Origin of the sequence: Paraburkholderia acidipaludis NBRC 101816 (genome assembly GCF_000684975.1) — a bacterium.
Lineage (GTDB): Bacteria > Pseudomonadota > Gammaproteobacteria > Burkholderiales > Burkholderiaceae > Paraburkholderia > Paraburkholderia acidipaludis.
This window is the reverse complement of the sequence record NZ_BAXZ01000008.1, coordinates 54,611-105,540: the sequence shown is the minus strand read 5'-3', so window position 1 is coordinate 105,540 and position 50,930 is coordinate 54,611. Positions and strand designations below refer to the sequence as shown.

Annotated in this window: 39 protein-coding genes; 14 read left to right on the top strand and 25 right to left on the bottom strand. The window is 65.2% G+C overall.

What is annotated here, in order from left to right; translation table 11 throughout:
* Positions 1 to 48: 48 nt before the first annotated feature.
* The gene (locus BAC01S_RS11870) at positions 49 to 297 is read right to left on the bottom strand and encodes a hypothetical protein (RefSeq protein WP_407667921.1); all 249 of its coding nucleotides are present in this window, start codon (positions 295 to 297) and stop codon (positions 49 to 51) included.
* 128 nt (positions 298 to 425) lie between these two features.
* Between BAC01S_RS11870 and BAC01S_RS11865 the strand changes: the two genes are divergently transcribed.
* Positions 426 to 866, top strand: coding sequence for a hypothetical protein (locus tag BAC01S_RS11865; RefSeq protein ID WP_027794957.1), 441 nt, complete (start codon positions 426 to 428; stop codon positions 864 to 866).
* A 46-nt stretch (positions 867 to 912) separates the two neighbouring features.
* Here the strand turns inward: BAC01S_RS11865 and BAC01S_RS31100 are convergent, their stop codons facing one another.
* From BAC01S_RS31100 to BAC01S_RS11840, 5 genes are all read right to left on the bottom strand, one after another.
* On the bottom strand, positions 913 to 1,956 hold the full coding sequence (locus BAC01S_RS31100; RefSeq protein ID WP_084168552.1) for an ABC transporter permease: 1,044 nt from the start codon (positions 1,954 to 1,956) through the stop codon (positions 913 to 915).
* Between the two features lie 4 nt (positions 1,957 to 1,960).
* Positions 1,961 to 2,980: an ABC transporter permease gene (locus tag BAC01S_RS11855; RefSeq protein ID WP_084168557.1), complete on the bottom strand. Its 1,020-nt coding sequence runs from the start codon at positions 2,978 to 2,980 to the stop codon at positions 1,961 to 1,963.
* A gap of 41 nt (positions 2,981 to 3,021) precedes the next feature.
* Positions 3,022 to 4,569, bottom strand: coding sequence for a sugar ABC transporter ATP-binding protein (locus tag BAC01S_RS11850; protein ID WP_027794955.1), 1,548 nt, complete (start codon positions 4,567 to 4,569; stop codon positions 3,022 to 3,024).
* Between the two features lie 14 nt (positions 4,570 to 4,583).
* Entirely contained in the window at positions 4,584 to 5,618 is a 1,035-nt protein-coding gene (locus tag BAC01S_RS11845; RefSeq protein WP_027794954.1) for an ABC transporter substrate-binding protein, read from the bottom strand.
* A gap of 139 nt (positions 5,619 to 5,757) precedes the next feature.
* Positions 5,758 to 6,843: a LacI family DNA-binding transcriptional regulator gene (locus tag BAC01S_RS11840; protein WP_084168548.1), complete on the bottom strand. Its 1,086-nt coding sequence runs from the start codon at positions 6,841 to 6,843 to the stop codon at positions 5,758 to 5,760.
* Positions 6,844 to 7,108: 265 nt separating this feature from the next.
* Here BAC01S_RS11840 and BAC01S_RS11835 point away from each other — a divergent pair, with 265 nt between their 5' ends.
* Together BAC01S_RS11835 and BAC01S_RS31095 are read left to right on the top strand one after the other, a co-directional pair.
* Positions 7,109 to 8,074, top strand: a complete 966-nt coding sequence (locus BAC01S_RS11835) for an aldose 1-epimerase (RefSeq protein WP_407667922.1) — start codon at positions 7,109 to 7,111, stop codon at positions 8,072 to 8,074.
* Positions 8,075 to 8,409: 335 nt separating this feature from the next.
* On the top strand, positions 8,410 to 8,805 hold the full coding sequence (locus tag BAC01S_RS31095) for a DUF3331 domain-containing protein (protein ID WP_043202002.1): 396 nt from the start codon (positions 8,410 to 8,412) through the stop codon (positions 8,803 to 8,805).
* Between the two features lie 38 nt (positions 8,806 to 8,843).
* On the opposite strand, the gene BAC01S_RS11825 is transcribed toward BAC01S_RS31095, so the two are convergent.
* The 13 genes from BAC01S_RS11825 to BAC01S_RS31085 form a co-directional block, all read right to left on the bottom strand.
* The gene (locus BAC01S_RS11825) at positions 8,844 to 13,619 is read right to left on the bottom strand and encodes a cellulose synthase subunit BcsC-related outer membrane protein (RefSeq protein ID WP_027794951.1); all 4,776 of its coding nucleotides are present in this window, start codon (positions 13,617 to 13,619) and stop codon (positions 8,844 to 8,846) included.
* Between the two features lie 29 nt (positions 13,620 to 13,648).
* Positions 13,649 to 14,749, bottom strand: a complete 1,101-nt coding sequence (gene bcsZ / locus BAC01S_RS11820) for a cellulose synthase complex periplasmic endoglucanase BcsZ (RefSeq protein WP_084168545.1) — start codon at positions 14,747 to 14,749, stop codon at positions 13,649 to 13,651.
* Positions 14,750 to 14,891: 142 nt separating this feature from the next.
* The gene (bcsB, locus tag BAC01S_RS11815; protein WP_027794949.1) at positions 14,892 to 17,417 is read right to left on the bottom strand and encodes a cellulose biosynthesis cyclic di-GMP-binding regulatory protein BcsB; all 2,526 of its coding nucleotides are present in this window, start codon (positions 17,415 to 17,417) and stop codon (positions 14,892 to 14,894) included.
* A 5-nt stretch (positions 17,418 to 17,422) separates the two neighbouring features.
* Positions 17,423 to 19,639, bottom strand: a complete 2,217-nt coding sequence (bcsA, locus tag BAC01S_RS11810) for a UDP-forming cellulose synthase catalytic subunit (protein WP_027794948.1) — start codon at positions 19,637 to 19,639, stop codon at positions 17,423 to 17,425.
* Positions 19,636 to 20,433, bottom strand: a complete 798-nt coding sequence (gene bcsQ, locus BAC01S_RS11805) for a cellulose biosynthesis protein BcsQ (protein WP_027794947.1) — start codon at positions 20,431 to 20,433, stop codon at positions 19,636 to 19,638. Before bcsQ ends, bcsA begins: the two co-directional genes overlap by 4 nt.
* Complete coding sequence (gene bcsP / locus BAC01S_RS11800; protein WP_156954395.1) at positions 20,430 to 21,263, bottom strand: cellulose biosynthesis protein BcsP; 834 nt, start codon at positions 21,261 to 21,263, stop codon at positions 20,430 to 20,432. Before bcsP ends, bcsQ begins: the two co-directional genes overlap by 4 nt.
* A gap of 63 nt (positions 21,264 to 21,326) precedes the next feature.
* Positions 21,327 to 21,782, bottom strand: coding sequence for a cellulose biosynthesis protein BcsD (bcsD, locus tag BAC01S_RS11795; protein WP_027794945.1), 456 nt, complete (start codon positions 21,780 to 21,782; stop codon positions 21,327 to 21,329).
* 334 nt (positions 21,783 to 22,116) lie between these two features.
* Positions 22,117 to 23,220 (bottom strand): CAP domain-containing protein, encoded by a 1,104-nt coding sequence (locus BAC01S_RS31090; RefSeq protein WP_043201999.1) that lies wholly within the window; start codon positions 23,218 to 23,220, stop codon positions 22,117 to 22,119.
* Between the two features lie 263 nt (positions 23,221 to 23,483).
* Complete coding sequence (locus tag BAC01S_RS11785) at positions 23,484 to 23,837, bottom strand: DOPA 4,5-dioxygenase family protein (RefSeq protein ID WP_027794944.1); 354 nt, start codon at positions 23,835 to 23,837, stop codon at positions 23,484 to 23,486.
* Positions 23,838 to 23,935: 98 nt separating this feature from the next.
* Positions 23,936 to 25,507 (bottom strand): threonine ammonia-lyase, biosynthetic, encoded by a 1,572-nt coding sequence (gene ilvA, locus BAC01S_RS11780; protein ID WP_043201996.1) that lies wholly within the window; start codon positions 25,505 to 25,507, stop codon positions 23,936 to 23,938.
* Positions 25,508 to 26,032: 525 nt separating this feature from the next.
* On the bottom strand, positions 26,033 to 27,034 hold the full coding sequence (locus BAC01S_RS11775) for a ParB/RepB/Spo0J family partition protein (RefSeq protein WP_027794942.1): 1,002 nt from the start codon (positions 27,032 to 27,034) through the stop codon (positions 26,033 to 26,035).
* The gene (gene parA, locus BAC01S_RS11770) at positions 27,024 to 27,710 is read right to left on the bottom strand and encodes a ParA family partition ATPase (protein ID WP_027794941.1); all 687 of its coding nucleotides are present in this window, start codon (positions 27,708 to 27,710) and stop codon (positions 27,024 to 27,026) included. Before parA ends, BAC01S_RS11775 begins: the two co-directional genes overlap by 11 nt.
* A gap of 870 nt (positions 27,711 to 28,580) precedes the next feature.
* Complete coding sequence (locus tag BAC01S_RS31085; RefSeq protein WP_043201994.1) at positions 28,581 to 29,960, bottom strand: replication initiation protein; 1,380 nt, start codon at positions 29,958 to 29,960, stop codon at positions 28,581 to 28,583.
* Between the two features lie 1,849 nt (positions 29,961 to 31,809).
* Here BAC01S_RS31085 and BAC01S_RS11760 point away from each other — a divergent pair.
* The 4 genes from BAC01S_RS11760 to BAC01S_RS11740 all read left to right on the top strand — a co-directional run bounded on the left by BAC01S_RS11760 (position 31,810) and on the right by BAC01S_RS11740 (position 35,874).
* Complete coding sequence (locus tag BAC01S_RS11760; protein ID WP_084168542.1) at positions 31,810 to 33,270, top strand: sensor histidine kinase; 1,461 nt, start codon at positions 31,810 to 31,812, stop codon at positions 33,268 to 33,270.
* Positions 33,271 to 33,290: 20 nt separating this feature from the next.
* Positions 33,291 to 33,983: a response regulator transcription factor gene (locus BAC01S_RS11755; protein WP_027794939.1), complete on the top strand. Its 693-nt coding sequence runs from the start codon at positions 33,291 to 33,293 to the stop codon at positions 33,981 to 33,983.
* 183 nt (positions 33,984 to 34,166) lie between these two features.
* Positions 34,167 to 34,841, top strand: coding sequence for a response regulator transcription factor (locus BAC01S_RS11750; RefSeq protein WP_027794938.1), 675 nt, complete (start codon positions 34,167 to 34,169; stop codon positions 34,839 to 34,841).
* 325 nt (positions 34,842 to 35,166) lie between these two features.
* Positions 35,167 to 35,874, top strand: coding sequence for a response regulator transcription factor (locus BAC01S_RS11740; RefSeq protein WP_027794937.1), 708 nt, complete (start codon positions 35,167 to 35,169; stop codon positions 35,872 to 35,874).
* Between the two features lie 81 nt (positions 35,875 to 35,955).
* Here the strand turns inward: BAC01S_RS11740 and BAC01S_RS11735 are convergent, their stop codons facing one another.
* From BAC01S_RS11735 to BAC01S_RS11710, 6 genes are all read right to left on the bottom strand, one after another.
* Positions 35,956 to 36,213 carry a DUF4148 domain-containing protein gene (locus BAC01S_RS11735; RefSeq protein ID WP_027794936.1) on the bottom strand — a complete coding sequence of 86 codons (258 nt, stop codon included), beginning with the start codon at positions 36,211 to 36,213 and terminating at the stop codon, positions 35,956 to 35,958.
* A gap of 197 nt (positions 36,214 to 36,410) precedes the next feature.
* Positions 36,411 to 37,085: a response regulator transcription factor gene (locus tag BAC01S_RS11730; protein ID WP_027794935.1), complete on the bottom strand. Its 675-nt coding sequence runs from the start codon at positions 37,083 to 37,085 to the stop codon at positions 36,411 to 36,413.
* Positions 37,086 to 37,128: 43 nt separating this feature from the next.
* Entirely contained in the window at positions 37,129 to 38,058 is a 930-nt protein-coding gene (locus BAC01S_RS11725) for a LysR family transcriptional regulator (protein ID WP_027794934.1), read from the bottom strand.
* 117 nt (positions 38,059 to 38,175) lie between these two features.
* Positions 38,176 to 38,556: a hypothetical protein gene (locus tag BAC01S_RS11720; RefSeq protein WP_027794933.1), complete on the bottom strand. Its 381-nt coding sequence runs from the start codon at positions 38,554 to 38,556 to the stop codon at positions 38,176 to 38,178.
* 330 nt (positions 38,557 to 38,886) lie between these two features.
* Positions 38,887 to 40,089, bottom strand: a complete 1,203-nt coding sequence (locus tag BAC01S_RS11715) for a porin (RefSeq protein ID WP_027794932.1) — start codon at positions 40,087 to 40,089, stop codon at positions 38,887 to 38,889.
* A gap of 240 nt (positions 40,090 to 40,329) precedes the next feature.
* The gene (locus BAC01S_RS11710) at positions 40,330 to 41,616 is read right to left on the bottom strand and encodes a porin (RefSeq protein WP_027794931.1); all 1,287 of its coding nucleotides are present in this window, start codon (positions 41,614 to 41,616) and stop codon (positions 40,330 to 40,332) included.
* Positions 41,617 to 42,283: 667 nt separating this feature from the next.
* On the opposite strand from BAC01S_RS11710, the gene deoC reads away from it, so the two are divergent.
* The 7 genes from deoC (at position 42,284) to BAC01S_RS11675 (ending at position 50,910) form a co-directional block, all read left to right on the top strand.
* Entirely contained in the window at positions 42,284 to 43,282 is a 999-nt protein-coding gene (gene deoC / locus BAC01S_RS11705) for a deoxyribose-phosphate aldolase (RefSeq protein WP_407667920.1), read from the top strand.
* 13 nt (positions 43,283 to 43,295) lie between these two features.
* Positions 43,296 to 45,686 (top strand): aldehyde dehydrogenase family protein, encoded by a 2,391-nt coding sequence (locus BAC01S_RS11700; protein ID WP_027794929.1) that lies wholly within the window; start codon positions 43,296 to 43,298, stop codon positions 45,684 to 45,686.
* 49 nt (positions 45,687 to 45,735) lie between these two features.
* Positions 45,736 to 46,215, top strand: a complete 480-nt coding sequence (locus BAC01S_RS11695) for an RbsD/FucU family protein (RefSeq protein WP_027794928.1) — start codon at positions 45,736 to 45,738, stop codon at positions 46,213 to 46,215.
* Positions 46,212 to 47,150, top strand: a complete 939-nt coding sequence (rbsK, locus tag BAC01S_RS11690) for a ribokinase (protein ID WP_027794927.1) — start codon at positions 46,212 to 46,214, stop codon at positions 47,148 to 47,150. The genes BAC01S_RS11695 and rbsK overlap by 4 nt, the downstream gene beginning before the upstream one ends.
* 33 nt (positions 47,151 to 47,183) lie before the next feature.
* Entirely contained in the window at positions 47,184 to 48,221 is a 1,038-nt protein-coding gene (locus tag BAC01S_RS11685; protein WP_027794926.1) for an ABC transporter permease, read from the top strand.
* Between the two features lie 96 nt (positions 48,222 to 48,317).
* Complete coding sequence (locus BAC01S_RS11680) at positions 48,318 to 49,322, top strand: autoinducer 2 ABC transporter substrate-binding protein (protein WP_027794925.1); 1,005 nt, start codon at positions 48,318 to 48,320, stop codon at positions 49,320 to 49,322.
* Between the two features lie 67 nt (positions 49,323 to 49,389).
* Positions 49,390 to 50,910, top strand: coding sequence for a sugar ABC transporter ATP-binding protein (locus BAC01S_RS11675; protein WP_245616575.1), 1,521 nt, complete (start codon positions 49,390 to 49,392; stop codon positions 50,908 to 50,910).
* Positions 50,911 to 50,930: the final 20 nt, after the last annotated feature.

Below are 50,930 nucleotides of genomic sequence, written 5' to 3'. Positions count from 1 at the left end.
GCAAATACTTTGAGGGCCTGCGAAAAGAGAGCGTGGACCCTCGGTCGGTTACTGCTTCCTGGGCTTCTTCCCGAACATCGCCTTGCATGGCGGTGACAACTCGTTGTAGTGCTGCTTCATGCACGCCTCGATCTTTTCCTTGTTGGGTATTTCGCTGGCGCAGAAGTGAAATGCGTCGCCGCGACACGCCTGGTCCTGCTCCTCCTCGGTCGCGGCGTAGCCGGTCAGCGCAAAGGTTAGTCCAGTCAGCAACGCAGCGACGGCCATGGCCTCCGCCTGTATCGTTCGGCGTCTCATGTCGTTCTCCTTTAGCTACCTATAGGAGATGCCATGCAACGGCCGTTCCCGGCACGACGCTTGCGCCTTCCGGAGCATCGCATTTGCCGAGAGGTGCTGCGTCAACGCAGCGGCATACCATGCATTCGATGACCCTGAAGATTTCCGTCGGCGCCTCGCTCTATCTCGCCGCCGCCCTGTGCGCTCAGTCCGTCGCGCACGCGGACGACAGCGCGAGTCCTTGCGCCGCACTCAAGCGCATCGTCGCCGCGGCGCCGCAACACTTCGCATCGCTCGACCCGAACGATGGCCGCTCCGTCGCGCAGCCGTATGGCGACGACGCGCGCTGCTCGACAACTCGCGGCACGTATCAATGTGAATGGAGCACCCGCGATGCCGGCGTCGACAGCGGCGGCAACCCGCTCGAGGGGGTTGGCGCCGACATCGCCGCGTGCCTGCCCGACGCGACGCATGACCTGAACTCGCCAAGCCGCCAGCACTTCTATATCGGCGCTCGCGGCAGCCGGACCGAAATCACGGCGCAGACGGAAGGCCCGACGCGCGTCAGGCTGTCTGTCTCTCAGGAGTAGGAAAGTAACGCAGCAAAAGAAGAAGGCGGACGCGAAGCCCCAGCAGTCAGGAACTCGCCGACCGACGCGCGGCGCGGCCACCTGAACCGCTTGCGCGCACCGCGCCGTGACGGCGCCCGGTCAACACCGTCTGCACGATCACCGCCGCGAGCAGGAACGCACCGCTCGCGAGGTTCTGATAATACGGGCTCAGCGTGCCGACCTGATTGATGACGTTGTCGATCACGCCGAGCAGCAACACGCCGGCGAGCGGCCCGGCCATGGTCCCAACGCCGCCCGTCAGCAGCACGCCACCTATCACCGCCGCCGCAATCGACTGCAACTCATAGCCCGTGCCCGCGCCCGAAAGCCCCGAGTCCAGATGAGACGCCAGCAGCGCGCCCGATAGTCCCGCAAGCGCGCCGCTCAATCCATAGGCCAGGATCTTCACGCGCTCAACGCGCACGCCGAGCATGCGCGCCGCCTCTTCGTTGCCGCCAATCGCGAAGATCGCCGCGCCAAAGCGCGTGTGATTGAGGAGCAACCCGCCGAGGGCATAGATCACCACGATCACCCAGATCAGATTGTTCACGCCGAAGATCGCCCCATTGGCGATGTGCGTGAAGAACCCCGGATTCGCGATCAGCAGATCCTGACTGGCGAGCACGAGCGCGAAGCCCTTGAGCCCAAGCAGCGCCGCCAGCGTGACGATGAACGGCGCCATGCGCGCCCGCGCGATCAGCACGCCGTTCACGAGCCCCACCACGAAGCCCGCCGCCACGGGCGCGAGCATGGCCGCGCCCCAGCCATACGGCGCGGCATAGGCGGCCAGCACGGTGCCGAGCCCAACCATCGAGCCGACCGAGAGATCGAATCCGCCCAGAATGATCACGATACTTTGGCCGACAGCGACCAGACCGAGGAAAGCGCTGTTCGAAACGATATCGGCGAGATTGGCGGGTCTCAGGAAGTCCGGAAACACCATGCCCGCAATCAGCGCGACCACGACGAGCATCCCGATCGCACCGCGCGACTGCACGAGCGCAATGAGCTGGGCGCGGCGAGAGCCGTGCGTGTCGGCGGGCGTTGCGGCGGTATTGGCGCGGGGCATGGCCTCAGGCTCCCGAGCGTTGCAGGTACAGCGCCACCACGATGAACACCGCCTTCAGAATCTGCGCGTATGTGAAGCTGATGTTGTTCATGATGAAGCTCGCGTCGAGCACCTGCAGCAGCAGCACGCCGAACACGGCGCCGACGATCGAGATGCGCCCGCCGGAAAGCGGTGTGCCGCCGATCACCGAGGCAGCGATGGCGTCGAGTTCGAAGTTCACGCCGACATAGTTGGGATCGGCCGCACCGAGCCGCGCCGACGCGAAGAGGCCCGCGAGGCCCGCAAGCGTCCCGCTCGCCGCGTACACGAGAAAGAGCGTGCGTCGCACCGGAATGCCGGCGAGGAAGGCGGCGCTACGGCTCGCGCCCACGAGTATCGTGTAGCGCCCGAAAGTCGTGCGGCGCACCACGAACGCCACGATCGCGGCAAAGACGAGCGCAATGAGCATGACGATGGGAATCGGACCGAGCGCGCCGGCGCCGAGCAGGTCGAACGCGTCGGCGTCGGGCAGATTCACGCGCGAGCCGCCCAGCAGGGCTTGCGCGAGGCCGCGCGCGGCGACGAGCAGCGCGAGACCGGAAATGAGCGGATCGATGGCGAGCAGCGCGACGAGCATCCCGTTGCAGAGCCCGGCCAATGCCCCCATGCCCACCGCCGCGATCATCGCCGTGCCCACGCCGTAGGGCAGGAACACCGCAATCGCCGCGCTGGAAAGCGCCATCACGGACCCGACCGAGAGGTCGATGCCGCGCGTCGCGATCGCCAGATTCTGGCCGAGTGCGATCAGCACGATGGGCGCCGCCTCGAACAGCAGGCTGCGCGCGGCAAACGGATTCGAGAATCCTGGCGTGACCGCCAGGTTGAATGCCACGAGCACGGCCAGCGCGACATAAACGCTGTGCTCGCGCAGTACCGTGCGCCACGCAAACGAGCGCGGCGTGTCCGAGGCGCCCGAAGGCGCGCGCGGTGCGGGAAAATTCGAGGGGCTCAAGCGTTCCTCGTTCGATTCAAAGTTGGTCGCCATTGTTGCCGTCGTCGATTGTGCCTCGTCCGGGCGCGCCGCGTTCATGGCGCGCCGTCCGCGCCCGGCCCTGCGAGCACGGCGAGCACGTCGTCGGGATGCGCGCCCTTCGTCGGCATGCCGCCCTGGGTCGCGCCTTCATTGAGCACCACGAGACGGTCGGTCAGTGCAAGCAGCTCTTCCATCTCCGACGATGTCACCACCACCGCCAGTCCCTCCTCGGCCAGTTGCTGGACGACGCGATGCACCTCCTCCTTCGCGCCGACGTCGATGCCGCGTGTCGGGTCGTCGAGCAGCAGCACGGTGGGACGCGTAGAAAGGCAACGCGCGATCAGCGCCTTCTGCTGGTTGCCGCCCGAAAGCGTGGAGATGGGCGCGCCGGGGCCGGCCGTCTTGATGCCGAGCCGCGCAATGGATTCGCGCACGAGCTGCGCTTCTTTCGCGGGCGAGATGAAGCCGAAGCGCGAGATGCGCGGCAGCAAACTTGCGACGATGTTCTCGCGCACCGAAAGGCGCGGGAAAATGCCTTCGGCGCGGCGATCTTCGGAAAGGAATGCGAGGCCGCGCGCGATCGAGCGCGCCGGCGTGGCGTGACCGAGCGGCTGTCCGTCGATATCGACCTGGCCCGCGTCCGCCTTCTGCGCGCCGAAGATCGTCTTGAACGTTTCGGTGCGCCCGGAACCGAGCAGGCCCGCCAGCCCCACAATCTCGCGGGGCGCCACGCGCAGCGAGACGTCGCGCACGCGATTGCCCCATTGCAGATGCGCGACATCGAGCGCCGGCGTCACGTCGGCGCGCCCTTCGCGATCCGCCCAGGCGTGCTCGCCCGCGCTCTCGCGGCCGAGCATCGCGGCAATCAGGGCGCTGCGCGGCAACTCCTCGGGCGTGCCGGTGCGCACCACGGCGCCGTCGCGCATGACCGTGAAGCGATCGCACAGCCGGTAGCATTCGGAAAGCCGATGGCTCACGAACAGCAACGCGATGCCCTCGGCGCGCAATTGATCGACGACTTCGAACAGCACGTCGACTTCGGCGCCGCTCAAGGCGGACGTGGGCTCGTCGAGGATCAGTACGCGCGCGCCCAGCGAGACGCCGCGCGCAATCGCTACCATCTGCTGCGCGCCAAGACCCAGAGAACCGAGCCGCGCCGCCGGATCGACGGCCAGACGGTAGCGCTGCACGATCTCCGCCGCGCGCTCGAGCATCCGCTTCCTGTCAGTCAGGAAACCGAACTTTTTTGGCTCGTGGCACAGAAAGATATTGTCGGCCACGCTGCGCTCGGGAATCAGGTTGATTTCCTGATAGACGGCGCACACGCCCGACTGCTGCGCGGCGCGCGGGCTGTCGAAGGCCGCGGCGGCGCCATCGAGTGTCAGCCCGCCCGCGTCGGGCTGATAAAACCCGGTGAGGATCTTGATGAGCGTGGACTTGCCCGCGCCGTTCTCGCCAACCAGCCCGTGCACCTCCCCTGCGCGCAGCGTGAGCGAGACGTCGCGCAGCGCGCGCACCACGCCGAACGTCTTCGAGACGCCGCGCGTTTCGAGCACGGCGGCGGCGGTCTGGGCGGGGTTTGCGGCTGCGCCTGTCGTCATGGTTCGCGCGCGGCTCAGTAGACCTTGCCCGCCGCCAGCGAGGGCTGTGCGTTGGTCTTGTCGAAGAGCGCGTCGTCCATGATCTGCTTTTGCGGCACCGGCTGGCCTGCGAGCCAGGCCTCGAGCGACTTGAACGCGAGCGGGCCGAAGCGCGGATTCGTCTCGACGTCGGCGGCTACGACGCCTTGCGAGATGTCCGTGACGATATCCTTCGTGCCGTCGATCGAGACGATCTTCACGTCCTTGAGCTTGCCGGCCTGGCGCAGCGCCGTGATCGCGCCCAAGGTCATGGTGTCGGCATGGGTGTAGAGCGCGTTGATGTCGGGATGCGCGAGCAGCATCTGCTCCATCACCTTCTGCGCTTCGGTCGTGGACCAGTTGCCCGTTTGCGCGGCGACGATCTTCATGTCCGGATAGGCCTTCAGGCCTGCGGCAAAGCCGTCGGTGCGCTGGCTTTCCACCGTGTTGCCGTAGCCGCCCTGGATTTCCGCAATGACCGCCTTGCCGCCCGTCGCGTCGGCGAGCGCCTTGGCCGCGCGCTCGCCCTGCTTGTAGAAGTCGGAGCCGAGGAAGGTGATGTAGTCGTCGCAGAACGTGCCGGCCGTGAGACGGTCGATCGTCACGACCGGGATGCCCTTGGCGCGCGCCTGGGCGAAGGCGGGCTGCAGACCGGTGGAATCGTTCGGCGCGATGATCAGCGCCTGCGCCCCCTGGTTGATCATGCTTTCGATGTCGGCCACCTGCTTGGCCTGGTTCGCATTGGCGTTCGTGTAGAGGAGACGCTTGACGCCGGCCGCCTTCGCCGCCGCACGCACCGAAGCCGTTTCCGTCGCGCGGAACGGGTTCTGCTCGTTTTCGGACTGCGAGAAGCCGACCACCATATCGCTCAGCTTCATGCCGCTCGGTTTGGGATTCGTGCAGGTCTCAGAGGAATTCGATTGCACCTTCTGCGCGTCGCTGCTTGACTGCGCCCACGCGCTGCCGGTGCTGGCCGCCGCGATGCAGAGCCCCGCGGCGATAAGGGCGGACTGAATACGTTGATGACGCATGGCTGTCTCCGTCTCCGTGAATAGTCTTGGCGGCGCGGGTTGCGGACCTCGCTCCGGCCGGTCACTTGTTCTCGTTCTTGCTCGTCCCGGCGCGCTGCGCCGGATTTATTACGGCCACTGCTTCGACTAATATTACCAGTCAATTATCGACGATATTAATGAGGGTATTCACGGGGGAGGCGGGATTGGGCGCGCAGACCGAGGCGCGCTCGATGAGCGGTCCGTCGAGCTTCACGGCGCGCCGCCGCACGGGCGCGCCGGCGCTGCGGTTCTGCTCCTCCTGCAACAGCGTTTCGACCGCCCAGCGGCCCAGCTCGTAGTTCGGCAGCACGACCGTGGTAAGCCCCGGATGGGTGTGGCGCGCGATTTCCTGGTCGTCGTAGCCCATCACCGAAACGTCCTCGGGCACGCGCAGGCCCAGCTGCTTGAGCGCCTCGATCGCGCCGGTCGCCATCAGGTCGTTCGCGCAGAAGATCGCCGTGGGCGGATTGGGCTCGCGCATGAGCGAGAGCGTGAGCTCGAAGCCTTTACCGGGGCTCCAGTCGCCGTTGCGCACGAGCTGTTCGTCGTAGAGCAGGTCGGCGGTCGCGAGCGCCTGGCGATAGCCCTTCAGGCGGTCCTTCGCCGCGTCCTGCCAGGTCTCGCCGTTGATGAAGCCGATGCGCCGGTGGCCCGCCTGGATCAGGTATTCCGTGGCCGTGTGGCCGCCCGTGACCTCGGCCGGCACGACCGAGGACAGCGCGTGGTCGGACGCATAGCAGTTGAGCAGCACGGCCGGCACCTTCAGCAGGGCGGGCGGCACCGTCACCTTGCGCGTGTACACCGTCGCGTAGACCACGCCCAGCACGTTGGGCATGGCGAGCGTCTGCAGCACGCGCTGCTCCATCTGCGCATTGCCGTGCGTGGAGAACACCGCCAGCACGCAGCCGTTGTTCCAGGCGGCGTCGCGCGCGCCGTCGATGCTCACGACCGGATGCGGGCTCGTGGAGACTTCGTCGGCGATATAGATGATGAGATTGCGGTCGCCCGCCGGTGCGGGCTGCGCGGCGCGGATCGGCAACTGGTAGCCGAGCGACTGCGCAACCTCGAGCACCTTGCGGCGCGTCGCCTCGGAAAGTTTGGCGCCAACCGCGCCGTTGAGGACAAGCGAAACCGTCGATTGCGACACGCCCGCGGCTTTCGCGATGTCGGTCATGGTCGGACGGCGCTGGGTCGATTTTTTCATCGGAAGCAGGGTAGGCTGCGCGGCCTCGCGGCGAGCGGAGCGGCCTTCGGGCGCGCGCGGGTAGTGGGTCGCAGCGTAGCACTAATAATTTGTCCCATCAATTGGAGTATGTCGCCATTTTTTACAACCGCCGCCCCTCGCATTTGGCGAGTATATTAACGATTATTAGTAATAATTTAACGTAGTCGTGCCCTACCCGGAGAGCCATCATTTGACTGCCCAGCCGCCCGGCTCGCGCCGTACCGAACGCAATGGCGATACGCCCATCGAGCCTCCCCTGCCGCAGGATCCGCCGTTCGATGCCGCCGCGCTCGACGACGGCCGGCTCGTCACGCTGGCCTGCGGCGCGACGCGGGCGCTCGTCGCGCCGCACGTGGGCGGCTCGATTGCCGCATTCTACGAAGCGGACAGCGGCGACACGTTCCACTGGCTGCGCCCGGCCACCCGCGCGGCGCTGGACGCGCAGGACCCGCTCGGCATGGCCAGCTTCCCGCTGATGCCTTACTGCAACCGCATTCGCGACGGCCGCTTCCGCTTCGAAGGCGAAATGATCGACCTGCCGAGCGGCACCGGTGCGCTGCGCCACGCCCTGCACGGCCATGCGTGGCGCCGGCCCTGGCGCGTGGAAGCGCGCGAGACGGCCAGTGTCACGCTCCATTTCGTGCACGAGCCGCACGCCCGGCACGATGCCCACGCGGGCTGGCCGTTCCGCTACGAGGCGCGCCAGCATATCGTGCTCGACGAGGCGGGGCTCAGCGTGCGCCTCTGGGCGCGCAATCTGGCCTCGCGGCCGATGCCGTTCGGGTTCGGCCATCACCCGTACTATCCGCGGCCGCCCGGCACGCGTATCGCGGCGCGCGTGCGCGCGATGTGGGAGATCGACGCCGAAGTGCTGCCGGTTTCGCTGAACGCGCATCCGGCCGTCGATGCCCTGCAGGCCGGTCTCCCCATCGACGCCTTCGATCTCGACAACAACTTTTCCGGCTGGCGCCACGAGGCGGTGATCGACTGGCCGCATGCGGGCCGGCGCCTCACGCTGCGCGCGGGCGCGCCGCTCGACTATTTCGTGCTGTTTACGCCGGCGGGACTCCCCTACTTCTGCGCCGAACCGGTCAGCAACACCACCGACTGGCTCAATCTACGCGCGGCGCGGCTGGATGTGGGCGGCACCGTTCTCGCGCCAGGCGAGGCGATCGAGGCCCAGCTCGCGTGGCTGCCCGGGCGCTGGTGAGCGCTTGCCCGACACCCGCCGTCGATCAGAAGTCCAAATCTGCACTCTTCGCCCCGGGCCGCGCGGATGACACGGCATCCGTGTCCGCCGCGGCCCGGGCGAACGTGCCACATCCCGCGAACCTGACAGGACTGCCATTGTTTGGCGAGCCCAAACTGAGTATTTGGGGAATCGGGATTTATCCTGCCAGGCGTGACAGATACGATACCGGCGAGATCGCACAAGCACCGGAGGGATTCGACGTGAGCCAGTTACGAACGACATCATCCAGGCAAGCGGCGCCCGCGTATCCGCTATGCCCGCAGGCGTGTGGTGTCGGGGCCGGGGATCGGGAAATGGGCGATCCGTGGACAGCTACCATCTCGCAGCTCGGCCAGTTCGCCGCCCACGGCGAGATGTATGACACGGCGCCTGACGAGGAGGCACTGGTCGAAGCGCCGGCGCCGAAGAGTATGCGCGCGGTTTCGGATTATGGGCGCAATGCCGTGGTGACCTTCGTGGAACGCATCGGCGAGAAAGCCGTGTCGATCTCGTGGCGCGATTCGACGGGCGGCAACTATCGCGAGCAGCGCTGGGTGCAGCGCGCGGCCCGCTCGCGCGGCGTGTGTGCGCTGACCGGCAAGCCCATCTCGCGCGGCGACAGCATCTATCACCCCGTGAGCAGCACGCGCGGACGCCCCTCGAATCTCGCGCAAATGATCCGCTCCGAGGCGCTGGAGCGGTTCGAGTAAGCCGCGTCTGCGCGTTAATTCGCGGGTTAGTCCGCGGGTCAGTCCGTATTGGTCAGATACGGCGAGGTGAAGGGCTTCGGCGGGAACGGCTGCTGGCCCGACTGCGGCGTGAAGCTGTAGCGCACATACACGGCGGCAATCCACTCGCGGTACTCGTACGCGTTACCCAACGATGCCAGCGCGCCCACCGTGACCTGCGGCGCGAGCCGATACTCGCCGTTCGCGAACAGCGAATAGGCAACGCCCGTCTTGCTTTGTCCCGGGTAGGTTGCGTTGGCATCGAGGGGATTCAGCGACGAATTGAGCGCGTTCATGTAGAGGGACGCGCTGCCTTGCAGGCTCGAATCGAGCGGGAAGTACGCAACGGCGTTCTCGCGATAATGCTGCACCCCGATGGAACCCTTCAGGTCATACGTGAAAGCGCCGGTACGGCCGGCGTATTCCAGCGGCAGATTCAGGATCACGTACTGCTGCGGGCTGAAATAGCCGCCCTGCCCGTACGTGACATACGACTGGTTCTGACTGAAACTCATCCACGTGGTATTCAGGCCCACCATGAGACTCTGGTCGGCGTCCTGGTAGAGACGCGTGTAGGCGCCGCCGCCGGCCTTGCCTTCGTAGTTGCTCTCCACATGATGGCCGTCGTAGTACTGGAACTGGCCGTTCACGTACAGGCCGCTCGTGCCGTCGTCCCAGCCGAGCGCCGCGCGGCCGCCCGACTTTGTGACACCGCCCCACTCGAGGCCCGATCCCGCGTCGCGCGCGCCGGCGTATGAGAGCAGGCTGTCGGTCACGGCGCGGCGTGTCACTGCTAACAAGTAAGAAACCTTGTCGGTGATGGCGCCATCGTATTCGACGCCGCCAACCACGTTCTGATAGCGAAAGCCGACCGGCGTCGCGCCGATATCGGCCTTCAGCGAGTTCGTCTCGTAGCCGATCGAAAGTCCCACGCCGCTCGCCGTCTGCGAACCAAAGTTGCCGTAATTCGGGTAGTTCGACAGGCCCGCGCCGAATCGGGCGGCCGTCGAGAGGCTGCTGGACGCCGTGCCGGCATCGAGCGTGACGGGCGTGGCCGTGACAAGCACATGGCCGTTGCCGGCCCGGATGCTGCCTTGAATCGGCGCTTCGATGTCGGTGAGGTTCGTCAGGCCGTCCTCGCCTGCGCGGTTGCGGAACACGGGCCCGCCCGTGATCGTGCTCGCCTCTTCGCGGTTGACCTGCGCGAGTTCCTCGGCTACGCCGAGCGTCTGCGAACTGGCCACCTGCTGCGGCGTGGGCGCGGCGGCGGCGCCGGCCGCGGGCGGCGCATACGGCTGCGCATAGCCCGCCGGCGGCGGCGGGATGTACTGCTGCGCGGCATAACCCTGTTGCGCCCGAGCCGCCGGATTCGGATAAGGCGGCTGGGGCACGTAGGGCTGACCGTAGCCCTGCTGCGCGTAAGGTTGCGGCGCGTAGGGTTGCGGCGCGTAGGGCTGCTGAGGATACGGCGGCTGCGGGTAGCCTTGCTGCGGATAGCCCTGCGGATACGGTTGCTGGGCGTAGCCCTGCGGCAGATAAGGCGGCTGCGGGTACGGTTGGCCGTAGCCTTGCGCATAGGGTTGCGGCTGGCCGTATGCCGGTGCGTATTGCTGCTGCGGCCGCTGCGCGGTCGCCTCGCGGCTGGCTTTGGACTGCTTGCGCGCCTGAGTGGTCGTGCGCTTTGTCGCGGGCGCTTCCTGCGGCAGCGGCACGGAGCCGTACGCGCCCTGCGCCTGCTGCGCGGCGGGCGACATCGGCCACGGCGTCGCCGCGTAGGGTTCCTGTTGTGGCGGATACGGCGCCGGCTGCTGCGGATACGGTGCGGCGGCGGGCGCGGGCTGCGGATAAGGCTGCGCGTTCGGCGCGTACTGCGCATACGGTTGCAGGGGCTGCGCGGGAGCGGGCACGCCCGAGGCACTGGAGCCGTAGGTATCGGGTCCGTAGCCGTCGACTGCGACTGCAGCCGGCGCGTTCGCCAGCGGCGGCGTCGCGGGCGACGGCTGGTATCCCGAGTTGGCCCCGGCGGGTGCCGCATAGGGCACAACGTAGGGCGTGCTTTGTGTCGGCGGGAGCGGAGTAGGCACGGTCATGACGGGTGACGAAAGAGTGGACCAGGCGGGCGCCGCCGGCAGAGGCGCGGTCGAGCCGGCTTCGTTGGTCGACGAGGCCCCGGCGGTGTCGACCGCCGTCTTGCCCTCGAACGGATTGGTGCCCGGCAGCGGATTGGCGCCAATGGGCCGGCTGAGCGCCTCCCAACCACGCGGCACGTTCGACGCGGACGTCGCAATGCGCGCACCCGGCGGCGTCGTGCTCGCCACTAGCGAGCGCTTCAGGTACTGCGCCGCCAGCGACAGCTTGCCCTCGGCGCGGTACATCCGGCCAACGGCCGCGAGCAGATCCGGGTCGTCGGGGGCGGCGGCGAGCGCCGTCGTCGCGGTCTGCTCGGCAGCGCGCCAGTCCTTCGCGGCCGTCGCCGCATAGATCGCCGCGGTTTGCAGGCCGAGGTCGTCCGGACGGCGGCCCAGCGCGACCTGATAGCACTTCAGCGCATTCGCGGGCTCTCCCGCCGACGAATACATGCGCGCGAGCACGGCCTGCAGATCGGGGTTGTCGGGCATGGCCGCGAGCCACGGCGCGATCACCGCATAGGCGCTCGCCAGGTCGCCGCCGGTGCGCACCTTGTCGGCCTGGCGCACGACGATGGCGAGATTCAGGTTGTCGAAGTCGGTTCGCTGTTCGGGCGTGAGCTGCATCGTCGCGATACGCCGCATCACGTCGCCGAGGAGCGTGTCCTGATGGCTCGCGAGCAGAATGCCCGCGTATTGCAATTGCAGGCCGGGATCGCCGGGCGCCGTCGACATCGCGCCCTGCACGAGCCAGAGCGCGCGCGCCGGATCGCCCGCGGCCACGTAGCCGCCGGCCAGCGCGCCGACGAGCGAAGGCGTGGCGAGCGCGATGGGCTCGGCGTTGTGCAGGATAGCCTGCGCCTCTTGGGTCTGGCCGCGCTTCGCCATCTGCGTGGCGAGATCGACCTGCTGGCCGACCCACAGGCGATGCTGCAATTCGGTCATGGCCTCGTTGCGCTGCGCGACGGGAATGCGGTCGAGGAGGCGCAGCCCGTTCGACCAGTCCTTGGTCTGCTCGGAAAGCAGCGCGCTTGCATAGAGTGCGTCCACCATGTCGGGGTGGGCCGCGAGCAGGCCGTCCATCATGCTGCGCGCCGTGCCCACGGCGCCCTGGCGCACGTAGATGCGAGCCAGGTCGAGCCGCAGCCATGGATCGTCAGGATTGCTCACGAGTGCGTCTTCGAACAGACTGCGCGCGGCGCCCAGGTCGCCCCGCGCTTCGGCTTCGCGCGCCTGGGCCGCTTCCGCCGTGCCGCGCAGGCGGTCGAGCCCGCCTGCTTTCGCCTGCTGCTCGGCAGTGAGCTGGGTGGCGAACTGCAAGGCCTCGTCGCCGCGGCCTTGCGCGGCGAGCGCACCCACCAGGCCGCGAATCGCGTCGGGGTTGTCGGCCTGGCGGCGCAGCGCCATGCGAAAGGCCTGCTCCGCGCCCTGCGGATCGCGATTGGCAAGCAGCGCTTCGCCCAGCATCACCTGAGCCGTGATATCGGAAGGATTGAGCTCGATTGCGCGCTCGTACAACGATTTCGCCTTCGCGAAGTCGCCGTTGCTCTGCGCGCCGATCGCCTCGCTCGTCCAGGTCCAGTACGTTGCGCTCGTGAGCGCCTCGCGCCAGCGCGCCGGACTCCCCGCACGCGATGCGCGTTCGAGATAGTTGCGCGCCGCTTCGAAATGCTCCTGCTTCAGCTCGACGATGCCCATGCCGCCCAGCGCGTCGCTGTCGTTCGGCGACGAAGCGAGCACGGCAGCAAAGCGCGCCCGCGCCGTGACAAGGTCGTCGCGGTCGAGCGCGGCGAAGCCCTGGCCGATGGTGCGGCCGCGCGCGTCGTTCGCGGCATTTTCTTCCGCGTGCAGACGGCCCGCCTGATCCTGCTTCACCATGCTCTCGTAGCGCGCCTTCACGGCGGGATCGTCGGGCACGAGCTTCAGGTAGGCGTCGTAGAGCGGCTGGTCCGAAGGCCGCGCCGCCAGCCACAGCAACGCCTGGCGCCAGCTTGCGCGCGCCTCCTGGCCGACCTTGCTGTCGCCCGCGAGCTGTTCGAGCCGCGCGATACCGTCGCGGCGCGTGGCGTCGCGATACGTGAGGTGCTGCGCGTAGGCGAGCGCGTAGCGCGGATCGTCGGGGTTCTCGCGCGCGAGTTCTTCCAGGCCCTTGCGCGCCTCGTCCCAGCCGCTCGGCGTGGCCGAGAGCGCCTGGTAATACTCGAGCCGCAGTTCAGGCGTCGCGGGCTTGCCGCCCAGCGCGTTGCGGTACTGCTCGACCGCCGAGGCGCTCTTGCCCATCTGCGCGAGGCGCCGCGCGTCGTTCACGGTCTGGTCGCGCGGGCTGGTCTGGCCGAGGCGCCGCCCCAGCTCGTCGATGCCCGGATAGTCGGGCGCCGCCTCGCGCAGCTTTTCGAGGTACTGTTCCGCGCCGCCGCCGTCCTTGCGGTCGGCCATGACCATGCCCATGCCGAACAGCGCGTCCGGCTGCGTCGGATCGATGCGCAGCACTTTCTGCCAGGCCTGCTCTGCAAGGTCGCCGCGGCCATGCGCCTGCCAGTACTTGCCTTGTGCGATCAACGCCTGCAACGGGTCCGGCATCGCGGCATGAACTATCGGCGTCAGCGCGAGGCAGCCCGCGAGCGCGAGCGCCATCCCGAGCGCGGCAACGGACGACGAGCGTCGCGGCATGGAACGGCCGGTTCGGCGATCTCGCGTCTTTACTCGCATGCGCCCCTCCACGACGGGATCAACTGCCCGTTCGCGTCGAAGCGGTAGCGGCCATCGATCGCGCCCATGCCGAACAGGCCGAGCACGCGGTCGTAGTAAACGGGCTCGCGGCCCGGTGTGCCGCCGTCGAGCGCGGCGAGATGCGTGCGCGCGAGCGCGAGGCTCTTCGTGTCGCCGAGCGCCGCGAAGTACGGCGCAAGCGCTCCCCAGTAACTGAGCGGCCCTTCGCCGTTACCTACCCCATTCGTCGCCGCGACTTTCTCAGGCGGCACGCCGGTTTGCGCGACGCGCTCGTCCATGCCGCGCACCGCGTCGAGCCAGGGTTTTGCGAGCGGGTCGGCCGCGGCTGCGAGGCCGGCCCAGAGATAGACGCGGATAGCGTCGTAGCTGCCGACGTCGCCCGTCTTCGGATCGACGACGAACTGGCCTTCGTGCCAGGCGACCCAGTCGGGCGCGAAGCCTCGCGGCGCCGTGCTCGTCACCATCTTCAGCGTGCTTTGTGCGAGCGCCGTCCACGGGCCGCCGTGCAGGTCGTGCGCGAGGCCGCGCAGCAACGGCAGCGGCAGATAGCTCGGATTCAGGCGCGTCACGCCGCCATTGACGAAGCCCTGCGGCCCCGGCAGCAGCATCGGCCCGAGCCCCGCCAGGTCGGTCACTTCGCGCTTCGCGATCTGCGCGGCGAGCGCCGTGCCGAGCGCCGTGTAGTCGGGCGCATTCCACAGGCGCCCCGCCTGCAGCAGATCGTAAGCAATCCAAAGGTCTGCGTCGGAGGCCGGATTCGGGTCGAGCACGCCCCATGCGCCGTCCGGGCGCCTGCCCCACTGCCAGGCCGGCAGCCGCACGTCGTTCGCGTCGAACTGGCCGCCCGCGAGGTTTTGGCGCGTCCAGGCGAGCAGACGGTCGAAGGTGGCGCGGTCGTTCGCCACCAGGGCGAAGAACATGGCGTACGACTGGCCCTCCGAGGTGGTCTGCTGCACGGCCGTGGCGTAGTCGATCACGCGTCCGTCCGGCTGCACGAAGCGCGCAACGAACGCGCGGTACGACGGCCAGTCGCCGCAGGCGCCCGCGGCGGCGTGGGCGAACGTCGTCATGGCAGCGAGCGCCAGGCCGCAGACAAGCCGGCAAGCCAGCGGAAAAGCGGGCGTGGGGGCCGCCTCAGCCTCCGCCGGGCCGCCCCAAGGAGGCTGAACGCCCCCTCGGGGGGCAGCGAGCAAAGCGGGCGTGGGGGCCATCTCAATTCCTCAGCCTGCGCGACGCAACGGCGCGCAGGAAACGGTAGAAGAGCGCTGCGATCACGATGGCCGCGAACACGCCGGAGAGCACGAGCAGCAACGGATGCGACGAGAGCGCCCAGCGCAGATATTCGATGGGCGAAAGCGAGCCGACGTAGTACGCCTCGCCGTTCGACGTGACCGTGACCGAGCGGCCGTGGATCACGTCCATGGCGCCCTGGACCGACGGCAGCACATCGGCGTCGAGAAGCGCCGACGTGATCTCCTCTTCCGACTCGCCCGGCGCGCTGATCAGCGCGACCGCGCTGCGGCCTGCGCGCAGCGGCGATTCGAAGCCGGCGATCAGCGCATTGCCGCCGGTCTCCACAAGCGAGAGGTCGGCGCGCGCGGGCGCGCGCTCCACGCCGTGCGGACCGTGCCACCAGTCTTCGAGCTTGAACGCGAGATCGGAGAGCGTGAACGTGCTCGTATCGCCGTCGCTCGAGAACGGCATGAACTTCGCCCACGTCCGCAGCAAGGGCTGCCGGCCGGGGCCGCCGAGCATCAGCAGATCCTTGTCGGCCAGATGATCGAGGTCGCCCGGGCCCGCAATCGTCACGCCCGTCACGGGATAGCCCGTCGATTCGCCCATGCGGCCCATCGCGAGCAGGTAGAGGCTGTAGTCGCTCGGCGTCGGCTCGTTCGGGAGGATCACGGCCGTCTCCGAGAGGTCGGCCATGCGCGTGAACGGGAAGCCGCTGTTCGCGAACGCGGCGAGGTCCGGCAGCGCCATGTAGTGCGGAAACGACGACAGATCGATCGTCGAGTCCGGGTCGATCGAGCCCGCCACGTTCTGGATGAGCCGCCCCGTGCATTCGCCGGTGTTCGGGATGTCGTAGAAGAAATGCAGGCGCAGCAGCGAGCGCGGCGTAAGCACGAGCGGCGGCACGTGCACGATGCGATGCGCGACGCCCGTGCTCGACGTGTCCGCGCCGAAGCGCGCGAGCAGGCTGCTCAGGCTGAAACGCGACGGCGTCACGGCGGGAATCTGCAGCGCCGCCACGAAATTGTTGTTCACGCTGACGTTGAGCGACGAGCGGTCCGGGTGCGGGCGCACCGAGTAGCGGTAGCGCAGGTCGAGCGGCGCGCCTTTGGTGTTCCACATGAAGAGGTCGGGCGGCACATGCAGGTTCAGCGAGATTGCGCCCGCATCGTAGCCGGTTACCGAGAGCGCGCGCTCGTCGACGAGTTCGCCGAAGCGCACCGGACGGCTGGACGGCAGCCAGTTCGGCGCGTCGTAGGGCGCACGCGGCTTGAGCGTCGTGAGCTGGCTCACCGTGACGCTAGTGCCGGAGAAGGTGTTCTGGCCGAGCGCGAGCGCGCTTGCCGCCGTGCGCAGCTCGTCGCCGTTGCGGCCCAGCACGAGCAGCAGTTCGCCGCGCGCGGGCTCGCCGCGCTCCGCGACCGCGATCGTCGGGCCGGAAACGCCCGGCAGCGTCACACCGTCCAGATGCGAATCGGACAGCGCGAACACCACCGCGTTGCCCGAAAGCGGCACGCTGCCCACCTGCGCCGGAAAACGCGCGCCGCGGTAGCCCGCGAGCGCGCCGAACCACGAAGCCAGCGTGCCCGCGGCCGCGAGCATGCCGGCGTCGGGCTTGTCGGCGAACACGAACGGCAGTTCGAGCCGGCGCACGTCGCGGCGGTCGAAGAACGGCTGCGGCAACGCGGCGAGATCGGGCTTCGTCGGCAGCGACGCGTAGGTCAGATCGAGCGAGCTCGCGTTGCTCACCGTCGCCCACAGCGCGGAATTGGACGGGTCTTCGCAGCCGCGCGTGTAATGGCCGATCAGTTGAACGTTCAGGTGGTTGAACTCGGTGATGAAGCGCGGATCGAGCGAGATGTCCCGCGCGACCGTGGTGCCGGCCTGTTCGTGCGGCAGCGGCAGGGTCGCCGCCACTTCGCCGTTCACGAGCACCTTCAGTTGCGAAAGATCGGGCAGCAGCGCGGGCGAATAGCTGTAGATGAGATGCAGCACCGCGCCCGTCACGACCTCGTCGTTGCGCACCGAGAACGGCACGCCGTTCTGGCCTTCCGTGCCGCGCAACTGCAGCGGATCGAGCGCGCCGAGGTCGGCGAAGGTCAGCGTCTGGCGCCGGCCGCCGGGCACAAGCGTGCCGGGATTGGCGGTGGTCGGCGGGCGCATGCCGAGGCGCTTCTGCTGTTCCGGCGAGAGCGGCGGCGCGGTCAGCGCGAGCAGCGGCTGCGCCATGGCCTGGGAATCGAACTTCTCGGCGGGTCCTGGCGGCGGCACGGCGCCCACGGCCGTCGCACCGTCGGCAGCGCGGCCTCCCACGGTGGCGGTGGCGGCGGCGTCAGGTGTCTTTTGCGCCATTGCACCGGTCGCGCAGAAAAAAGACATGGCGACCAACAGCATGGCAAAGCCGCACGCGGGCAAGTGCGCAAGGCGCGCCGCGCCTGCAACGCGTGCATTCTCTCCCTCACCCGAGCTGCTGCGCGGGCGTAACACCCCGGTCCTTTTCTCCATATCCTCTAGCTGTCTTTTTGTCCGGCCGCTTTGCCGCCGCGTTTCGTCCACGCGCGAAAGTCGCCATAAAGATGTTCGAAAAGCGCGCCGATGCCGCCCACGCCCACGCGCAACACATGCGAGAGCGCGCGCAACGGCGCGTCGGGTTGCCGGCCCTCGGCCCAGCCGGTCCAGGCGTCGGCGCGCGAGAACGTCGTCTTCACGAAGTCGAACTCCTGATCCTTCGTCATCTCCACGAACTGCAGCCCCGCGCGTCCCGGCGCGGAGAAACTCACGGTCGCCGCGAACGCATATTCCTCGTCGCCGCGAAAGAGCGAGACCGTCACGTTTTCGTGCAGCGGTATCTGGATGGCCTGCGGCAGCTCGACACCCACGCCGCCCTCGGAGTAATCGAGCGTTTCGCAGGCGAGCGTGCGGCCCGTGCCGAATCGCAGCATCACGGGCATCTTCATCGCCACGCGCGGCACGGAGCGGATCTGCTTCTGCTCGTTGGCGGCGGCCACGCTCGCGCCGAGTATCAGCATGTTGTAGCTCGTCCACGCGAGATTGAGGATCGTGGTCTGAACCTCGCTGCGCAGGTGCGCATAGTGATAGATATGCACGAGGCCGCACGCGAAGCCGAGCAGGTTCAGCATCAGCAGGATCAGGTACGGGCGCGAGATCGACCAGTCGAAGTAGGTCTTCGCAATCGTGCCGCCCTTGGCCGTGACGTTGAACTTGCCGAGCCTCGGATTGATGAGCGCGAGCAAGGTGGGCGCCGTGATGTACGAAGCGAGCACCGACTCGTAGACTTCGGCCCAGAACGAATGGCGAAACGCGCTCTGCATGCGCGAGTTCGTGACGTTCGCATGGAACATGTGCGGCAGCGCGTAGAGCGCGATGGCCGCCGCCGATGCCTGGATCACATGGGCGCCGAAGAACAGGAAAGAAAGCGGCGCCGTCAGGAACACGAGACGCGGCACGCCGTAGAAGAAGTGCATCATCGCGTTCAGGTAGCACAGGCGCTGGCCGATCGAGAGACCCTTGCCCCCCAGCGGATTGTCGATGCGGAAGATCTGCGTCATGCCGCGCGCCCAGCGAATGCGCTGGCCGATGTGGCCCGAGAGGCTTTCGGTGGCAAGACCCGCGGCCTGCGGGATCGCGAGATAGGCCGTGGTGTAGCCGAGGCGGTGCAGCTTGAGCGCCGTATGCGCGTCTTCGGTCACGGTCTCCACCGCAATGCCGCCGATCTCCGCCACCATCGAGCGGCGCAGCAATGCACACGAGCCGCAGAAGAACGTGGCATTCCAGAGGTCGTTGCCGTCCTGCACGAGGCCGTAGAACAGCTCGCCTTCGTTCGGCACCTTGCGGAACGTGTCGAGATTGCGCTCGAACGGGTCCGGCGAAAAGAAGTGGTGCGGTGTCTGCAGCATCGAGAGCTTCGGGTCGCGCAGGAACCAGCCGAGGCAGATCTGCAGGAAGGAGCGCGTGGGAATGTGATCGCAGTCGAAGATCGCGAAGTATTCGCCGTGCGTGATCTTCAGCGCTTCGTTGATGTTGCCGGCCTTTGCGTGGCGGTTGTGCGTGCGAATCGTCCAGTTGACGCCCACCTCTTCGCAAAACGCCTTGAAGTCGGGCCGGCGGCCGTCGTCGAGCACGTGGATCGAGAGCTTGTCGGCCGGATAGTCGAGCGCGAGCGCCGCGTAGATCGTCGGCTTCACGACGGAGAGCGGCTCGTTGTAGGTGGGAATGAACACGTCCACCGTGGGCCAGTCCGCGCGCGAGGCGGGCAGCGGCACCGGCTTGCGCCGCAGCGGCCACGAGGTCTGGAAGTAGCCGAGCATCAGCACGAGCGTTGCATAGACTTCCGCCGAAACGAGCAGCAGGCCCCAGACCGCGTCGAGCGGGCGCGTCCAGTAAGTGGTCTCCGTGAGACGCCAGAACATGTACCGGCCCGAGGCAACCACCGACAGCATGACCATCACGAGCGTCGCATAATGCCCCTCCAGGCGGCGAAAGAGCAGCGCGCAAATAAAGCAGCAGGTGGCGAACACCAGTTGCTCCATGTTCGGCAGCGGCACTGTGAACACGAAGAAGAGCGAGCAGAGCGAAAGCAGCGTCAGCACGACGGCGAACGGCTTGCTGCTCCAGATACGGGCATCGGCAAAGCGTTCGAGACGCGAAGCGCGCGCCGCCGCCGCCCCTGACGAAGCCGCGACGGAATCGGTCTGGACGGTGCTCATGCGACGCTCCTTCGCGACAGCGCCGGGGCTGCCGGCGCATCCAGCGCCGCAAGCAGCCACGCGCCGCAGGCGCGCAGATCGGTGGCCGCCTGGCAGAGCGGATCGTAGCGAACCACCGAGGTATTGCAGGCGAGCGATTCGCTCACGCCTTCGTCGGCGTGGATCGAGCCTGGAAACATGTGGCCGCCCAGCATGTCGCGCAGCACGCGCAACACATCCTTGTTGAGCTGGCGCGACTGGTCGACCTGATTCACCACGTAGCCCTCGCCGATGAACTCCGGGCGCGGCGCCGCGTAGGTGTCGATCATGCGCTGCATCTGCGGGATTGTCGCGTAGGAGGCCGCGTCGGCCAGCACGACGTTGACGGCGAAATGCGCCGCCGAAAGCGCGGCGCGCGTATAAGCCGACGAGCCCGGCGGCGTATCGACGATCACGATGTCCGGGGCGTTCAGGCGCAGCGCGGCGAGGCCGTGCGCAAGCCAGAGCGGGTGTTCGTCCAGATGGCGTTCGAAGAGATGCTGCTCCGCTTCGATGAGCGCGCCGAATGCGAGGACCGTCACGCCGTCGGCGCCGTCCACCATCGCGCGCTGCCACGGCACGCCCGCGAGCGCGGCGCGCGAGAGACCGTCCACGCTGTCGAGCGGCACGCCGAAGTAAAGCCGCAGCGAATTCTGCGGGTCGAGATCGACCGCCACCACGCGCCGGCCGGCTGCGGCAAGCACGGAGGCGAGATTGGCGGCGAGTGTCGTCTTGCCTACACCGCCCTTGGCCGAAACCACGCTGACCACTTTCATGGCCTGCCCGCTCCCTTGAGAAAACCAGGATGGCGCGGCGTTGCCGCGCCCTTCGGTTCGACGCCGCCTCCCTGCATGCGCGCACCCTGAGCACCGCCCACGCCGCTGCCGCCGCGCAACCTGTCGAACAGCCGGTCCAGCCGGCCGCCGGCATCGACGTCCTGCGCCGACGCTGTGCCTGGCGCCGTCGGCGCCGCCGTGCCGAAGAGCTTCTTGAGCGGCGACGACGAAGACGGCGCGGCAGAGGCGAGGGGCTGCGCCTCCACGCCCGGTTCCGGCGAAGCATTCATTGCCGGCGGCGCGGGAGGCGCGCGGCGTGGGGCGATACGCGATGCGGGGCTCGGCAACCCGGTCGCCGCACCGGCGGGATCCGCCTGTGCGGCTTCATCGGCCAGCTCCAGCGCGGCGGGTTGCGGCGAAAACCGGAACGCCCCGCTCTCGGGCGCGCGCGGCGCCGGCTTTTCAATGACGGGGGGAATGTCGCGGCGCGGCGAACGCGTGAAGAGCGGCGCCGAACGCCGCAACGCCGCCTGGGAACGGTCACACGCTATCGGGCCGCTGCCCGTCGTATCTGCCGCCACGGGCGCCGGGCTGTTCTGCACTCCTTCATACAACCGGGGCGCCGCCTGCTCCGCCTCCGGGCCGGCCAACGCCACCCCGCGCGCCGTGTCCGCCGCGCTCAGTTCGACCTTGCGCGGGTCGATCATGCCGAGCAGCGGCCAACGGCCGCGCGCTTCGTGCGCCTCGCTTTCCATACGGATCTCCCGGTAGCTGTCCGGGTCGCCCCCGAAGCGGTCGAAGAGGGCTTTGATGTCACGTGAGGGACTCATGGTCGGATGATTCAGGAAAATCGATTGCAAACTGCCGGTCGAGCGACAGCATCGACACGGCTTTCAGGCCGTTGTGCGCACCAGATGAAATTCGACGGCATAGCCGTCCTCGGGCTGAGCGGCCTGCACGACATGCAGCTGAGCCGCGCCCATGGCATCGAGCCAGGACTGATAGACGCCCTGCAGGAATGCGGGCGTCCAGGCCAGCGCTTCCGCGCCGAACGCGGGCAGCGGTGCGCCATAATGGGTGATGCGCAGGTAATCGCCTTCGTCGCCAAGCTCGACACAGCCCCACTGGATCGAGGCCCAGTGCGCATTGAAGGCGGCGGCGAGTTCCTCGGTGGATTCGCAGGCGGGCAGCGGATGGCTCGCCGCAAAACGTTCGCCGACGCGAAACATCAGCTGGCGCAGCTCGTTGAGATCGAGCTGCGACTCGAACTCGGCCGCGAGCGCATGCAGCAGACCGCGCCACTGGGGAGAAAGATGTTGTTCGAGTAGCGCATCGACGACGGTCGGCATGGGCGGCGGGTCCGTTGAGTGGCGACAGGTTGGCTTCTCGAAGGCGACCGGGGCGACAAGCACACGACATGCCCGGCTGCTGGCCCGACGTCGCGCCGTATAGCCCCGACGTGCGGCCTCGCAGGATATTTCTTGCGATGGACCTTCCGTAGACGGCGAAGAATACGAGCAACGGTTTACCGTCGCCGATAAGCCTGCGCAAACGTTTTCCTGCGACTGTGACGCAGTATAGCGCAGCGAATATTGACGAGGCAGCCGCTGCCCGATGCAAAAAAATCATCCCGCATCGACCTTCGCTTCTTCATCCTGCACGGCCGCCGCCGCGGCCGCCGGATCAGAAGAGCGGCAGCGGCCGGTTCGTCGGTGCGGCTTGCAGCGCCTCGTTCGCCACCGCCGCGGCACCCGTCGTGAACGACCACTGAACGTCGATCGTGTTGTTTTGCGTGCCGTTCGACAGCACGCCCGTCACGTGAACGGTGTAGGTCGCATTGCTCGCGAGCGTCTGGTACGGCGCGCATAGCGCACCGTTCGAAAGCTCGCCCGGATCGGTCTGCGGCGTTTGGGGCAGGCAAGGCACGTTGTTGCCGCTCGCGTCCGTGATCGTGAAGTTCACGGCATTCAGCGTGCCCGCGAAGCCGCTTTGAATCGTCACGGGGTAACCCACCGTGGTGAGCTCGTATTGCGGAGCATTGGCAAACGGATTCGGCGATTCGTTCGCGAACCAGCTGGTGGGCACGCCCTTTTGGCCCGCATAGGGGTAGGTGACGAGCGCCGTCAGCGGCATTGCATTCGCCTCGTTGCCGAAGTCGATGTTGAACGCTTCCCAGCTGGCGTTCGTCAGCGAGGCCACGCCCATCGACTGGAAGTCGTCGAGCATGACGATCCGGTGGTACGGCGCGTCGAAGAGCGTCTGGACCGGGCTCACGCTGTTGGCAAACGCAGCGGGCTGGCCCGCCACGACCACTTCGCCGTACGCCGAGTAGTTGCCCTCGGCGTCGATGCGATCCTGCGGCGTCGCGCCCGTATAGCCAGGCTGGCCGGCCGTTTCATCGTGGCCGTAGGTCTGGTTCTCGACCAGGTAGGTAGCGTGATCGAGCGAGGCAGTCGTCAGGCCGGCATCCGACGGCAGCGTGGGAAGCCCCACCGTCTGACGCATGGCATTCAGATAAGCGATGCCGTCGGCGGTGGCATTGCCGCTCGCGGACGGCAATGTCGCGGCGGTCGCCGCCACGGGCAGGAGCGTGACCGTCCCGCCCAGTTGAGTCGACGTGGATGTCTGGGCGCTGTTGTTGCTGCCCGTGGTGTTGCTGCCGGTCGTGTTGCCGGCCGCCGCATTGCCCGAACTGCCGGATGAGCCGCCACCGCCACCACCACATGCTGCGAGCAGCGCGGCTGCGAAAAGGGAAATGACCTCTAGCCTGACGCGGGAGACCTGCATGCCGTGATGCCTTCTATCCTGGTGCCTCGTGCTGGTGACGCGGACAGCCAGGTCCTGCCGCGTTCGCTTCCGTTTCGTTTCGTATGCGCTCTGCACACGCGTACTGAGTAACGGCCGCAAACGTTAAAACTTTAATAAATGGAAGGCGTACTAATGTCTGACAAAAGAGCGGATCTCCACCCGATCCCACAGCTATCTCACGCTAAATTGTCAGAGGAAAACCGGGCGACGGCTCGGTCGCGCACGGCTTCGGACGACATCGTTCAAGCGCCGAGGGCGGCCAGATTGAGGCGGTGCGAACGACCGATCCACGTGGCGCAATCGCGGTGATCGCGCAGCGAATCGGTGGTGTTCGGATGGACGAAAACATCGAGTTCGCCGTGATTCAGCGTGAGCCACTCGAAGATTTCCGCGAAACGTGTGCGCGAGAACGCGAGCTGATACGACCACATGGGATGCGGACCCACGGGACGCTCATGAAAACGCCCCATTTGCAGCGCATCGCCGAAGCGCGCCTCGATGACGGTGCGCAAGGCCCAGGCGGCGTCGCGCGTCGCCGCGTCGAAGTAGACGTGGGCGTGCCAGCTCTCTATTTCAGCCGGATCGAGGTAGCTCATGACAGACGGAACGAATTCGATGAAAGGAGCGTCATTGTGCCGTGAAAGAAGGCGGCGGGTCTGCCCCGCCGCGTCTGTTGCTCGTTGCCTGTTACCTGTCACTGCAGGAACAGCCGGTACGCCGGGTTGTGCGTCTCTTCCCAGTGCGGATAGCCGAGCGTGGCAAGGAAGCGCCGGAACTCCGCGTCGTCCGCCGCCGGCACCTGGATGCCCACCAGGATCGAGCTGTAGTCCGCCCCCTGGTTGCGGTAGTGGAACAGGCTGATGTTCCAGTCCGGCGCCATCGACGAGAGGAAGCGCATCAGCGCGCCCGGGCGCTCCGGAAACTCGAAGCGGAACAGCCGCTCGTCGTGCGCCAGCGGCGAGCGCCCGCCCACCATGTAGCGGATGTGCTGCTTCGAGAGCTCGTCGCCCGTCAGGTCCACCGTCGGGAACCCGTGCGCGACGAACGCCTGCGCGATCTGCTCCGACTCGCCCCGGTTGCGGATCTGCACCCCCACGAAGATGTGCGCGCGCTCCGCGTCGTCGATCCGGTAGTTGAACTCCGTCACGCTGCGCGTGCCCACCAGCTCGCAGAAGCGCCTGAAACTGCCGCGCTCCTCGGGAATCGTCACCGCGAACACCGCCTCGCGCGCTTCCCCCACCTCCGCGCGCTCGGCCACGAAGCGCATGCGGTCGAAGTTCATGTTCGCCCCCGACGTCACCGCCACCAGCGTCTGCCCGCGGATGCCCTCGCGCTCCACGTACTGCTTGGTCGCCGCCACGGCCAGCGCCCCCGCCGGCTCCAGCACGCTGCGCGTGTCCTGGAACACGTCCTTGATCGCCGCGCACAGCGCGTCGGTGTCCACCGTGATCACTTCGTCGAGGTACTCACGGCACAGCCGGAACGTCTCCTCGCCCACGAGCTTGACCGCCGTGCCGTCCGAGAACAGCCCCACCTCGGTCAGCTCCACGCGCTTGCCTGCCGCGATCGACTGCGCCATCGCGCACGAGTCGTCGGTCTGCACGCCGATCACGCGGATCTCCGGGCGCACCGCCTTCACGTACGCCGCCACGCCCGCTGCCAGCCCGCCGCCGCCGATCGGCACGAAGATCGCATGAATCGGGGCCTGATGCTGGCTCAGGATCTCCATGGCCACCGTGCCCTGGCCGGCGATCACGTCCGGGTCGTCGAACGGGTGCACGAAGGTCAGGCCGCGCTCTGCCTGCAGGCGCAGGGCGTGGGCGTAGGCGTCGCTGTAGGACTCGCCCGCCTGCACGACTTCCACGGTCGGCCCGCCGTGGGCGCGCACCGCGTCCACCTTCACCTGCGGCGTGGTGACCGGCACGCAGATCACGGCCTTCACGCCGAGTCTCGCGGCCGAGAGCGCCACACCCTGGGCGTGGTTGCCGGCCGAGGCGGTGATCACGCCGCGCTCCAGTTGCGCGGGCGTGAGCTGCGCCATCTTGTTGTAGGCGCCGCGCAGCTTGAAGGAGAACACGGGCTGGTTGTCCTCGCGCTTGAGCCAGACCGTGTTGGACAGGCGCGCCGAGAGGTTCGGCGCGCGTTCGAGTTCGGTTTCGCGGGCCACGTCGTAGACGCGCGCGGTGAGGATCTTTTTCAGGTAATCGTACTGGCCGGCGACGACCGTTTCGGTTTCGACGACGGCAAGGCCTGCTTCGACTGACATGGATGCTCCTGGGCTAGTTCTCGTTTTTAACCAGGAGGCGGAGACAAAAAACCCGCCTCTTGGGGCGGGTTGTTGTCGCTGCTGTCAGACGTGCACTAACCCACCATTCGATGAATGGTGCTAATAATCAGTGCAATGCGGAAAGGACGGCAGTTCATGAGCAAGAGCATCGCCTGGGGAGCACGGACTTGTCAATCATCACGATTTCGAACGCGTCGTATCAAATACTTTTATTTACGTATTGATTGATACGCTTCTGCGCGCGGTTCGGCGTTACGGCGGGGAGAGCGGCGCTATGACCCGCAAAAGCCTTCCCGGCTCGATCCAATGCCCGCCGATTCGTGAAACATTCTAGGAAATCTGTGTTATCCATTTGATTTTTATGGAAAAACTTCGCATCCGAAAAGATGCCTCCATGTTTCACGGATTCGACCCCTGGGACGATTTCTCCGGGGCCGCGAACCTTAGCATAAGGTCTACGAAAGCGGCGGCCCTGCCCTGCCGCCGCTTTCGTATCCGGCGAGCTTACGCAGCCTCCGGTGCGTCGATCTCGGACGCCCACTGCTCGATCACGGTTTTTACCCGCTCGGCCAGCCGCTGCTGGTCGGCGGGGGCAATACCTTTGAGACTCAGTTCCGCGCGCCCGTCGCCGAATAGCTTCAGTTCGCCCAGCGCAACACCGTCCCGGCGATTGAACTGTACACGTGACTGATAGTGCGTGCGGCGCGGGCCAATGCGGCGCGCGCCCGCCTCCGCGGAAGCCGCAGCCTCGAGTTTGCGGACGCTGGCTTTGCTTTCGACGACCAGCTGCAACCAATGCTCCGCGACCGTTGCTCCGGCGCGATCGAAAATGAGCTTGATGTTGTATGCGTGACCCAGACCCACGGCATCGCGATGCTGCGCCATGCGCTGGAGCAGGAAGGGCGGGAGCGACGTAAGCGAAATCACCTTGCTGATGTGTTTCGGATCCTCTCCGACGGCTACGCCTAACTCCACCTGATCGACATAAACGCCGTCGTCGAGCAGCTTCTTCCATGCGAGCGCGTCGTCGAACACCGTTTGCTCTTCGCGTTCCTTGTTTGCATGGTAGGCACGCAGATAGAGATTCTGATTGTCGAGGCCTTCGCGGATGTCGGCTTCGATCGTCTTGTCGCCTCGCGAGCGAGCGGCCCGAATACGCCGCTCGCCGTCCACGATCACGTATTTGCCGGGAAACTCCGCAAGACGCGTGACCAGAATCGGCGTGATCTGGCCTTGCTTCTCGAAACTCTCGGCCAGCTCATCGATCGTTTCCGCACTGTAGAAGGCACGGGGGTTATAGGGATTCGAAACGACGTCTTCGACCGCAATCTGTCGAAGCGCATGCGACGACGCCGGCACCGTGTCGACTTCCGGCTGCGCGACCGCACCGGCATCACGCTGGGCGATGTTGACGACGTCGGCTTCAGCCAGGCGCTCGCCGGCCGAGACACGTTCGGCCGCCATGCCTGCGCGGACCTTGCTGGTGAAATTGAGCTTAGCGGCCATCTGCAACCTCCTCCTCTTCTTGTACGAGCGCGATGATTTCGTTGTAGACGGCATTGATTTCGTCTTTCGCGACCTTGGTGCCGCGCACGCCGCGAACGTCGAATACGGTGCGACCGAGCGCGGCAGTCTGCCGATAAAGCTCGCGCTGCTTGATCGTTGACGAGAGAACGCGAACATTGCTTTCCGCGAGGATGGCGCTCATTTGCGTATGCAACAGCGTCTTCGAGTTCGACTTATTTAGCAAAATTGCAAATTTTCCCGCAGGATTGGCCACGCGAGTACGTTCGACCAGTTCCATCATCCCTTCGCTACTCCAGATGTCGATAGGCGACGCGTCGGTCGGGATGACCGTTGCGTCTGCGACAGCCAGTACGCGAGCGGTAGTCAGGTCATTGATGTTCGGGGGGCAGTCGACAATGACGACGTCGTAATCATCGGCAAGAGCAGCAACCTCCGGCCCGATCATTTTTTCCAGCTTGTGAATGCTTCCTACTCGAAACGGCAACGGGCTTTCTGGCCCAGCCGCAGCGCACCAGCTCATGCAGGATTGCTGGCCGTCGGCGTCTGCAACGTAGACTTTGTATCCATCGGATTGAAACGCCCCGGCCAGATTCATCGTGGTGGTAGTTTTACCCACACCGCCCTTTTGGTTCGCTACGGCGATTACCAGTCCCATTCGGCTCTCCAAGACATATGTTCCAAGAGCTGTCGTCCCTGTGTGCGCTCTCCACGTGGAGACTCCAGCGAAGCACCTCGAAGTCTAACGGGAAGTTAAAGTAAATTCTAGGTTTTACCTCAACTTCGTTGCCAGATCACAACCTTTTGGCCAATTGGATAAGGTTTTTCGCATTTCCATAGACGGCTTTTGTTGATTGATCGGCAGACACGGAACTTTTTTGCTCTCCACGTGGAGACTGCTAGGAATAGTGGTGGCCTGACCGGCCAATGGTGACTAACCCTGTTTCTCCCGCTCAGAAAAGCCATTGTCATGTCATTCAAATACAGGCCCGTGCAGACCAACTAAGGCAGACAAACAGCAATTCAACGCGATTAATACGGCATCGGAAAGGACCACGTTGTGGAGTGATCTCCACGTGGAGATCGACTGCAAGAGGTCCGTTGACACCAACCGCAGTCGTTCGACTCAAGTACGAGTCTCCACGTGGAGATATGCGGTCAGCGCTTTCAACGACGGTCCAAGCCACACAGGATTTTGCGGCTTATGAAGCGGTCACACGCATAGCATTGGAAGAAACCAAGGCTTCACAAATCTCCACGTGGAGACATGTGGGAACTACGTCAGAAAGAGGACGCAATGCAGTAAAGGCCGGCGTTCGAGATAATGTCGGCGGGCGACTGCTGGGTAATCAAAACCAGATAGTAGAAGAGGGGGCGTGTCGCTGCATTCGTGGTTCATTGCAGAGCTTCACTGTCGAATTATATTTTCTTTAAATAATCGGCAAATTCGACTAAATTTCGTCGCAACACAATCTGGTGGGAACACCTAACAACCAGGCAGGGCAGAGCGTCCACCCCGCCCCAACCCTCACTCGAAACGCGCTTTCAACGCAAGGTCGACATCCGCCGCCGACAACGTATCGGCAGCAACCGTGCCTTGCTGTCCGTTCAGCAAAAATTCGAGAAGATCCGCCGCGGTCGGCTGTCCCCAGGTGTCCAGCACGACCCAGCGGAAGAAGTTCGTCGATGCCATCTTCGACGGCACCTTCGTCGTCGACACTTTGAGCTTGTCCATCCCGACCGTCTCGTTATAGCGCTTGATGAGCGCCGTCTGGTCGTCGTACTCCAGCTCGTTGAAATAGGAACGCGCCTCCGCGATCTTCGCGGCGATGTAGCGATCCTTCACCTGATCCTGGCTTTCGCGTGCCTTCGCCGTTTCGGCACCCGCGCCGACGGCGGCTGCATTCGCGCCCGGCAGCTGATAGCCCTGCATCAACGCCTTGCGGAAATACGCGGCCACGTTCGCGAGCGGCGCCGCGTTCTTCTGTGCAACGCGTGCTGCCGTATAGGCCACGGCCGTTCTGATCTTCTCTTCGCCGTATTGCTTCAGCAGCCGGCGCGCCTCGGAAACCGGAATGCTGAATTTCGACATCTCGCCAATCAGCACGGTCTCGTTTGCGCGCAATTCCTGGGAGGGGTCGGTCTCCGGCTTGCGTGTGACACGAAACTGCAGCGAGACGACCGAGCGGCCCACCTTATGCTCGATCAGTTCGAAGAGATGATCCGAGATCTCGTTGACCTCCTTGATGCACGGCACCAGCACGCGGCTCTTGAACTGCTTGTAGAGCTTGTACGACTGCGCCGACGTATCCTGGCCGAGAATCAGATCGCGCAAGGTCGCGAGCGGGAAGCGGGCCGTCATGCCGACGGCTTCGTAGCGCACGACGTTCTCCCACAACGCAAGCGAGTGCGCCTTCCTGAATTGCCGCGTGATCCGCATGTCGATCATCGCGTAGATCTCGGGATTCAGCAGTTCGCCGCGAATCTGCTCCGAGAACGTGTAGCGCAGCACCGAGCGCTCGAGCTCCGCACCCGCGAGCAGGCCGGATGCCTTCCAGATGCTGCGCTTGTCCTGGGTGAGGTAGTCCCAGTTGACGACCGTGCTGATGAGCGAGTTGATCGTCTCTTTGACGTACTCGGTGTTGTTGCTGTTAAGGTCGACGTCCTGCGAGAGGGCGGAAATGGTGATTTCAAACGACGAGCGGCCCGGCTCCAGCGAGTCCTGGCGAATGGCGTTCTTGATCAGCGAGCTGAACATCTTGCGCTGCTGGAGGCTGATCGACCCGGACTTGGGCGCGATGTGAATCGCAGGGACGGCCTTGCGGAAGAGATCAGGCGGCTGGCCTTGCTGAAATACGAGTGCGCCTTGTTTGTCGGCGTCGCCGGCATCGGCCTTCTTTCTTGCCATATGACCCACGGTGTAAGGGAACCTGATCGGTTGGTAACTGTATACCAAGCGACAAGGTGACTCAAGGCCGCATTCTGTTCGGTGCCGTCGCACGACACCGGACAAGAAACAGTTGACAGCCTCGCCCACACCGCACCGAACGCGCCGCCGATGCCCCTTCAAGGTGGCGTTCAGGCCTCCCATAACGTGAGACCTTTGGAGTCGAAGCGACGAACAAGGCTCCCATAAACGGCAACCTTAAGACAAAAAGTGAGTACTCACACACTGAGATACGTGGCGACAACACTGAAAAGGTACCTGCCTATGGGACAAATCGGCACGAGGCAGTTGTCCACAGCCCAATGAGCCGACGGCCGGGACGATATCCCATTCCCGGTTACCTTCAAGGTGTCCCATAATCAGCTACCTAACCATGGCGCAGAGAGGGCCAACACAACCCCATGTCACACGCGGAACTCCCATAACCGGGAACCTTGAATTTCTCCCATAACCGGATACCCAACGAATCGGTACGCCAGTCAAAGGAACACCACGAAAGGACACTGGCCTTGTCTGATCCCGCGACCTTTCTCTTGAACCCGACTCACGGCCCCATAGTTGGTTACCCCAAAATGCTCCCATAACCGGTGACCCAATCAGGAAGCTCATCCCCGGGCCCAGCCTCCAAACCATCCCAGGTTCCCCATAACTCGTGACCTGGTTGGCATCCCATAACCTGCTACCTGGAGCAGTACGAGCCATCGATCCCATACGCCGAGACCTTTCTCCCATATCCACGACCTCAAACTCCCATCGCTGGCTACCGGGTTCCCATATCCACAAACCCGAACTCCCATACGAGGTAACCGGAATCCCAAAAGAGGGCACCAAATCGCCCTCAAAGCCTTACCAGGCAAGGCTTTGAGTCTCCTAAAGGTTTACTAAAGTAGTTAAAGTGTTGAAGTAAACACAGAAACCTGCGTCCGAAGAGAAAGAAGTCTCCCAAAACCGGGGCCCTATAAACAAGTAAGTGGTCACCAACCTCCACAGACCCCATAGCTGGCTACCATCCCCAGTCGACGGGGGTTCTCTGGTCTCCCGCTTTCCAAGTCAATTCAGCAGATTGATGAGAATCGACATTCAGTTAGCTCAGTAACCTTATGATTAACCGTAAAAAACTGCGCTATGGTCGCCTGCTATGGGAATACTGGAGGGCAAAAGGTAACGCTCTATGGGAGAACTAGCGGTCCTTCGCGCAAGGTACGGGGCCCTTCCGGTCCGCTTCCAGGTCGATGAGCTCACGGCAAAAACGGCTCCGGCTCAATCCGGCGATGCGGACCGCTCGCGGTGCAACGAAGTTCAGGTCTCTTGTTCCCATATCCGGTTACCTGGCTCAGGTCACCAAACATGGGAACCAACGAGTTGGTCTGCCAAAGGTTCGGGACCGAGGTCCGCGTCATCTCAACTGGTGCACTGCAACGAGTCCACTGGAGACCTTGCGCGATGCATGACTCGACAAAACCTCAAAATCGATCTGAGGGTACGATGTCTACTGTTAGTGGTTACCCACAAGACGTTGGTGACAACGCGCGCAAACTCTGGCAGCATTATTGTTATATAGTCGTAAAAATTTAACCCGGTCTTCACTGTTATGATGCCGTTGTCGCCGCAAGTCCCCACTATGATTGGCCGTTAAAGGCAGTGATACGTCCGTGAACCTGCTGTTGGACGGAGCATATATAGATAAGCTTTCGGGGATCGTCATGTCAGTCAGCACCTTCGGGCCGCCGCCGCCTTGTCACGGCCGCGGACATCGCCTCTTCGCGATGCGCCCGTCGGTCTTCGCCGCCCGGTGCGAGCGAGGTTTGCGATGAGTCTGCCCGGCTGGACCACTGGCAAGTCCGGCAAGTTCGTAGCCGTGTCGTCGCGGAGTGTCGCCGCAACGGCGGATGTTTCCCGCGATCGCTGGCAAACCACCACGTTTCGGTGGTTCACCGCCTATGCGACGATCTTTTCGCTGTCATTCATGGCGCTGCTCGGCGTGATCGAGTATTCGGTGACTCGCGCGATGGAGCGCGAAACCGATAGCGGCCTGCGCTGGCAACTCCGCTATTTCGATTCGCGCCCCGACGATGCCATTGCGGGTGCAATCGATGAGCGCCTCAAACGCGAGGAGCACCAGCATAACTTCTACGGTCTGTTCGACGGCGCCGGCCACTGGCAGGCCGGGGACATCCGCATGCTGCCCGAGGGCCTCAAGCTGGACCGCTACGGGCACACGTTCGAGCACAAGATCGGACAGTCCCTGAGCGTCGACATCGGCAGCGACCGGCCGGCGTTGCGTGTCATGGGCGAGATTCGCGCGAACGGATCCGTGCTCGTGGTCGCGCGCACGCTTTCGGACGTGCACCATGTGCACGACGAGCTCATGAAGGCGATCTTCGGCGGCGGCCTGCTCTGCCTTGCCGCGAGCCTGGGCGCCGGGCTCGTGCTGAGCATGCGGCAGATCCGCCGTGTTGCGGAAATCCGGCGTGTGACGGGCCGCATTGCGAGCGGCGATCTCGCCCAGCGATTGCCGGTGGCCGGCCGCGACGAGCTCGACATGCTTTCGCACCTCGTGAACAGCATGCTCGACGAAGTGGAGCGCCTGATGGGAGAGGTCAAGAGCGCCTGCGACGGCATCGCGCACGACCTGCGCACGCCGCTCACGCGCCTGCGCCTGCGCCTCTCGACGGCCGCCGACACGTTCGAGCGCCGCGGCGAGCCTGGCGTCGCGCAGATGCTGGTCGGCGCGCGCGACGAAGCCGATTCGGTGCTCGGCCGCTTCGCGGCGCTCCTGCGCATCTCGGAGATCGGCGCGATGCAGCGGCGCAGCGGCTTCGGGTCCGTGGCGCTGCCGGATCTCGTTGGCGAGCTCTACGAGCTTTATGCGCCGCTTGCCGAGGAGAAGTCCATCGTCCTCACCTCGTCGATCGCGCCGGTCGATCCGATCCATGCGGACCCGGAACTGCTGTTCGAGGCGTTCAGCAATCTGCTCGACAACGCGATCAAGTTCGCGCCCGAGGGCGGCCACGTGGACGTGGTCCTGCGCGCGGGGGAGGCGGGAGCGCAACTGCTGGTCAGCGACGACGGACCGGGCATCGCGCCCGACGAACGCAGCGCGGTGCTCGGCCGCTTCTACCGCAGCGAGCGCACGCGCCACCTGCCGGGCAGCGGCCTCGGCCTCGGCATCGTTCTCGCGATTGTGCGGCTGCACGATTTCGACCTGTCCATTGGCGGAGCAGACAAGGGGACGGTGGTGACGATAGACTGCTGGCCGCACCATACCTAGCCGCTCATAACAACCTGCCGATGAGAGTCCTGCTGTGCTCCTCCTCCGATACGGAGCGGGGTTACCTGCATAAAGCCCTGAGCGAGAGCCTGAACAGCGTGGAGATTGCCGACAATCTGCACGACGCGGCCTATCTCGCCGCGCAAGAGCCCTTCGACGCGATCATCCTCTGCACGCCGGGCGGCCAGACGCCCGACGGTCTGGCCGAACCGCTGGCTATGTTTGCGCAACTGCCCGCCGCCCCGGCCATCATCGTCACCCTGACGCGGGCAACGCCTGCCGACTGCGCGCGGCTGCTGCGCGCGGGCGCCGACGCCTGCTTCGTGCAGCCGTGGTCCATCCTCGAGATCCAGGAGCGCATGCTGGCCCTGCAGCGCGCCACCCAGGCCGCAGCCGCTCCCTTACCCGCCCGCCTCGACCCGCTGACGCGCGATCTTGTCGAAGACGCCCGGCGCATCTCCCTCACCACACGCGAATACCTGCTCATCGAATGCCTGCTGCGCCACGTCGGCGCGCCGGTCGCCCGTGACCAGCTGATCCGCTACGCGTGGCCGGAGAAGGGCGATGTCGAAGCCTCCAGCGTGAACCTCGTCGTCTCGCGGCTGCGCCGCAAGCTCGACGCCGAAGGCGCGCGTACCACCATCGAGACCGTCAGCCGCTATGGCTACCAGCTCGATATCCGGCCGCCCGTGGTGCTCGACCCGCAATCGTAAGGGCAGTGCAAGCCCGCTTTTCTGGATACGGGAACTCGTCCCGTCCGGCAAGGGGCTTGCGTCCGTCGAAATTTAAATTTATTTTCATGAAAGAATCGCAGAAATCAGCCGGCCGACGGTAAACTCGAAATTCCTGAAAGGTCGCGCCGGTCGGTGCGACGGAGTGCGAGACAGATGAGCCAGGTGCGCGTATTGACGGTGGAAGACGACGCCGTCACAGCCAATGAAATCGTCAGCGAGCTGAAGCAGCGCGGCTACGAGGTCGACTGGGTCGACAACGGCCGCGACGGCATGGCTCGCGCGCTGAGCGACGACTACCACATCATCACGCTCGACCGCATGCTGCCGGGCGTGGATGGGCTATCCATCGTCACGGCCATGCGCACGGTGGGCATCCAGACGCCGGTGCTGATGCTGAGCGCGCTGGGCGACGTGGATGAGCGCGTGCGCGGCCTGCGCGCGGGCGGCGACGACTATCTCACCAAGCCTTTCGATCCCGAAGAGCTCACGGCGCGCCTCGAAGTGCTGCTGCGGCGCCGTCAGGCGGCGAGCGTCGCGCGCGAGACGGTACTGCGTGTGGGCCCGCTCGAACTCGACCTGATTTCGCGGAAGGTACACCGTGACGGCGAGGAGGTGACCTTGCTGCCTACCGAGTACCGCGTGCTCGAATTCATGATGCGTCACGCCGGCAAGACCATCACGCGCACGATGCTGTTCGAGGCCGTGTGGGGCTACCACTTCGATCCGGGCACCAACCTGATCGACGTGCACATGGGCCGCCTGCGCAAGAAAATCGACCCGCCGGGCGTGCCGCCGCTGATCCAGACGGTGCGCGGCTCCGGCTACCTCATCGGATAGCGCCGCGTGGAGCGCCGCTCTTTTGCCGCGCCGCCGGTCCGTTCCGGACGGCGCTGGTACACCACGACGTTTCGCTGGCTCATCGGTTACACGGCGCTCTTCGGCGTCCTGCTTATTTCGCTCGTGGGTTTCGCTATGTGCTGCGCATTCCGACAACGGTTCCGGCATCGCCCGCAGCGAGCGCGCCGCCGTGCTGCATGTACACGATTTCACGCTTCATATCGACGACGCACCCGACATGGGCCGCGCAGGCGGCCCGGGAACGCGCATGAGCGTCGCGTGCTGGCCGAGCGCGCTCGCCTGACAATCAACCGGATGCCAGTTCATGCGCATACTGCTTATTTCTCCCTTGCATGCGGAAGGGGCCTGGCTGCAGAAGGCGTTGCAGGAAAGCGCCCATAGCCTGGAGCGCGCCGAGGATCTGCGCGACGGTCTCTTTCTCGCGGGCGAAGAGCCGTTCGACGCTGTCATCATCATGGCGCTGGACAGCGCGTTGCTCACGCCGCTGCTCCACATGCTGCCGGAACTCGTGAAGGCGACCCCCGGTGCCACGATACTCGCCGTGCTCGGCATCGAAGCCGGAGCCCACGCGCGATCCCAGGTGCTGCGCGCCGGCGCGGATGCCTGCTTTCGCTATCCGTTCTCCTTCATCGAAATGCATGAGCGCCTGCTTGCACTGATGCGCACAGCGAGCGCCGCGCCCGTTTCCGCGTCGGCCAAAGCGGAAACGGCGAAGAGCATGATTCCGCAGCTCGATGCCGGCACGCGCGAGATTGTCGAGGGCGCACGTCGCGCGGAGCTGACGCGTCGCGAGTATCTGCTGGTGGAGTGTCTGCTGCGTCATCCCGACACGCCGGTCGCGCGCGACCAGATGATCCGCTACGCGTGGCCGGACAAGGATGAGATCGATCCGTCCACCGTCAATCTCGTCGTGTCGCGCTTGCGCCGCAAGCTCGAAAGCGAAGCCTTCGAAGCGCGCATCGAGACCATCAGCCGTTACGGCTATCAACTGACGTTGCCCAAATCCCGTTGAGGATGCGCTCGCGCACAAGGTAACCGTTTGTGGGAACCGGTTACCTTTTCGATGCTGCCTTCCGTTTCACGTGCTGGCCGTTCAATGCGCGTAGAGCGTCGAGTTCAGATACGCGAGCTGGCCATCCTGCTCCGCCTGCACGAGTTCCTGATAAACCTGCGCGCGGGTCTTCTGCGCGACGGGTTGACCATACGGAGGCACCCAGCTGCCCTGTGCGTTCGCGGCGACCTGCGTTGCGGCCGGTCGAACGGATGCGGTGCCCGCGTTGGCGCTCTGGGCGAATGCGGACGTGGTCGTGACGAGACCGGCGAGTGCCGCGACGATCATAAGGGTCTTCATGTTGCCTATCCTCCAGTAACGAAATCGGTTGGCCGGTAAGCGAATGCGATAAATCGCATTCCGGTATTGGAAGCATAGTGAGGCGGCACTATCGGACCGGAAGCAGGAACATGAATAAAAATTTAGCGATTGGAGTTTTAAAGAGGATTACTGATTAAGTGGATCTGAAAAAACACGCCGGCAGGCGGCGTGTCTTTTTAGCCGAGCAGGTAGCCCGACCCGCGTATCGTGCGAATCAGCGAAGGCTCTCCGGGCGTATCCACGCGGTTGCGCAGGCGCCCGACGTGCACGTCCACGAGATTCGTGCCCGGATCGAAGCGGCCGCCCCACACGCCCTCGAAGATCATCGTGCGCGTGAGCACCTGGCCCGCGTGGCGCATCATGAATTCGAGCACGCGCAGCTCCGTGGGCCGCAGGCGCAGGATCTTGTCGCGGCAGGTCAGCTTGCGCTTGACGAGGTCGAGTTCGAGCGGGCCCACGCGCAGCACCGTCTCCGTGGAGGTGGGGCGCGAGCGGCGCCGCACGAGCGCCTCGAGGCGGGCCGACATCTCGTCGATGGAGAATGGCCGCGTCAGGTAGTCGTCGCAGCCGGCGCGCAGGCCCTGGATGCGCTCTTCCACGCCGCTCGTGGAGCTCATGACGAGCACGGGGGTTTCGATGCCGACGCCGCGCATCGTCGTGACGATGGTCAAGCCGTCCAGGTCGGGCAGGCGTCGTTCGAGCGCGATGACGTCGTAGTCGCCGGCCATCACCATCGCGATGCCTTCGCGTCCGGTGCGGGCAATGTCGACGGTGAACCCGGCGGAGGTAAGCGTCGGGACGATGCTATGTTCGGTGACGGCGTCGTCTTCGATGGTCAGGAGTCTGGGCATGGCGATCCAGGTTTCGTGACGGTGTGACTGGGTGAACAAGGCATCAGGCGACGGCGCGCAACGGCACCGGCGAATTTTGCGCGGGGTTCGCGCGGTACTGCTCCACGGCGAAATCGATGAAGCTGCGCACCTTCATGGTGAGGTAATTGCGGCCGGAGTACACGATCGAGATGTGCTGCAGGCCGCCGTTGATCTCGTACTGGTTGAGCACGGGCACGAGTGCGCCGCGCGCAATGTCGTCGGCCACGACGGGCAGCGGCAACAGCGCGATGCCCATATCGGCCAGCGCGGCCGTGCGCACCATGGCGTAGCCGTTTGCCGTGAGCGGGCCGTTGGTGTTCACGCGCTGCGCGCCTTCGGCGTTCGAGAACTCCCATGTGCGCGGTGCGTCGGAAACCGCAAGCAGATCGTGCTGCGCGAGATCGGCGGGCGTGCGCGGCGTGCCCCGGCGCGAAAGATACACGGACGAAGCGACCACGATTTCCTTCACGGACGTAATCTTGCGGCTCACGAGCGAGGCATTGACCGGCTGCCGGTCGGTAGCGAAGCACACGTCGAAGCCGCCCTCGATCATGTCGATATGCGTGTCGTAGGCCGTGATGTCGAAGTCGACGCGCGGATTCGACGCGCGATAGGCCCCCAGCAGGGTAGCGAGCCCCGAATTGGCGAACACCGCCGGCGCGGCGATGCGCAGCACGCCGCTCGGATCGCGCGTGGCGCGCACGAGCTCCGATTCGACCTCGTCGAGCTTTTCGATCACGGCGCGACAGCCGTCCAGGTAAAGCCGGCCTGCTTCGGTGAGCGAAAGGCTGCGCGTCGACCGGTTCAGCAGGCGCATGTTCAGATGCGCCTCGAGCATGCCCACGCTACGCGTGACGGCCGCCGCGGACATGCCGAGCTGCTTGCCGGCGAGGCTGAAGCTGTTGAGATCGACGACGCGTGTGAAGACGCGCATGGCTTGTAGCTGGTTCATCTGCGAGTCCGTAGTATTTGAGGCCAATGCGAAGTCAAGCGCGAGGGCGGCGCGAGCTCATAGCTCCCAGCGCCTCGTCAGGCCGTGCTCGCGCCCCATCGGGCCTCGTGCGCCGGCTTAGTTCGGCAAAGCGTGCGGATTCTGAACGGCTGCTGTCGCCTCTTGCGCTTCGATCGCCGACTTGAGCCTGTGCATGCTTTCGGTGGGGATCGCGAATCCAGCCCAGCCTAGCCCCGTGTGCCGGAAAAACACGACGGCGCCGTCGAACAGCGGGTTGCGCTCGGTGTACCAGCTCGGGTCCATTTCAATCACGTACTGATGCGTGCGTAACAGCTGCTCGGGCACGGCCGGGCGCATTTGCGCGCGCAGCTTCCCCAGTTCTTCGATCAGGCCGTCGACATCCGCTGCATCGAGCAGTGCCGCATTGCCGTTCACCTTCACGCAGACCGCGTGCTCGCCGTACTCGTTCACGAGTTCAACCGACATCGGCTTGGACATTCGCGATTCCTCGCAGTCTTGAAACTGGAGGGATTATCGGCGGGTACTTGATGTCAGTGTTTTAAGATGTCGCGCGCTGAAAATGAAGAATTGTTTAATTAAAAACAAAATCCCTTCAATTTCTTTCAAAATCTTTTCCTCTGGGCGCCTTGCGAGGCGGGGCACAGCGGGAAGGCGCGGCGTGGGAGGAATTCGGAAGCGCTAATTACATGAAAGAGGTTTCATGCGGCGCGAAGAAGGTATGGCCAGGATGAAAAAACGAGAATGAAAAAACGGCGAATGCCCGCGCCGTAACGCATGGCATTCGCCGCTCGTGGCGATCAGGAACGATCAGAACTTGTGGCGGATACCGACCATCGCCATGGTCTGGTTGTTGCCCACCGCGTCGTTGCCGAAGTCGCCCATCGAGGCCGTGGCCGTCGTCAGCGTAGAGAGGCCGTTGGAGTTGTAAGCCACCGTGTTGCCCGATGCATGCTGGTAGCCCGCGAGCACGTAGACGTCGGTACGCTTGGACAGGAAGTAGTCGCCGCCCAGGCTGACCTGGCTGTAGGCAGCGTTCACGCCGTTGCCATAGCCCTTCGTGTAGTCGTAGCCAACACCGAGGATCGCGGCCGGCGTGACCTGGTAGTTCAGGAAGGCCTGTCCGGTGTTGAAGCGGCTGGTGCCTTGAACGTTCGCGCCGGTGCTGTTCGTAAAGCCGTAGTTTGCGTATTCGACGTTGCTGTACGCGATGCCGAACGTAACCGGGCCAAACACGTAGTCGCCGGCAGCGCGGATGATCTGCTGCGAATTGGCACCGCGGAAGCCGCCGGTGATTGCCTGCGAATCGAACTGGGCACTGGAAACGCCCGCGCCCGAGTTGAACGTATCGAACGTCGAGTTGCCGCCGGCGTTGTTCGCGCGGAAGTAGCCAGCGCCGAGGCCGAACGGACCGTGGTTGTATGCGGCCGCAATAGCGATCGTCTGGCCCGCGCCGGTGCTGCCGGGCACGCCGCCGAACGCGTACATTGCGCCGATCTGCAGGCCGGCGAAGTTCGGGCTCGTGTACTTGACCGAGTTGTTGGTGCGGTAGCTGTTATCGTAGTTGTCCATGTCGCCCGGCGTGGCGAACGTCGGACCGAACGCGCCGTCGTTGGTGAGCGGCTGGATCAGGTCGATCAGCGGGTCGTACTGGCGACCCATCGTGAACGTACCACCCTGGTTCGAGTCGAGGCCGACATAAGCCTGACGACCGAACAGGCGATCGCCTTGGCCGCTCGAACCGGTATTGATGTTGAAGCCGCTTTCGATCTTGAAGATTGCCGAGAGGCCGCTGCCCAGATCTTCCGTACCCTTCAGGCCCCAGAGGTTCGGCGAGAGGTTACCCGGCGAGAGCTGCCACGTGCCGCCCGACTGGCCATTGGAGCCCTTCTGGTGGCTGAAGTAGGCGATCGAGTCGTCGAGCGCGCCGTAGATCGTGACGCTGCTTTGTGCATGGGCTGCAGTTGCTGCGAAAGACGCCAGCGCAGCTGCGGCGAGAGCGATTTTTTTCATTGACGGATCTTTATAGTGAGTTGCGGTTGTCAGTGAGAGCTTCATGAAATTGCGGCCCGCCTTGGCGAGCCGAATCCAGCGGGATTATCCGTAGATGCCCTGATCGGACGAATTCTAGGATTGGAAATACTGAATTTCAAGAAACGAAATCGCTCGATTGCCCCGGCGGGCGGGGCGTGCGCGCCCATGCTGCTCACGCCCTTGTTGTTTTATCGCCACTACCCGCCGGGCCATTTACCGTCAGAAAATCGTGCGGAGGCCGCCTGCAGCGATGTAGTTGTTCGTCTGGTAGTGGTTCGTCCAGTTGCTGAACTCGGCGCCGTTGTACTTCGAGAACATGTAGCCGGCGTACACGTCGGTGCGGTGGCTCAGGTGGTAGTCGGCCAGAACCGAGTATTGCAGCTGGTTGCCGCCGTACTGGTTGGCATTGCCCATCTGCTGCGTGTCATAGAAGCCGACTGCCACGTCGAACGCCGGCGTGATCTTGTAGTCGCCGCCGAAGAAGTACACGTTGTTGACCGACGTGAAGCCCTGGTTCGATACCGTACCCGAGTAGCCGAAGTACGAAACCGTCGAGCCCGGAACGTCCGGATCGCTCGGCGCACTGAGGATGTAGTGCTCGTAGCCGCCCTTGACGGTGAACGGACCATACGAATACTTCGCGGCGACCATGAAGTCTTCGTCGTTGGTGAGCGTGAGCGAACCGACGTTCAGGCCGAGCGCGGCGCTGTTTGCCGCATTCGCGCCGGTCAGGCCGCCAGAGTGGAGAGCATCGCGCGCCTGGTAGTACGTTGCCTGAAAGCCCATGCCGTAGGCTTCATAACCGAGGTTCGCGCCGAAGGTCGAGCCGTCGCCGAACTTGCCGGCGATGCCGCCGAAGCTGTACGAAAGGCCGAAATTAAACGGCCCGTAATGGTTCACGTACTTGATGTTGTTATCCGTCCGCGAGCCTTCCGTAATGCCGCCTGCCGAATACGAACCCGAAAAGCCGAGGGGCGAGAACAGCTGCGCCGCGAACATCGGGTCGTAGTTGGTGATGGTGTCGTAACCGAGCGTCGTCGTGCGGCCAAGCGAGATCGCACCGTATTGATCCTGCTTCAAGCCAACGTAGGCGCCACGGTTAAACAGCTGGCCGCTGAGTGCCGAGGCCACACCGACCGTGTTGTTCTGGCCGGCGAGCGAGCCTGCAGCGTTGTTGATGGTGCCGGTCGGCACGTTGATCCCCGATTCGAGGTCGAAGAACGCGCTCATTCCGCCGCCGAGGTTTTCGTTACCGCGGATACCCCAGCGCGAATCCGAAATGCCGCCGTTGAACATGCCCCAGACCGGGTTCTTGAAAGCCGTGCTGACCTTGTTGACCGGGTTCACGGTAGCCGGGAACGTGGCGCTGCCGTTTGCGCTATGCTCGACCACGCCAACCGCGACGTCCAGAATGCCGTACAGCGTCACGCTATTGCTGTCGTCGGCGTGCGCGACGCCTGCGATCGGGCCCAGGGCCAAGGCTGCAATTAGATACTTCTTGTTCATGTAAACGATGCTCCTCGTTTGAGTGTGGCTGAGTGAGAGAATTAATGAGGACTTGTTATTAGCGGTTGGACTGTACGAATCGCGTGGTTCGGGCGTCCACGCCGGGGCGAACCTTCGGCGACGTGAAATATAGCCAGGGCTTTCACTGGTAAGCAGATGAAATCGACTGAAATTCAGTTTTTCAGAATTTGCGTTGTGTCACTTCTACATTGTCATATTTCTGATATGTAACAAAGTGACGCTCGCAACGATTTCGTAAGGGGGCGTGCGAGGCCCGTCAGAGCGGTGGCGCAAACCTTTGCGCGCTTTTTGCTTGCGGCCGCAACAACGTGACGGAATGCGGGCGCAACGGGTTCGTCATGAATTTGAAAGCAGATCGGCACATCCTTCAACAAGTCGATGCGGTCGCCGCAACGCTTTACTCATCCCGCTCGAGGCGATCGGGACAATTTCTGTTAGGGATTTATCAGCCGGAACTTGAAGGCGCCTGGCAAGAAGGGTGCGAGAAGGGCGTCATGGCGAGGCAGGCGGCGTGCCGCCTCGGGTCGATATGATTGTAACTACTGTTGTCACGATCGTTTCATCGGTATAGGATGGATGCAAGTAAACCAGCACGGTTTGATGTGCATTGCACAAATTCGCACTCCAGCCTATGTCAGACGTCTCAATGAACTCTCTTGTCGTGCTGCGCGGGGCGCCCGCCGGGCACGCCGCGCACGTGGCGCGCAATGCCGGCGTACCGTTCGACGCCGCGTGGGTCGAGCCCCTGCGTGTCAATCTTGCCGCCGTCGAGCGGCGTACCGCCACGCTGGGCACGCGCCGCACCGTGAAGAAGGACGCGCAGGCCGCCTGGCTGCTGAAGGCCGTAACTTGCATCGACCTGACGACGCTCAATGGCGACGACACCGAAGGCCGCGTGCGGCGCTTGTGCATGAAGGCGCGTCATCCGGTGCGCGCCGATCTGCTCGAAGCGCTCGGCATGACGCCCAACCGCATTACGACGGGCGCGGTGTGCGTCTATCACCGCTTTGTGGCAGCCGCGGTGGACGCGCTGGCGGGAAGCGGCATTCCCGTCGCCGCCGTCTCGACCGGTTTTCCGGCCGGCCTGAACCCGCATGAACTGAAGCTTCGCGAGATCGAGGCTTCGGTGGCGGACGGGGCCGGCGAAATCGATATCGTCGTCACGCGCGAGCACGTGCTGACCGGCAACTGGCGCGCCCTTTACGACGAGGTGCGCGAGTTCCGCGCGGCGTGCGGCGACGCTCACCTGAAGGCGATTCTCGCCACGGGCGACATCGGCGTGCTCTCGAACGTCGCGAAGGCCTCGATGGTCTGCATGATGGCCGGCGCCGACTTCATCAAGACGTCGACCGGCAAGGAAGGCACCAACGCCACGCTCGACGTCTCGCTCGTGATGGTGCGCATGATCCGCGAGTACCGCGAGCGCACGGGCGCGCTGGTGGGCTTCAAGCCCGCGGGGGGCGTCTCGAATGCGAAGACGGCGCTTGCCTACCAGATCCTCATGAAGGAAGAGCTGGGGCGTTCCTGGCTCGAACCCGAGCTCTTTCGCTTCGGCGCGTCGAGCCTGCTCGCCGACATCGAGCGCCAGCTCGAACATTACGTGAGCGGCCGCTATTCCGCCTTCAATCGCCACCCCGTAGCCTGAACAGACCACAGCAATGAGCGTAGCCGAGTATTTTCGATCGATGGATTACGGTCCCGCCCCCGAGGACGACCAGCCTGTGCGCGCCTGGCTTGCGCAGCACGACGCTTCGCTCGGGCACTTCATTGACGGCGCATGGCGCGAGAGCGCCAGCGGCGCGCGCTTCGAGGCACGCGAGCCGGCGACAGGCGAAGTGCTGGCGAGCGTCGCCCAGGGCGACGCGGCGGACGTGGACGCAGCCGTGGCCGCGGCGCGCGCCGCGCAGCCCGAATGGCAGGCGCTGGGCGGCGCGGGCCGCGCACGGCACCTCTATGCGCTCTCGCGCATGGTCCAGCGTCACAGCCGGCTTTTTGCGGTGCTCGAAGCGCTCGACAACGGCAAGCCGATTCGCGAGACGCGCGACATCGACGTGCCGCTCGTGGCGCGTCACTTCCTGCATCACGCGGGATGGGCTCAGTTGCAGGACAGCGAGTTTCGCGAGTGGTCGCCGCTGGGCGTGATCGGCCAGATCGTGCCGTGGAATTTCCCGCTGCTGATGCTCGCGTGGAAAGTGGCGCCCGCCATCGCGCTCGGCAACTGCGTGGTGCTCAAGCCTGCCGAATACACGCCGCTCACGGCGCTGCTCTTCGCCGAGCTCGCGCACCGTGCCGGCCTGCCTGAAGGTGTCCTCAACGTCGTGACGGGCGATGGCCGTACCGGTGCCGCGCTCGTCGAGCACCCGGGCGTGGACAAGATCGCGTTCACGGGTTCGACCGAGGTGGGGCGGCAGATTCGCTCCGTCACCGCGGGCTCGGGCAAGTCGCTCACGCTGGAGCTTGGCGGCAAGTCGCCGTTCATTGTGTTCGACGACGCGGACCTGGATGGCGCGGTGGAAGGCGTCGTGGACGCGATCTGGTTCAACCAGGGGCAGGTGTGCTGTGCCGGCTCGCGCCTGCTCGTGCAGGAAGGCATCGAGGAGCGGTTCCTCGCGAAGCTCAAGCGCCGCATGGCGACGCTGCGCATAGGTACCTCGCTCGACAAGGGCATCGATATTGGCGCGATCGTCGATCCGGTGCAGCTCGCGCGGATCGAAACGCTCGTCGAGGCAGGGCGGCGCGAAGGCTGCGACGTTTGGCAGCCCGAAGGGGTCGCACTGCCTGCGGGCGGCTGCTTCTACCCGCCCACGCTCGTTACGGGCATCGGGCCGGCGTCCACGCTGGCTCAGGAAGAGATTTTCGGACCCGTGCTCGCGGCCATGAGTTTTCGCACGCCCGACGAGGCCGTAGCGCTCGCGAACAACTCGCGCTACGGGCTGGCGGCGAGCGTCTGGAGCGAGACCATCGGCCGCGCGCTGGACATCGCGCCGCGTCTGGCCTGCGGCGTCGTCTGGATCAACGCGACGAACCTGTTTGACGCGGGCGTGGGTTTTGGCGGCTATCGCGAGTCCGGTTTCGGCCGCGAGGGCGGGCGCGAAGGCGTATTCGAGTATCTGAAGCCCGCGGGCTGGAGCAAGCTGCCGCTGCGCGCGGCGCCTGCGCCGCGTCCCGCAGCGGGCAGCGGCACGCGCGGAACGGCTGCGGTGGAGCGGCTCGACCGCACGGCGAAACTCTTCATCGGCGGCAAGCAGGTTCGCCCCGATAGCGGCTACTCGCACACGGTCTATACGCCGGACGGCGACTGGGCGGGCGAGGTGGGTGCGGGCAGCCGCAAGGACGTGCGCGATGCGGTCGCGGCGGCGCGCGGTGCACTCAAGTGGACGCAGATGAGCACGCACGGCCGTGCCCAGGTGCTTTACTACCTCGCGGAGAATCTGAGCGCGCGTGCCGAAGAGTTCGCGTATCAGCTCGCGCGCCGGGCGGGGTACGACGTGCGTTCGGCGGCGCGCGAAGTGGAGATGTCCATCGAGCGCCTCTTCTACTACGCCGCCTGGGCCGACAAATACGACGGCGCCGTGCACACGCCGCCGCTGCGCGGCGTGGCGCTCGCGATGCATGAGCCGCTTGGCGTGGTCGGCATTGTTTGTCCTGACGAAGCTCCGTTGCTCGCGCTCGTTTCGCTGGCCGCACCGGCGCTCGCGATGGGCAATCGCGTGGTCGTGCTGGCGAGCGAGGCATCGCCGCTCGCGGCCACGGACTTTTATCAGGTGGTCGAAACGTCGGACGTGCCGGCGGGCGCGCTCAACATCCTGACCGGCGAGCGCGCGGCGCTGCTGCCGGCACTCGCGAAGCACGACGACGTGGACGCGCTCTGGTGCTTCGGGCAGGCGGCCGATTCGACGCTGGTGGAGCGCGAGTCGGTCGGCAACCTGAAGCGCACGTTTGTCGATTACGGCCGGCAGGTTGACTGGTTCGACCGCACGAGCGCAGGATTGCCGTTCTTGCGGCATGCAGTACAGGTGAAGAACATCTGGATACCGTACGGCGATTGAGCGGCTTCGAAACGAAGAAAGCCGTAACGCCTGAATCGGAGGAGACAACATGCTGAAGAATCTAGACCCGCTGCTGAACGCCGACGTGCTGCACGCGCTGCGCGCGATGGGGCACGGCGACGAACTCGTCGTCTGCGACGCGAACTTTCCCGCCGATTCCGTTGCCCGCGCAACGGTGCTCGGCAAGCTGCTGCGCATCGACGGCGCCGACGCGCCGCGTGCCGTGCGCGCCATCCTCTCCGTGCTGCCGCTCGACACCTTCGTCGAAGCACCTGCCATGCGCATGGAAGTGGTGGGCGAGCCCCATGCCATTCCGGCGGTGCAGCGCGAGGCGCAGGCCGAAGTCGATGTCGCCGAAGGCCGGCCCGTGCCGTTCGCGCCGATCGAGCGCCACGCGTTCTACGCCCGCGCCCGCGGGGCCTATTGCGTGATCGCCTCCGGCGAGGCGCGCGGCTATGGCTGCTTCATTTTCACGAAAGGCGTGCTGCTGGCGCCGGATGCGCCAGGTGCGACGGAGCCGGGCAAATGAGCGGGCGCGTCGTCATTCTCGGCATTTACGTGACCGACCTCGCGTTTCGCGCGAGCCGCATGCCGCTGATCGGCGAGACCATCGCAGGATCGGCGTTTGCCATGGGACCGGGCGGCAAGGGTTCGAACCAGGCCGTCGCGGCGGCGCGCGCCGGCGCGCAGGTGGTGTTCTGCACGCGGCTCGGCAACGACGCGTTCGGCGAGATCGCGCGCAAGACCTGGGCGGACGAGGGCATCACGGCGCGCGCGAAGGCCGTGGATCACGCGGCGACGGGCGCGGCCCACATCTTCGTGGACGAAACGACCGGCATGAATGCCATCATCGTCGCGGCGGGTGCCGCGGGCACGATGGAGGCTGCCGACGCGGACGCGATCGAGGCCGATATCGCCGCCTCGCAGGTATTCGTCACACAACTGGAGCAGCCGCTGGCGGCGGCGCGGCGCGGGCTCGAACTCGCGCGCCGGCACGGCGTAAAAACGGTGTTCAACCCGGCTCCCGCGATGTCGCTGCCCGACGACATCTTTCCGCTTTGCGATTACGTGACGCCGAACGAAACCGAAGCGACCGCGTTGACCGGCATCGAGATCCGTGACGCCGACGACGCGCGCCGTGCTGCCGACGTCCTGCTGCAGAAGGGCGCGGGCGCCGTGATCGTGACGCTGGGCGAAGCGGGCGCGCTCTTTCACACACGCGGGAAATCGGTACTGCTGCCGGCGTTCCGTTGCGGCGCGGTGGTGGAAACGGCCGGGGCCGGCGACGGCTTCACGGGCGGCTTTGCGGCGGCGCTCGCGCGCGGCGACGAGCCGCTGGAGGCCACCCGTTTTGGTTGTGCGCTGGCGGGCATTTCCGTAACGCGGCCGGGCACGGCGCCTTCGATGCCCACGCGCGAGGAAGTCGACGCGCTGCTCTCCCGCACGCCGGCTCCGGCGCACTGACGCCACCCAGGTCATGGCAAAGGACGACGTCTCATGAAGTCATCTTTATTCGCAAGGTGGTTCGGCGACCGGCAACTGAACTTTCTGCTGGTCGTGAACCTGCTCGTCGTGCTCGTGGCGATCTGGCTTTCGCACGGCCTCTTCGTCGGCATCGACAATCTGCAGTCGATGGGCGCCCAGTTGCCCGAAGTCGCCCTGCTCGCGCTCGGCATCATGCTCTCGATGCTCTCCGGCAACGGCGGCATCGACCTCTCGGGCGTGGGGCTCGCAAACCTCTCGGGCATGATTGCGGCGCTCGTGGTGCCGAAGCTCGTGAGCGGCGACGATTCGCCGGTGCTCTACACCGCGCTCTTCTGCGCGATTGTGCTCGGCATGGGGCTGATCGGCGGCCTGCTCAACGGCATCGTGATCGCGCGGCTTTCGCTCACGCCCATTCTCTGCACGCTCGGCACGCAACTGCTTTTCACGGGTTTTGCGGTGGCGCTCAGCAACGGCGCCTCGGTGCACGTCGACTACGTCGAACCGCTTGCCGACATCAGCAACGGCACGTTCTTCCAGGTGCCGATTTCGCTGTGCCTCTTCCTCGCCGTGGTCGTGCTGCTCGGGTGGCTGCTCAGGCGCACACCGTTCGGACTGCGTCTTTACCTGATGGGCACGAATCAGCGCGCCGCATTCTACGCGGGCATTCCGCGCGCGCGCATGCTCATCATCACCTATACGATGTGCGGCGTGCTCGCCTCGCTCGCGGGCCTCGTGAGCGTTTCGCATACGCTGAGCGCGAAATGGGATTACGGTAACTCGTATTTGCTGATCGCGATCCTGATCGCGGTGATGGGCGGCGTGAATCCCGCAGGCGGATATGGCCGCATCATCTGCGTGTTTTTCGCGGCCACGGTCCTGCAGTTTCTGTCCAGCCTGTTTAATCTGATGAACGTTTCGCAGTTCTTCGGCGACTGCGCCTGGGGTTTCCTGCTGCTGCTTTCGCTCGCGTTCGCGGGCGGCGAGCGGGTGCGGTCGATCTTCGGCTTTGCATCGGCACAGCCCGGCGCGAAGCCGCGAGCGCCAGGCTGAAGGCGGCACGACGGTTAACGCCGGCGGGCCTCGAGCCTCGGAGGTCCGCCGCCATCATTTCCGGGGCGAAAGCGAACAACAAAGGAGACATGCGAAATGAAATTCAAACGACTCAGCGTGGCGCTTACCGCCTGCGCGCTGGCTGCGGGTCTCGCCGTCGCGGCGCACGCGGCCGACAACGTCACCATCGTGACCGTGGTGAAGGTGACCGGCATCAGCTGGTTCAATCGTATGGAAGAAGGCGTGAAGGAGTTCGGCCAGCAGAACCCCGGCGTGACGGTCTATCAGACCGGCCCCGGCCAGGCCGACGCCGCCCAGCAACTGAAGATCATCGACGACCTGATCGCGAAGAAGGTGAACGCGATCGCCGTCGTGCCTTATGATCCGCCCACGCTCGAACCGGCGCTCAAGAAGGCGATGGATCGCGGCATCAAGGTGGTCACGCACGAGGCCGACAACGAGAAGAACACGATGGTCGACGTCGAAGCATTCGACAATTCGGCCTACGGCGCCGCGCTCAACGACCGGCTCGCTTCCTGCATGCACAACGAAGGCAAATGGGCCACGCTCGTCGGCTCGCTCGGCAGCCGCTCGCAGGTGCAGTGGGCCGACGGCGGCATCGACAACGCGAAGAAGAAGTATCCGAAGATGCAGCTGGTCGAGGACAACCTCGAAACCAACAACGACGGCGAGCGCGCCTATGAAGTCGCCAAGGAAGTGCTGCGCAAGCATCCGGACCTGAAGGGCTTCCAGGGTTCGTCCTCGCTCGACGTGCTCGGCATCGGCCGCGCCGTCGAGGAAGCCGGCCTGCAGGGCAAGGTCTGCGTCTACGGCACGGGTCTGCCGACCGAGGCAGGCAAGTACCTCGAAAGCGGTGCGATCAACGGCATTGCGTTCTGGGATCCGAAGCTGGCCGGCATCGCGATGAACAAGATCGCGCTGATGCTGATCCAGGGTAAGACCGTGGAGAACGGCGCGAATCTGGGCCTGCCGGGCTATGAAAAGGTCACGGTGACGAAGGGCCCGGGCAAGGGCATCATCGTGCGCGGCCAGGGCTGGGTGAGCGTCGACAAGTCGAACTACAAGCAGTACAACTTCTGATCGGAGAAACGGGCGCGCGATCTGGTGTCGCGCGCCCTGTAGCAATGTCACGATGGTGAGTCAGAACATGGCTTCAGAACCGCTATTGCAGGTGCTGGGCGTGCACAAGCGTTTTACCGGCGTGCACGCGCTGCGCGGCGTCACGCTCACGTTCGAGCGCGGGCAGATCTATCACCTGCTCGGTGAGAACGGCTGCGGCAAGAGCACGCTCATCAAGATCATCTCCGGCGCGCAGCCGCCCGACGAGGGCGAGCTCGTGATCGACGGCCAGCATTTCGCGCGGCTTTCGCCGCTCGAATCGCTCGCGGCCGGCATCGAGACGGTCTATCAGGACCTCTCACTATTGCCGAACATGAGCGTGGCCGAGAACGTGGGCCTCACGACAGAGCTGGCCGAGCACAGCGGGCGCCTCGCCCGCACGTTCGACCGCCGCGAGCTCGCGCGCACGGCGGCGCGCGCATTGGGCGCCGTCGGCCTGCCGGGCGACGCCGATTTTCAGGCGACCCTCATCGAGCAGTTGCCGCTCGCGACGCGCCAGTTGGTGGCGATCGCGCGTGCGATCGCGAGCGAGGCGAAGTTCGTGATCATGGACGAGCCCACCACGTCGCTCACGCAAAAGGAAGTGACGAACCTGATCGCCGTGCTCGGCCAGTTGCGCGCTCACGGCGTGACGGTGCTGTTCGTGAGCCACAAGCTCGACGAATGCTATGCGATCGGCGGCGAGGTGATCGTGCTGCGTGACGGCCAGAAAGTCGCGCAGGGACCGATCGCCGATTACACCAAGGCGCAGCTTAGCGAAATGATGACGGGGCGCCAGCTGTCACAGGACCGCTATCGCGTCGATGCGCCCGAAGGCGAGGTGCTGCTCGACGTGCGCGGCCTTGGGCGCGCGGGCCAGTTCCAGGACGTCTCGTTCTCGCTGCATCGCGGCGAGATACTCGGCGTCACGGGCCTGCTCGATTCGGGGCGCAACGAGCTGGCGCGCGCGCTGGCAGGCGTCGCGCCGGCCGACAGCGGCAGCATCGTGCTGGACGGCCGCACGATCAGGCTTGCTACGCCGGGCGACGCAAAGCGCGAGCGCATTGGCTATGTGCCCGAAGACCGCCTGAACGAAGGGCTCTTTCTCGACAAGTCGATACGCGACAACGTGATCACGGCGATGATCGCGAGCCTGCGCGACCGCTTCGGCCAGATCGATCGCGTGCGCGCTCGCTCCATGGCCGAGGAAACGGTGAAGGAGCTGCAGATCGCCACGCCGAACGTGGACAAGGCCGTGCAATCGCTTTCGGGCGGCAACCAGCAGCGCGTTCTGATCGGCCGGTGGCTCGCCATCGACCCGCACGTGCTGATCCTGCATGGGCCGACCGTGGGTGTGGACGTGGGGTCGAAGGACATCATCTATCGCATCATGCAGGGTCTCGCGCAGCGCGGCATCGGCATCCTGCTCGTGAGCGACGACTTGCCGGAGCTGCTGCAGAACTGCGACCGCGTGCTGATGATGCGAAAAGGACGCGTTGCCGAGGAACACCGTGCCGAGAGCCTGACCGAGGCCCAGCTTTATCGCGCGCTCCTTGCCGAAGCCGCATGAAACCCGCGTTACCGTGGCAG

What these genes read in the sequence shown, in the direction of transcription:
- BAC01S_RS11870 (WP_407667921.1), bottom strand. Translation starts at nt 297, where the DNA reads ATGAGACGCCGAACGATACAGGCGGAGGCCATGGCCGTCGCTGCGTTG.
- BAC01S_RS11865 (WP_027794957.1), top strand. Translation starts at nt 426, where the DNA reads ATGACCCTGAAGATTTCCGTCGGCGCCTCGCTCTATCTCGCCGCCGCC.
- BAC01S_RS31100 (WP_084168552.1), bottom strand. Translation starts at nt 1,956, where the DNA reads ATGCCCCGCGCCAATACCGCCGCAACGCCCGCCGACACGCACGGCTCT.
- BAC01S_RS11855 (WP_084168557.1), bottom strand. Translation starts at nt 2,980, where the DNA reads ATGGCGACCAACTTTGAATCGAACGAGGAACGCTTGAGCCCCTCGAAT.
- BAC01S_RS11850 (WP_027794955.1), bottom strand. Translation starts at nt 4,569, where the DNA reads ATGACGACAGGCGCAGCCGCAAACCCCGCCCAGACCGCCGCCGCCGTG.
- BAC01S_RS11845 (WP_027794954.1), bottom strand. Translation starts at nt 5,618, where the DNA reads ATGCGTCATCAACGTATTCAGTCCGCCCTTATCGCCGCGGGGCTCTGC.
- BAC01S_RS11840 (WP_084168548.1), bottom strand. Translation starts at nt 6,843, where the DNA reads ATGAAAAAATCGACCCAGCGCCGTCCGACCATGACCGACATCGCGAAA.
- BAC01S_RS31095 (WP_043202002.1), top strand. Translation starts at nt 8,410, where the DNA reads ATGGGCGATCCGTGGACAGCTACCATCTCGCAGCTCGGCCAGTTCGCC.
- BAC01S_RS11825 (WP_027794951.1), bottom strand. Translation starts at nt 13,619, where the DNA reads ATGCCGCGACGCTCGTCGTCCGTTGCCGCGCTCGGGATGGCGCTCGCG.
- bcsZ (WP_084168545.1), bottom strand. Translation starts at nt 14,749, where the DNA reads ATGACGACGTTCGCCCACGCCGCCGCGGGCGCCTGCGGCGACTGGCCG.
- bcsB (WP_027794949.1), bottom strand. Translation starts at nt 17,417, where the DNA reads ATGGAGAAAAGGACCGGGGTGTTACGCCCGCGCAGCAGCTCGGGTGAG.
- bcsA (WP_027794948.1), bottom strand. Translation starts at nt 19,639, where the DNA reads ATGAGCACCGTCCAGACCGATTCCGTCGCGGCTTCGTCAGGGGCGGCG.
- bcsQ (WP_027794947.1), bottom strand. Translation starts at nt 20,433, where the DNA reads ATGAAAGTGGTCAGCGTGGTTTCGGCCAAGGGCGGTGTAGGCAAGACG.
- bcsP (WP_156954395.1), bottom strand. Translation starts at nt 21,263, where the DNA reads ATGAGTCCCTCACGTGACATCAAAGCCCTCTTCGACCGCTTCGGGGGC.
- bcsD (WP_027794945.1), bottom strand. Translation starts at nt 21,782, where the DNA reads ATGCCGACCGTCGTCGATGCGCTACTCGAACAACATCTTTCTCCCCAG.
- BAC01S_RS31090 (WP_043201999.1), bottom strand. Translation starts at nt 23,220, where the DNA reads ATGCAGGTCTCCCGCGTCAGGCTAGAGGTCATTTCCCTTTTCGCAGCC.
- BAC01S_RS11785 (WP_027794944.1), bottom strand. Translation starts at nt 23,837, where the DNA reads ATGAGCTACCTCGATCCGGCTGAAATAGAGAGCTGGCACGCCCACGTC.
- ilvA (WP_043201996.1), bottom strand. Translation starts at nt 25,507, where the DNA reads ATGTCAGTCGAAGCAGGCCTTGCCGTCGTCGAAACCGAAACGGTCGTC.
- BAC01S_RS11775 (WP_027794942.1), bottom strand. Translation starts at nt 27,034, where the DNA reads ATGGCCGCTAAGCTCAATTTCACCAGCAAGGTCCGCGCAGGCATGGCG.
- parA (WP_027794941.1), bottom strand. Translation starts at nt 27,710, where the DNA reads ATGGGACTGGTAATCGCCGTAGCGAACCAAAAGGGCGGTGTGGGTAAA.
- BAC01S_RS31085 (WP_043201994.1), bottom strand. Translation starts at nt 29,960, where the DNA reads ATGGCAAGAAAGAAGGCCGATGCCGGCGACGCCGACAAACAAGGCGCA.
- BAC01S_RS11760 (WP_084168542.1), top strand. Translation starts at nt 31,810, where the DNA reads ATGAGTCTGCCCGGCTGGACCACTGGCAAGTCCGGCAAGTTCGTAGCC.
- BAC01S_RS11755 (WP_027794939.1), top strand. Translation starts at nt 33,291, where the DNA reads ATGAGAGTCCTGCTGTGCTCCTCCTCCGATACGGAGCGGGGTTACCTG.
- BAC01S_RS11740 (WP_027794937.1), top strand. Translation starts at nt 35,167, where the DNA reads ATGCGCATACTGCTTATTTCTCCCTTGCATGCGGAAGGGGCCTGGCTG.
- BAC01S_RS11735 (WP_027794936.1), bottom strand. Translation starts at nt 36,213, where the DNA reads ATGAAGACCCTTATGATCGTCGCGGCACTCGCCGGTCTCGTCACGACC.
- BAC01S_RS11730 (WP_027794935.1), bottom strand. Translation starts at nt 37,085, where the DNA reads ATGCCCAGACTCCTGACCATCGAAGACGACGCCGTCACCGAACATAGC.
- BAC01S_RS11725 (WP_027794934.1), bottom strand. Translation starts at nt 38,058, where the DNA reads ATGAACCAGCTACAAGCCATGCGCGTCTTCACACGCGTCGTCGATCTC.
- BAC01S_RS11720 (WP_027794933.1), bottom strand. Translation starts at nt 38,556, where the DNA reads ATGTCCAAGCCGATGTCGGTTGAACTCGTGAACGAGTACGGCGAGCAC.
- BAC01S_RS11715 (WP_027794932.1), bottom strand. Translation starts at nt 40,089, where the DNA reads ATGAAAAAAATCGCTCTCGCCGCAGCTGCGCTGGCGTCTTTCGCAGCA.
- BAC01S_RS11710 (WP_027794931.1), bottom strand. Translation starts at nt 41,616, where the DNA reads ATGAACAAGAAGTATCTAATTGCAGCCTTGGCCCTGGGCCCGATCGCA.
- deoC (WP_407667920.1), top strand. Translation starts at nt 42,284, where the DNA reads ATGAACTCTCTTGTCGTGCTGCGCGGGGCGCCCGCCGGGCACGCCGCG.
- BAC01S_RS11700 (WP_027794929.1), top strand. Translation starts at nt 43,296, where the DNA reads ATGAGCGTAGCCGAGTATTTTCGATCGATGGATTACGGTCCCGCCCCC.
- BAC01S_RS11695 (WP_027794928.1), top strand. Translation starts at nt 45,736, where the DNA reads ATGCTGAAGAATCTAGACCCGCTGCTGAACGCCGACGTGCTGCACGCG.
- rbsK (WP_027794927.1), top strand. Translation starts at nt 46,212, where the DNA reads ATGAGCGGGCGCGTCGTCATTCTCGGCATTTACGTGACCGACCTCGCG.
- BAC01S_RS11685 (WP_027794926.1), top strand. Translation starts at nt 47,184, where the DNA reads ATGAAGTCATCTTTATTCGCAAGGTGGTTCGGCGACCGGCAACTGAAC.
- BAC01S_RS11680 (WP_027794925.1), top strand. Translation starts at nt 48,318, where the DNA reads ATGAAATTCAAACGACTCAGCGTGGCGCTTACCGCCTGCGCGCTGGCT.
- BAC01S_RS11675 (WP_245616575.1), top strand. Translation starts at nt 49,390, where the DNA reads ATGGCTTCAGAACCGCTATTGCAGGTGCTGGGCGTGCACAAGCGTTTT.